Raw genomic sequence first — 56584 nt, 5'->3', positions numbered from 1 at the left:
GTCGCCCCGCGCGATCATGCCCGACAGCGCCGTGCCGTAGACGCCGGGGGCGGAGCCGAAGATGCGGGCGGTGGCCCAGCGGCGGGCGTCCTCGGCATTGGTGCCGGCGGCGGCCAGCCGGTCCGCCTCGGCCCGCGCGGCGGCGGCCAGCGGGTTGACGTCGCCGGGCTCGTCCAGTCCGGCCACCGCGCGCACCGCCTGGTCGAACAGGGCGATCTGCTGGGGGAAGACGTCGCGGAACAGGCCGGAGATGCGCAGCGTCACGTCGACCCGTGGCCGGCCGAGCACGCCGGCCGGCATGATCTCGTAGCCGGTGACCCGGCCGGAGCCGTTCTCCCACAGCGGCCGCACCCCCAGCAGGGCCAGCGCCTGGGCCAGCTCGTCGCCGCCGGTGCGCATGGCCGGGGTGCCCCAGCAATCCACCACCAGCCGCTGCGGCCAGTCGCCATGGTCCTGGAGATAGCGGGTGATCAGCGCGTCCGCCGCCTGCCAGCCGAGCGTCCAGGCGGTCGGCGTCGGCACGCCGCGCGGGTCGAGCGCATAGAGGTTGCGCCCGGTCGGCAGCGTGTCCGCGCGCCCGCGCGCCGGCGAACCGCCGGGGCCTGGGCGGACGAAGCGGCCGTCGAGCCCGTCGAGCAGCGCCCGCATCTCGGCCTCGCCGCAGGCATCGAGCGCGTCCGCTACGGCGGCCGGGTCGGCGGCGCGGGCGACGGCGGCGGCCAGCCGGTCGCGGCGCTCGCCCGCCGGGCTTTGCCCGAAGACGTGGAGCCCGTCGCGGATCTGCAGTTCCTTGACGTCGCAGAGATGGGCGTCGAGCCGCGACAGGATGGCGTCGGGGTCGTCGTCCGGCCGTAGGTTGCAGTCGGCGGCCACCCCGGATTTCCAGGCGAGGTCGAGGATCGTCTCGCGCAGCATCCCCAGCCGCCGCGGGTCGAGCCCGGTCGCCTGCGAATACTCGTCGATGGCGGTTTCCAGCGCCGCCAGATCGCCGTGGAGCCCGGCCTCCACCGGCGGCGGCGTCAGGTGGCCGACCAGCACGGCGCCGATCCGGCGGCGGGCCTGCACCCCCTCGCCGGGGTTGTTGACGATGAAGGGATAGAGCACCGGCAGGGCGCCGCCGACGATCTCCGGCCAGCAGTCGGCCGACAGCGCCACCGCCTTGCCCGGCAGCCATTCCAGCGTGCCGTGGGCGCCGATCTGAACCAGGGCATCGGCGCTGAAGACATGGCGGAGCCACAGGTGGAAGGCGAGATAGCCGTGGCTGGGCGGCGTGTCGGGGTCGTGATGCTGGGCGGTGGTCAGCGCGCCATGGCCGCGGCTGGGCTGCACCGCGACCACGGCGTTGCCGCAGTCCAGCAGGCGGAAGGCGAAGGCGTCGCCGTGCAGCGCCGGGTCGGCGGCCGGTTCGCCCCAGGTCGCGGCAATGCGGGCGCGGACGCCAGCGGGGACCAGACGCTCATAGTCGGCCAGCGTCAGGGCGGGGCGGGGGGCAGCGGTCAGCACCTCCATCAGGGCGGCGCCACCGTCCGGCCCACTGTCCGGAAATCCGGACAGGCCGTAGCCCTCGGCGGACAGCCGCCCGAGCATCGCCACGGCGCTGGCCGGGCTGTCCAGCCCCACCGCATGGCCGATGCCGCCACCGGGGCCGGGATAGTCGGACAGCACCAGCGCCAGCCGGCGCTCCGCCCGCGGGGTGCGGGACAGCCGCACCCAGGCGGCGGCGAGGTCGGCGGTGAAGGCCACCCGGTCGGCGATCGGGCGCAGGGCCGGGGCGGCGAACTGCAGGTCAGGGTCGGGCTCCCCCGCCGCCTTGAAGGCGATGGCGCGGGCGATGATGCGGCCGTCCATCTCCGGCAGCACGACGTTCATGGCGAGGTCGGACGGCGCCAGCCCGCGCGCCGATGCCCGCCAGCCCGGCTCCGGCGTGGTCGACAGGATCGCCTGCAGCACCGGTGTGCCGTTGGCCTCCAGCGGCGAGCCGTCCTCGCGCGCGGCGGAGAAGCCGGTGGTGTTGACCACCACGGCGGCGTCCCGTCCGGTCAGGCTGGCGCGCATCCAGGCGGCACAGTCCGGCTCCTTCAGGCTGGCGACGAACAGCGGTCGGGGGGCGAGGCCGCGTTCGGCCAGCGCGTCGCACAGCGCGTGGACCGGGGCGAGGTCGCCGGCCAGCAGGTGGGAGCGGTAGAACACCACCGCCGCCACCGGCGCACCGGCGGCGACGGCACCCGTCCACCCCTCGTAGGCGCCGAAGCGCGGCACCGGCGCCGGATCCTCGCAGGGCAGCGGCGTGCCGGCGAGCGTGGCGGCGCAGGCCAGCAGGTTGGCCATATTGGCGGGGCCGCCCTCGGTGAAGTAGCGCCACAGCCGGTCGGCGGTTTCGGCCGGAACGGTGCCGAAGGCGGTGAGGCCGGGGTCCGGCTGCGCCTCCCCCGGCAGCACGGCCAGCGGGATGCCCCGCGCGCGGCAGACGGCCGACACGCGGTCGAGGCCGTAGCGCCAGTAGCCGCCGCCGCCCAGCAGGCGCAGCACCACCAGCTTCGCGTGCGCGACGACGCCGTCGGCATGGAGGTCGACCGACAGCGGGTGGCCGAGCCGGTTGAGGTTGGCCAGCCGCAGGCTGGGCAAGCGGTCCCGGCCCGCCCGCCAGGCGGCGGCCAGCGCCGTCAGGTCGCTGTCGGAAAAGGACAGCATGACGAGGTCGCCCGGCGTCTGCCCCAGGTCTTCCGCCTGGGGGGCGGCGTCCAGTTCATCCTGGCGGGCGGCGAGCAGGTGCATGGTCGGTCACATCCAGGGGCGGCGGCCCCCTCCCTCCCGCTCTTGCGAGCGGGTCCCTCCCTCCCCCCTCGGCGGACCGAAGGTCCGTCCGATCGCGGGAGAGGGGGAGTCTGCGATGCTAGGGAGGGGCAGGGGGCAAGCGCCGCAGCGACTATACCTTACCCGGCGATCGCCCTGGTCACCGCCTCGCGGTCCAGGCCGGTCTCGCCGATCACCACCAGCCGGCTGCGGCGCTCCTCGCCGGGCTTCCACAGGCGGTCGAAGTGGGTCTGGACGCGGGTGCCGACGCCCTGGACCAGCAGGCGCATGGGCTTGCCGGACACGTCGATGAAGCCCTTCAGGCGCAGCACGCCGTGCAGGCCCGCGACCTCCTCCAGCGTCTTCACCAGCGCGGCGGGATCGGGCTGCGACGGCAGCTCCACCACGAAGCTGGTGAAGTCGTCGTGGTCGTGGCCCTCTTCGTCGTCATGGTGGCTGGGGCGGTTGGCGAGGTCGTCCTCCACCGCGGCACCGACGCCGAGCAGCACCAGCGGGTCGACGGCGCCCTGGGCGGCACGGACCAGCTTGGCGTCGCGGTTCAGCGCCGCGCGGATCAGAGCCTCGACACGGGCGAGGTCGGCGGCCTCCACCAGGTCGGTCTTGTTGACGACGATCAGGTCGGCGCAGAGGAGCTGGTCCTCGAACACCTCCTCGACCGGCGTCTCGTGGTCGACGGTGCCGGCGGCGTCGCGTTGGGCCGCCAGCGCCGCCGGATCGGGGGCGAAGCGCCCCTCGGCCGCGGCGGCGGCATCGACGACGGCGACCACGCCGTCCACCGTCACCCGCGTCTTGATCGCCGGCCAGTGGAAGGCCTGGACCAGCGGCTTGGGCAGGGCGAGGCCGCTGGTCTCGATGATGATGTGCTCCGGCGGCTGCGGCCGGGACAGCAGCTTCTCGATGGCCGGGACGAAATCGTCGGCGACGGTGCAGCACAGGCAGCCGTTCGCCAGCTCGATGACGTCGTCCTCGGTGCAGGTCGGGTTGCCGCAGGCGCGCAGGATGTCGCCGTCGATCCCGACGTCGCCGAACTCGTTGATGATCAGCGCCAGCCGGCGCCCGTCGGCCTTTTCCAGCAGGCCGCGGATCAGCGTGGTCTTGCCGGCGCCGAGGAAGCCGGTGACGACGGTCGCCGGAACCTTTCCGGCGGCCGTCTTGGCAGTTGCGGTCATGGGTGTCTGCTCCTCAGCGGGCGCCGGCCTGCGGCAGGGCGGCGGCGCGCGGTTCGGCGGCACCGGCCAACCCGCCCATCAGCCAGCCGCAGGACGCTCCCAGGATCGCCCAGAACAGGGCGGCGCAGCCCAGCGACTGGGCGACGAAGTGGGCGGCCAGCGCCGGCGGGACGGCACCCTCGGCGCTCTCGGGATGCGGCGCGCCCAGCACGTGGGGCAGGGCCGCGGCCAGCACGCCGGCGGCAATGACGGCGCGGTTGCGGGCGAAGGCGAGCGCCAGCATCCCGGCCCCGGCCCCGGCCGCGGCGGCCAGCCACCAGAGCTGGCGGAGCTCCAGTTCGGCCCCGGCCATGCCCGGCAGTTCCGGCGGCAGCCCGAAGGAGGGGGCGAGCGACACGGCGACGAAGCCACCCATGCCCCACACCAGCCCGCGACGGGCATCGACGGGCCGTCCGGCCAGCAGGATCGCGGCGCCGAGCAGCAGGGCGTAGGCGACGCCGGTCAGCAGGTTGGCGGCGATGGTCAGGCCGACGCGCTGGATCGCCTCCCCGGCGCTGGTCGGCACGCCCTCGCCGACCTCGCGGACCGGGCCGTGCTGATGGCCGTCGGCCGCGGGCGGCGGGGTCACCACTTCGTACTTCTCGGCTTCCAGGATCAGCGGGACGGTGGTCGCCTGCTGAACGACGGACGCGGCCGTGCCGGAGAGCACGCCCGCGACCAGAGCGGCTGTGAACAGCCGCCGAATCAGATCCATTGCCTGCGCTCAGTGGCAGGGGAAGGCGAAGGAATGGCGGGCGTCGTGCGCCGCGTCGTGGATCTGCTGCGGCTGGGCGAAGCCGACGCCGTACAGCAGGAAGCTGCCGAGCAGGATCGCGGCGAAGGCGGCAACTGCGGTCTGGGCCGTGGTTTGCGCCGTGGTCTGGGCCGTGCTGGGCGCGGCGGAACCGGCGGTCCGGATGGAATTGGTCGACATCGGTCTGTTCCCTCTCCCGCCACACCCGGCGGGGTACAGTCAAGGTTGCGGTGTCCGTCGGCAGGTTTCCTGGCTCGCGGGTCACAGCATCGCCGTCCGCCTTCCCGGCCAGGGGGCCAGTGGCATGATGGACGGGACGCTCGCCGCTCACAGTTGCGGGGGCAGCCGCGGTCTTGGATCCCGGAGGGGTCCGCACCGCATTCCCTATTATCCCCGCCGCCGGTCGAGGCGGACGGGGCACCGTCGGACGGTCACCATTGCAGCGCGCACACCGTTTGGCAAGCCCGCAGTGTTGTGTCGGCCCAACGGACGATCTTGCGTCAAAATCCTTTGGGTGTTGTCATGTTTATCAGACAGAGTGTCCGGAAGTCCGACACTTTCCGGTGCCGCTGGTCGCACGGGCTGCGGACGGCGCGCCGGCGGACCGCTCGGGAAACCGTGGGGCCGGCCGGCCGGCATAACAGAGAGGATGGCTTGGCACGGTTCGTGCGTACAACAATCTGTGGAACGTCCCGCCGCATGACAGCAACGAGCCGGACGGCAACGAAGGACGAAGGGAGGGGAATTCACGACCGATGAACGCTGCACCCAACGACGACATCATCCTGGAAGCGCGCGGCCTGACGAAGGAGTTCAAGGGCTTCGTGGCGGTCAAGGAGGTGAACCTGCAGGTGAGGCGGGGCACCATCCATGCGCTGATCGGCCCGAACGGCGCCGGCAAGAGCACGGTGTTCAACCTGCTGACCAAGTTCCTGACGCCCACGCGCGGCCAGATCCTCTACAAGGGCCGCGACATCACCCGCACCAAGCCGGCGGACATCGCGCTGATGGGGCTGGTGCGCTCCTTCCAGATCTCGGCCGTCTTCCCCCACCTCTCCGTCCTGGAGAACGTCCGCGTCGCGCTGCAGCGGCCGCTCGGCACCAGCTTCCATTTCTGGAAGTCGGAGGCGACGCTCTACGACCTGCACGACCGCGCCCTGGAACTGATCGAGGCGGTCAACCTCAGCCCCTGGGCCAACCATCTCGCCGCCGAACTGCCCTATGGCCGCAAGCGCGCGCTGGAGATCGCCACCACCCTGGCGCTCGACCCGGAGGTCATGCTGCTCGACGAGCCGCTGGCCGGCATGGGCCATGAGGACATCGAGGGCACGGCGGCTCTCATCAAGCGCGTCGCCGCCGACCGCACCGTGCTGATGGTCGAGCACAACCTGTCGGTCGTCGCCCACCTGTCCGACACCATCACCGTGCTGCGCCGTGGCGAGATCCTGGCGGAGGGGCCGTACGAGGTGGTCTCGAAGAACGCCCAGGTGATGGAAGCTTATATGGGGACCGGACATGCCTGACGGCGCGATGACCAAGACGGCCAAAACGGGGACTGCGATGCTGGAGATCGCCGACCTGCACGGCTTCTACGGCGAGAGCCACGTGCTGCACGGGGTCTCGCTGGAGGTGCGCCAGGGCGAGGTGGTGACGCTGCTGGGCCGCAACGGGGCCGGCAAGACCTCGACCATGCGCGCCATCATGGGGATCATGGGCAAGCGCACCGGCTCGATCCGCTTCCAGGGCACCGAGCTGATCGGCATGGCGCAGCACCGGATCCCGCGCCTTGGCATCGGCTATGTGCCGGAGGAGCGCGGCATCTTCTCAAGCCTCAGCGTCGACGAGAACCTGACGCTGCCGCCGGTGGTGAAGGACGGCGGGATGACGGTCCCGCAGATCTACGACCTGTTCCCCAACCTGAAGGGCCGCGGCAGCACTCAGGGCACGCGGCTGTCGGGCGGCGAGCAGCAGATGCTGGCGATCGCCCGCATCCTGCGCACCGGCGCCACCCTGATCCTGCTGGACGAGCCGACCGAGGGGCTGGCCCCGGTGATCATCGAGCAGATCGGCGTCGCGGTGCGCGCGCTCAAGGCCCGCGGCTTCACCATCGTGCTGGTCGAGCAGAACTTCCGCTTCGCCGCCACCATCGCCGACCGCCACTACGTCATGGAGGAGGGACATGTCGTCGACATGATCCCCAACGACCAGCTCGCCGCCAACATGGACAAGCTCCACACCTATCTCGGCGTCTAGGCGCGACGGTCCGGGTGCCTTCGGGCGGCAGGCTTCCGGCCTGCGGCGGAAGCACCCGCCACCGGCGCCGCGCGATAGCAATCCCCCCAATAACAGTCGCCAATAACAGTCCCAAGAGGGAGAAACCGTCTGATGCGCAGCCTTCTACTCGCCGGCACCGCCCTGCTCACGCTCGCCGGGACCGCCGTCCAGGCCAATGCCCAGGTGTCGGACAACGTCGTCCGCATCGGCGTGCTGAACGACCGCTCCGGCATCTATGCCGACCTGGCGGGCGAGGGGTCCGCCATCGCCGCGCGGATGGCGGCGGAGGAGTTCGGCAACAAGGTCGCCGGCGCGCCGATCGAGATCATCGTCGCCGACCACCAGAACAAGGCCGACATCGCCGCCTCGAAGGCCCGCGAGTGGGTCGACACCGGCGGCGTCGACGCCATCGCCGACGTGCCGAACTCGGCCGCCGCCCTTGCGGTGCAGGGCATCACAAAGGACAAGAAGCGCATCTTCCTGATGTCCGGTCCGGGGGCCACCGCGCTCAGCGGCGCGCAGTGCAGCCCCTACGGCTTCCAGTGGACCTACGACAACTACGCCATGGCCGCCGGCACCGGCCGCGCGCTGGTCGAGCAGGGCAAGAAGAAGTGGTTCTTCGTGACCGCCGACTACGCCTTCGGGCAGTCGCTGGAGGAGGAGACCACCAAGATGGTCAAGTCGCTGGGCGGCACGGTCGCCGGGGCCGTGCGCCACCCGCTCGGCACCTCCGACTTCTCGTCCTTCCTGCTGCAGGCCCAGGGCTCCGGCGCCGACGTGATCGGCCTGGCGAACGCCGGCGGCGACACCGTCAACGCGGTCAAGCAGGCCGCCGAGTTCGGCATCACCCAGGCGGGCCAGAGCCTGGCCGGCCTGCTGATGTTCATCTCCGACGTGCATGCGCTGGGACTCCAGGCGGCGCAGGGGCTGATGTTCACCGAAGGCTTCTACTGGGACATGGACGACCAGACCCGCGAATGGTCGAAGAAGTTCGAGGAGAAGTCCGGCAGGAAGCCGACCATGGTGCAGGCGGGCGTCTATTCGGCCGTGAAGCACTACCTGAAGTCGGTCGAGGCCGCCAAGACCGACGACTCCGACAAGGTCGCGGCCAAGATGCGCGAGCTGCCGGTCGAGGACATGTTCGCCAGGAAGGGCAAGGTCGCCGCCAACGGCCGCATGTTCCACGACATGTATCTGGTCCAGGTGAAGACGCCGGCCGAATCGAAGGGGGCGTGGGATTATTACAAGATCGTCAAGACCATTCCGGCGGACACCGCCTTCATGGATCCCAAGCAGAGCGGCTGCACCCTGGTGAAGTGAACGGGGGAGGGGGCGGCTCCCGCCCCCTTCCCATCCCTCCTGCGCCCTTGCGAGAGGGGCGGGGGAGGAGGTCGATGCAACAACCACCAATAACAACAACCGTCCACAACGAACCGGGAGAGACGCGGAGATGTTCAGCCTGCTGGGAGTTCCGTCCCAAGTGCTGTTCGGGCAGCTTCTGCTCGGCCTGATCAACGGTTCCTTCTATGCGCTGCTCAGCCTCGGGCTGGCGGTGATCTTCGGCATGCTCAACGTCGTCAACATGGCGCACGGCGCGCTGTACATGGTCGGCGCCTTCGTGGCGTGGCTGCTGCTGACCTATGCCGGCGTCGGCTATTGGGGAGCGCTGGTGCTGGCGCCCATCGCGGTCGGGCTGGTCGGGCTGGTGCTGGAGCGCACCATGCTGCGCCGGCTCTACAAGGTCGACCATCTCTACGGCCTGCTGCTGACCTTCGGGCTTGCGCTGATCTTCGAGGGCGCCTTCCGCCACCAGTATGGCGTGTCGGGCCAGCCCTATCCCATCCCCGACCTGCTGAAGGGTGGCCAGAACCTCGGCTTCATGTTCCTGCCCAACTACCGTGGCTGGGTGATCGTCGCCTCGCTGGTGGTCTGCTTCGGCACCTGGTTCGCCATCGAGCGGACCAAGCTGGGCGCCTACCTGCGCGCGGCCACCGAGAACCCGACCCTGGTGCAGGCGTTCGGCATCAACGTGCCGGTGATGGTATCGCTGACCTACGGCTTCGGCGTGGCTCTGGCCGGGCTGGCCGGGGTTCTGGCGGCGCCGATCTACCAGGTCAGCCCGCTGATGGGCTCGAACCTGATCATCATCGTCTTCGCGGTGGTGGTGATCGGCGGCATGGGCTCGATCATGGGCGCCATCGTCACCGGGCTCGGCCTGGGGCTGCTGGAGGGGCTGACCAAGGTCTTCTATCCCGAAGCCTCCAACATCGTCGTCTTCGTCATCATGGCGATCGTTCTTCTCATCAAGCCCGCGGGCCTCTTCGGACGGGAGCGCTGATCCCATGACTGCCCACACTTCCGCCAAAACGCCCGCCGGCGGCTCCGGCCGGTCGTCCGCCGCCCTGACGGTGCGCGGCAGCGCGACCGGCACGGCGCTGGCGGCGGCAGGATTCCTGCTGGTCGCCGGCCTGGCGCCCTATGTGCTGTACCCCGTCTTCCTGATGAAGGTGCTGTGCTTCGCGCTGTTCGCCTGCGCCTTCAACCTCTTGATCGGCTATGCCGGCCTGCTCAGCTTCGGCCATGCCGCCTTCTTCGGCGGTGCCGCCTACATCGCCGCCCACACGGTGAAGGAATGGGGCTGGTCGCCGGAACTCGGGCTGCTGGCCGCCACCGTCGTTGCGGCCGGGCTGGGGCTGGTGTTCGGGCTGCTCGCCATCCGCCGCCAGGGCATCTACTTCGCGATGATCACGCTGGCGCTGTCGCAGATGGTGTTCTTCCTGGCGTTGCAGCTCCCCTTCACCCATGGCGAGGACGGCATCCAGGCGGTGCCGCGCGGCCTGCTGTTCGGTCTGTTCGACCTCTCCCAGCCGCTGACCATGTACTACACCGTGCTGGCGATCTTCGTCGGCGGCTTCGCGATCATCTGGCGCACCGTGCACTCGCCCTTCGGGCAGGTGCTGAAGGCCATCCGCGAGAACGAGCCGCGGGCGGTGTCGCTGGGCTACCGGACCGAGCGCTACAAGCTGCTGGCCTTCGTGCTGTCGGCCAGCCTCGCCGGCCTTGCCGGCGGGACCAAGGCGATCGTCTTCCAGCTCGCCAGCCTGACCGACGTGACCTGGCAGATGTCGGGCGAGGTCGTGCTGATGACCCTGCTCGGCGGCATGGGCACGCTGTTCGGCCCGGTGGTCGGCGCCGCCCTGGTGGTGACGCTGGAAAGCTACCTTGCCGCCACCAGCCTGCCGGTCCCCGTCGTCATCGGCTGCATCTTCGTCGTCTGCGTCCTGCTCTTCCGCCGCGGCATCATCGGCGAGTTGCTGGCCCGCATGCCCAAGCGGGGCGGCTGAGTCCGCCGGCGATCCGCCGTCACCTCCCTCGGCACTTCCCCAGGGGGGACCGCAAGGTCCCCCTCTTTTTTCCCGGCACGCGTCCGGGTTGTGGCGGCCAAGGGAATATCGTGTTGCGGCGGAGGTCGCGCAGACGCGGAACGACCAGCCGCGGCGCCACCGAGAAAAGGTCTGGAAATCGGGCGCGGCTTCACCGCCGTGCCCTCGCGAACCTGTGTGCCTTCCTTTTAACCGGACGGATGGGCTACTATGTTGACCTCTGATATTGCTGGCAAATTGCGCTGCACCGCAGCGGGCCTCGATGCCGGGACAACGAGAATAGGTCCTGTTTGGGAGGGAGACGTGGGCGACGCCGTCGATTTCGAGGCGCTGCGCGAACGCGCGGTGCACTCCCTGTTCGAGCATCTGGAGTCGATGTGCGTCGGCGCCGTCGCCGTCGACCGCAATGCCCGCATCGCCTGGATGGACGAGAAGTACAAGGCCCTCCTCGGCGTTCCGGGCGACCCCCGCGGCCGGCCGGTGGAGGACGTGATCCCCAACAGCCAGCTTCGCCGGGTGATCGACAGCGGCCAGCCGCAGCCGCTCGACATCATGGAGTTCGACGACCGCTCCTTCGTGGTGACGCGGATGCCGCTGTTCGGGCCGGACGGCGCCATCATCGGCGCCATCGGCTTCGTGCTGTTCGACCGCGCCGAGTATCTGCGGCCGCTGGTCCGCAAATACGAGAAGATGCAGGAGGAGCTGGCCCGCGCCCAGCAGGAGCTGGCGCACGAGCGGCGCGCCAAATACTCCTTCTCGCAGTTCCTGGGCGCCAGCGAGGCGGTGCGCGAGATCAAGCGGCTGGGCCGCCGCGCCGCACAGATGGACTCGACCGTCCTGCTGCTGGGCGAGACCGGCACCGGAAAGGAACTGCTGGCCCAGGCCATCCACTCCGCCAGCCCGCGCGCCTCCAAGCCCTTCGTCGGCGTCAACGTCGCGGCCATTCCGGAAACCCTGCTGGAGGCGGAGTTCTTCGGCACCGCCCCGGGGGCCTTCACCGGTGCCGACCGTCGCAATCGCGAGGGCAAGTTCCAGCTCGCCAACGGCGGCACCCTGTTCCTGGACGAGATCGGCGACATGCCGCTGCCGGTCCAGGCCAAGCTGCTGCGCGTGCTGCAGGAGCGCGAGATCGAGCCGCTCGGCTCGAACAAGGTGGTCCGGGTCGACGTGCGCATCATCGCCGCCACCAGCCGCGACCTGCACGCCCTGGTGCGCGACAAGCAGTTCCGCGCCGACCTCTACTACCGGCTCAACGTCGTGCCGATCACCCTGCCGCCGCTGCGCGAGCGGCCGGAGGACATCGAGAGCATCGCCGACCGCATCCTGGAGCAGCTCGCCATCCAGCAGGGCACCCCGCCGCGCGAACTGCTGGAGTCCGCCGTGCAGGTCCTGCGCGACTACGACTGGCCCGGCAACGTGCGCGAGCTCTACAACACGCTGGAGCGGGTGGTGGCGCTGACCGACGCGCCGATCCTGACGGCGCCCTACATCCGCAGCGTCCTGCCCAGCGCCCAGCACCCGGCCGGTGCCTCCGCCCTGCCGCTGCCCGGTGGCGCCCGGCCGCTGCATGAGGTGCTGCACGCCGCGGAGCGCCACGCGATCGCCGCCGCGCTGGAGGAGGCGAACGGCGTCAAGGCCCGCGCTGCCAAGCTGCTGGGCATTTCGCGCGCCACGCTGTACGAACGCATGGTATCGCTCGGCCTCGGGGCGACGCAGTAGGAGCCGGGGGAGGAAATCCGCACCGCGCACTCCTGTCGGGCATGGATCCGCCGGGTCGCCCGGCCGACCGCCTTTCGCTATCGCGCCCTGCTGCAAAAACCATTGGACGTTACAGGGGCTTACCCATATCTTTTGAACCGTTATAGACAGTTCTCCCGTTCCGGGAGGGCGCTGTCGCGGTCGGCTGCCTGTCCGGTGCCAAGGACGGCCGGCCGGACCCACCCGGAAGGCGGGAACGCACGGGGATGTCCGGGCACGTTCAATCCAGCGTCCCGGCTTTCCCGCCCTTCCGGGAGCGGGGCACTGACCGGCCGCTCAGTCGGCCTCTGCCGATTGGGGCGGGAACCGCCCGCCACAACCGACCGTTCTCCTGGGACTTGTGGTGGAGTCCGGTGGCGGAGGGTGGTTCGGAATGGATGGCGGCTTGACGGACTGGCTGGTGCAGGTGATGCACCACCTCCATTATGTCGGGATTTTCCTGCTGGTAGCCCTGGCGCGGGTGTTCCCGCCGCTTCCCGCCGAGTCGGTGATCCCGCTGGCCGGCATCGGCGCGGCCACCGGCGAGTTCACGCTGGTCGGCGTCGCGGTGGCCGGGGGGCTCGGCTCGCTCGCCGGGCAACTGGTGTGGTTCCTGCCCAGCCGGCTGATGAGCCGCGACCGGCTGGAAGCCTTCCTGAAGAAATACGGTCCCTGGCTGACCATCAACCCGAAGAAGGTGCGGCAGAGCACCGACTGGTTCGCCAAGCGCGGCGGCATCGCCGTGCTGTTCTCGCAGCCGGTCCCCGGGGTGCGGACGCTGATCTCGATCCCCGCCGGTGCCTGCAAGATGTCGATCCTCAACTACTCGCTGGCGTCGGGCATCGGGTCGATCCTGTGGACGCTGCTGCTGGCCTGGACCGGCTACATGCTGTCGACCTGGCCCTTCGCCCACCGGCTGGTCGGCTATTTCACCGTCGGTCTGCTGGTGGTGCTGGTCGGCCTCTACCTGTGGCGGCTGGCCGGGCACCTGCACCTGCTGCGCAAGGGAACGGCCGCGGAGGAGGCGCCGACGATCACGCCGTCCCCCGGCTGCTGAGGCGACCACTGGGGAGTTCGCGGCGAAGGCGGGGGGCGAAGGCGGGGAGGCTCAGGTCGTCGCCATTCCCGCGATGCCGGTGGCGGCCATGCCCAGCGCCCACAGGCCGAAGGCGCCCAGCGCCACGCCGGTGCAGTGGTTCAGCATCGTCAGCCCGCGGTCCGAGATGCGGTTGCGCACCGCCGCGACGCCCATCGCCAGCGTGATCCACCACAGCGACGAGCCGATGAAGACCCCCAGCACTAGGGTCGACGCCTCCAGGCGGCTCAGCGTGCCGCCCAGCCCGAAGCCGGCGAAGATGGCGATGAAGGCCATGATGGTGGCCGGGTTGGTGAGCGTCAGCGACAGGCCGGTCATGAAGCCGGTGAACCAGGACCGGCTGTCGGGAGCGGCGGCGGCCTCGCGTTCCTGCGCCACCGGATGCTGGCGGAAGGTGCGGACCGCCACCACCAGCAGGAAGATCCCGCCGATCAACTGGAAGGCGATCTCGTGCCCGCGCAGGAAGCTGAGCGCCGCCGACACGCCGAAGGCGGCGATGGCGCCGTAGAAGGTGTCGGCGACCGCGGCGCCGAAGCCGGTGAAGAAACCCATCAGCGGGCCGTAGCGCAGCGTGCGGCGGATGCACAGCAGGCCGATCGGGCCGACCGGGGCGGCGATGGCGAATCCGAGAACGATCCCCTGCAAAAGCACCCAGACTTCGTCCACCGAGCGTCGCCCCCCGAAGCAGTGTGTGGTCGCCGCGACCGGTTGGTCGCGGAAACGATCGGCGCGGGTGATAAACGTCCCCGCCCTTGTCGTCAACCGGGGGCACCGCGATTCGCTGCACCGGCTCCGGCACCGGTGCCGGGCAGGCCGCTTTCCCTGTTGTGTGGAATGATGGCGCGGCTATCCTTCGGGTCAAGTTTCGGCATTCGGGAGTGGGTGGGACATGAAGACGCGTATTCTTGCCCCCATGGCGGCCCTTGGCGTGCTGGCGGTGGCGGCCCTCGGCGTGCAGGCGCGGGCCGAGGACTTCGCGCCGGCCGTGGTGTTCGACCAGGGCGGCAAGTTCGACAAGTCCTTCAACGAGGCGGCCTACAACGGCGCCGAGCGCTTCAAGAAGGAAACCGGCACCGCCTACCGGGAGTTCGAGATCACCAACGAGGGCCAGCGCGAGCAGGCGATGCGCACGCTGGTGCGCCGCGGCGCCTCGGTGATCGTCGCGGTCGGCTTCTCGCAGACCGCCGCGGTGGAGAAGGTGGCGAAGGAGTCGCCCAAGACCAGGTTCTGCCTGATCGACGACAAGCTCGACGCTCCCAACGTCCAGTCCGTCACCTTCAAGGAGGAGGAGGGCTCCTTCCTGGTCGGCATGGCGGCGGCGCTGGCATCGAAGACCGGCAAGGTCGGCTTCGTCGGCGGCATGGACATCCCGCTGATCCGCAACTTCCTGACCGGCTACGAGCAGGGGGTGAAGCATGTCGACGCCAAGGACGAGCTGTTCGTCAACATGACCGGCACCACGCCGGCGGCCTGGAACGATCCCGGTCGCGGGGTGGAGCTGGCCAAGAGCCAGTTCGTCCGCGGCGCCGACGTGGTGTTCGCCGCGGCGGGCGCCACCGGCCTCGGCGTGCTGCAGGCGGCGGCCGACGACGGCAAGCTCGCCATCGGCGTGGACAGCAACCAGAACCACGTCCATCCCGGCCGTATCCTGACCTCGATGGTCAAGCGGGTCGACGTCGTCGTCTACGACTGCATGAAGGCGGCCAAGGACGGAAGCTGGAAGCCCGGCCACCGCGTCGTCGGCCTCAAGGACGACGGCGTCGGCTACGCGCTCGACGACAACAACCGCAAGCTGGTGACCCCGGAGATGGAGGCGAAGCTCGAGGAGGCGAAGAAGCAGATCATCGACGGGACGCTGGCGGTGAAGCCCTACCAGCCCTAGGCGGAGGCCCCGATGACCCAGCAGGCAGCTTCGCCGGCCGCCCTTGAAACGGTGACGATCAACAAGTGGTTCGGCGCCAACCACGCCAACCGCGACGTTTCGCTGTCGGTGCCGGCCGGCACCATCCACGGCGTGATCGGCGAGAACGGCGCCGGCAAGTCGACGATCATGAGCATCGTCTACGGCTATCTGCGCGCCGACAGCGGCGAGATCCGGGTGAACGGCCGGCCGGTCGCCATCCGCAGCCCGCGCGACGCGCTGGCCGCCGGCATCGGCATGGTCCACCAGCACTTCATGCTGGTGGACCCCTTCACCGTGCTGGAGAACGTGCTGCTGGGGGCGGAGGGCGGCCTGACGCTGTCGGCCGGGCTGGCCCGTGCGCGCGCGGAGCTGACCCGCCTCGCCCGCGACTACGGGCTGGAGGTCGACCTCGACCGGCCGGTGGGCGACCTGCCGGTCGGGGCGCAGCAGCGGGTGGAGATCCTGAAGGCGCTCTATCGCGGCGCCGACGTCCTGATCCTCGACGAGCCGACGGGAGTGCTGACCCCGCAGGAGGCCGACCACCTGTTCCGCATCCTGGCGGCGCTGCGCGCCCAGGGAAAGACGGTGGTCATCATCACCCACAAGCTCCGCGAGATCATGGAGCTGACCGACAACGTCACCGTGATGCGGCGCGGGCAGGTGGTGGCCGACGTCGTCACCCGCGACACCAGCCGCGAGCAGTTGGCCGAGCTGATGGTCGGCCGCAAGGTCCTGCTGCGGGTCGACAAGGCGCCGGCCCGGCCGGCGGCGGAGGTGCTGCGGGTCGAGGGGCTGCGCGTCCGCGACCCCTCCGGCGTGGAGCGGGTAAAGGGCGTCGGCTTCTCCCTGCGCTCCGGCGAGATCGTCGGCATCGCCGGCGTCTCCGGCAACGGCCAGTCGGAACTGCTGGAGGCGCTGGCCGGCATGCGGCCCATCGCCGGCGGCTCGGTCCGGCTGCGCGGCGAGGAACTGGCCGGCCGCCCCCACCGCTTCAACGCCCGCGCCTTGCGCCGGCTGGGCGTGGGGCATGTGCCGGAGGACCGCCAGAGGGTGGGGCTGGTCACCAGCTTCTCGGCGGAGGAGTGCTCGATCCTGGGCTTCCAGGATGATCCGGCCTGGAACGGGCGCGTCCTGCTCGACCGTGGCGCCATCGCCGCCGACTGCGCCCGCCGGATGGAGGACTACGACACCCGCCCGCGCGACGGCACGCTGGCGGCGGCCAATTTCTCCGGCGGCAACCAGCAGAAGATCGTGCTGGCCCGCGAGATCGAGCGCAATCCCGACCTGCTGCTGGTCGGCCAGCCCACCCGAGGCGTCGACATCGGCGCCATCGAGTTCATCCACCGCCGGCTGGTGGCGTTGCGCGACCAGGGCAAGGCGATCCTGCTGGTTTCGGTGGAGCTGGACGAGATCCGTGCCCTGTCCGACCGCATCCTGGTGATGTTCGACGGCCACCTGGTGGGCGAGGTCAGGCCGGAAGAGGCGGACGAACAGCGGCTCGGGCTGATGATGGCCGGCGGGTGAGCGGGCGGCCGGACCCTCCGCCCCCGCGGAATGCGCGAAGCCCGGCCCGGCCCGCCAGCCGCTCAGAGCATCCGGCGCGCCAAATCGTCGCCCCGCTGGGACAGGTCGCGCATCAGCGCCCGTGCCTGCGCCTCATCCATCCAATGCGCCACGGAGCGGATGCCGTCGGCCCCCTCGGCCGCCCCGCTGCGTCCGCCGTCGGGGTCGTGCGGCAGGCCGAAGACCTGTCCGGCCCGCGCCTCGACCACGGCGTAGCGGCCCTCGCAGGCAACCAGCCGGAAGCTGCCATTCTCCTCCAGGATCGAAACGGGGTCCATCGGCATTCTCCTTTCTGTCCGTCGCTGTCGTTGCGGATGGTGCTGAGTGCCGGTTCAACCGCCGAAACCGCTGGAAGGTTGCAAAACCACCGGTGGAATTCGTGAACGGGCCATACGAGATTCCCCGCGACACTGCGGGCACCGGATGGTATTGAGACTTAGTCGCGTTTCCCTCCGGAGGCCGAGGGGCACGCGGGCGCCTGCCTGTTCATGGGGCGGATAGTCTGCGATGCGAATTGAATGCCTTGAAAAACCGCGGATTTCCTCGACGGGCCGGTCGATTTTGAGTGCGATTGATACTCATTCGCATTATAACCCCGCTGGGGGCTTTGCTCTGGAGTGTCATCGGGTTTTTTACACCGCCGCGTGGCCTGCCGCGCGATGAGGGGGAGTTCGACCGCCATGCCGATATCGTTTCGCCATCGTCCTGCCATGACCGCTGTCCTGGCCGGCGTGTCCGCCGGCGCCGCGGCGCTGCTGGCCGGTGGCGTCGCCCGGGCGCAGGAGGCCGCTCCCGCGGCTCCGGCCGCCGTGGCTCCGGCGCAGTCGGCTGTCGAGGGGGCTGCTGCCGTCCAGCCGACGGTCCTGCCGGCTGCCGACGCCGCGGCCGCGGCCCTGGCGACCATCCCGCACGACCTGTCGCCCTGGGGCATGTTCGTCACCGCCAGCCCGGTGGTGCAGGCGGTGATGGTGGGGCTGGCGCTGGCCTCGGTGGTCACCTGGACCATCGCCATCGCCAAGGCGGTCGAGGTGAGTTCGGCCAAGCGCAAGGCCCGTGCGGCCCTCGCGATGCTGGAGGAGGCCCGGTCGCTGTCGCAGGCGGCGGAACGCGTCGGCTTCAGCCAGGGCACCGCGGCGACCCTGGTGCGCGCGGTGATCGCCGAAACCCACCTGTCGGCCGACGCGCCGTCGCGCGACGGGCTGATGGACCGCGCCGCCTCGCGGCTCGAACGGATCGAGGCGGCCGCCGGCCGCCGCATGGCCCGCGGCACCGGCATTCTCGCCACCATCGGTTCCACCGGCCCCTTCATCGGGCTGTTCGGCACCGTGTGGGGCATCATGACCAGCTTCATCGGCATCTCCAAGGCGCAGACGACCAACCTCGCCGTGGTGGCGCCCGGCATCGCCGAGGCGCTGCTCGCCACCGCCATCGGCCTGGTCGCGGCCATTCCGGCGGTGGTCGTCTACAACGCGTGCAGCCGCGCCATCGGCGGGCACAAGGCCCAGTTGACCGACGCCTCGGCGGCGGTGCTGCGGCTGCTGAGCCGTGACATCGACCGCCACGTGCTGCCGCACGCGGCCTCCAAGTCCCGCGCGGCGGAGTAAGGCCATGGGTGCGCGTCTCGGTTCCGGCTCCGGCGGCGACGATGATCTGACCGAAACCCACGAGATCAACGTCACGCCCTTCATCGACGTCGTCCTGGTCCTGCTGATCATCTTCATGGTGGCGGCACCGCTGGCGACGGTGGACGTACCGGTGGACCTGCCGGCCTCCACCGCCACGCCGACGCCACGGCCGGACAAGCCGCTGTTCCTCAGCGTCCAGGCCGACCACAGCCTGTCGCTCGGCGAGGCCAAGGTCAGCAAGGACACACTGGGTGCCGCGCTGGATGCCGCCACCCATGGCGACAAGACCCAGCGCGTGTTCCTGCGCGCCGACAAGACGGTCGATTACGGTGCCCTGACCGAGGTGATGAACAGCCTGCGCGCCGCCGGCTACCTGAAGATCGGCCTGGTCGGCCTCGAGTCGGCCCCTGCCCAGGCGGCACCGGCTCCATGAGCGCGGCGTCCAACGGGTTCGACTCCCCGGACTGGGGCTCCCCGGACTGGGGGGAGGAACGGGAACCGGCCGGCGCCGCCCGCTGGGGCGGCAGCCTGCTGGTCGCGCTCGGCGTCCATGCCGCGGCCGGCGTGGCGATGATCGCCTGGCACGTTCCGGTCGAGCCGGTCTCCGCGGAGCCGCCGGCCGTGCTGCTCGAACTGGCGCCGCTTCCTGCCGCGCCGCCGGAGCCCATTCCCCCGTCGATCGACATCCCGCTGCCGGAGCCGATGCCCGAGCCGGTCATCGAGCCGCTGCCCGAACCGCCGCCTCCCGAGCCGGAGCCGGTGATCGAGGAACCGCCGCTGCCGGAGCCGCCGCCCGTCGTCGAGCCCGAGGTGGTCCTGCCCAAGCCGCCGCCCGATCCCCCCAAGCGCAAGCCGGAGGTCAAGAAGGAACCGCCGCCAAAGCTCGAGAAGCCGCCCGAGAAGAGGGTTGAGCCGCCGAAGCCCCAGCCGCCGCGCGCCACCGTGCAGCCGGCCCCGGCCGCCGCTCCCGCCCCGGCTCCGGCCGCGATGCCGGCCGCCCCGGCACCGTCAGCGGCGCCCAGCCGGGCCGTTCCGTCCTGGCAGGGACGGGTGCTGGGCCATCTGGAGCGGCACAAGCGCTACCCGCGCGCGGCCCAGGCACGTCGGCAGGAGGGGGTGGCGCAGGTCCGCTTCACGATCGACCGCGAGGGCAAGGTGCTGTCGGTCCAGCTCGACCGTAGTTCCGGTTCCAGCCTGCTGGACGAGGAAACCGTCGAGATGGTCCGCCGCGCCTCGCCGCTGCCGGCCCCGCCCGAAGAGATGGCGCAGGACCGCATCGAGCTGGTTGTTCCGGTGCAGTTCTTCCTGAAATAGCCGCGGGCGCTCCGCCCGCGGTTTCCCGGGGATGTTGCGGGAGTTGCGCCGGACGGCCGGCGCGAACCCCAAGTGCACAGGAATTCCCCGGGAGGTTCGCGCGGTCCGGAAGCCATTGGAAACACTGGGTGGTGATGGACGGTTGCCTGGAACGGCGGCCTCCGAAACGATGTCGGCTGGCAGGTTCGCGCGGGCACGGTTACACTGCCAATAAAAACGGTCACTTACAGCTTGGCAGTCGCTCCCCATGCGGGGGCGTGGATCGAAACACGCTGTCCTTGATCGACTTCTGAATTTCGCGGCAGGTCGCTCCCCATGCGGGGGCGTGGATCGAAACAGAGCGAAGATCATCGCCGTGACGCGGGGGCCGGGTCGCTCCCCATGCGGGGGCGTGGATCGAAACGGCATCATCGACGCGGATCGGGCGGCCGCGATCCTGTCGCTCCCCATGCGGGGGCGTGGATCGAAACGATGCGGCGGCAGGCGATGTCGAAGTAGCGGCGGTCGCTCCCCATGCGGGGGCGTGGATCGAAACACGCCCGGCGAGGTCATCTCCGCCACGATCACCCAGGGTCGCTCCCCATGCGGGGGCGTGGATCGAAACCACAACCGCTCGCAGCACGCACGAGCGCGGACACCCCGTCGCTCCCCATGCGGGGGCGTGGATCGAAACGCTGGCGGTGGGAGCTGACACCTGTTCAGGACAGGGTCGCTCCCCATGCGGGGGCGTGGATCGAAACATCGAAGTGGACTTGGATGAGCTGAAGCGCGGCGGTCGCTCCCCATGCGGGGGCGTGGATCGAAACCAGGCGCTTGATGATGTCGTTCTCCGCCGCCTCGGGTCGCTCCCCATGCGGGGGCGTGGATCGAAACATGCCACGCTGATGCTCGATGTCTGCGCAGGTGACGCGTCGCTCCCCATGCGGGGGCGTGGATCGAAACCTCCGAGGACCCTTTATCCACTGCGCGGCGTATGGGTCGCTCCCCATGCGGGGGCGTGGATCGAAACATCTGCTCGGTGGTCATCGGCATGTGGGTCTCCAGGTCGCTCCCCATGCGGGGGCGTGGATCGAAACACGTCCGTCATCGGCAGCATCTGGAATGCCGTGAGTCGCTCCCCATGCGGGGGCGTGGATCGAAACGGCACGACACGGTCGACGGCGTTCCGCAGCAAATCGGGTCGCTCCCCATGCGGGGGCGTGGATCGAAACGGTCAGCAGGCCAAGACGGATGACGCGATCCAGGGGGTCGCTCCCCATGCGGGGGCGTGGATCGAAACATCGCTGGCTGGTCGACCGCGCCGTCGCCGATGTGTCGCTCCCCATGCGGGGGCGTGGATCGAAACCGGCGCTTCCGCCTCCGATCAGATGGAATTGTTCGTGTCGCTCCCCATGCGGGGGCGTGGATCGAAACAATGGACCTGATGCGCCTTCCTGCCCATCCAGACCGTCGCTCCCCATGCGGGGGCGTGGATCGAAACCGCTCCCTCCCGGCTTCGCGCTGGACGACGTCGTGTCGCTCCCCATGCGGGGGCGTGGATCGAAACTTGGCCATGGCGCCTATGAGGCCTATCGGCGCGGCGAGCGTCGCTCCCCATGCGGGGGCGTGGATCGAAACTTGGCCTCGCCCTTGGCGGAGCGGTTGCGGAAGCGTCGCTCCCCATGCGGGGGCGTGGATCGAAACTGCAGGTCGGCGTTGGCGAGGGCGAGCGCGCGGACCGTCGCTCCCCATGCGGGGGCGTGGATCGAAACAACCGCCTGCTGGGCGTCAACACCGCGCCCCGCAGGTCGCTCCCCATGCGGGGGCGTGGATCGAAACAGCAGGACTGCCACGTCCACGCTGTCCGTGAACTGTCGCTCCCCATGCGGGGGCGTGGATCGAAACGGACAACCGGTGACCGACTGGGAGGAGCTGCGTGAGGGTCGCTCCCCATGCGGGGGCGTGGATCGAAACGGGAACAGGGTGGCCGCCGCAGCCTTGGCCCCGGGTCGCTCCCCATGCGGGGGCGTGGATCGAAACTCAACGCCTGGCACACGGCCGGCGCGCTCGTTTCGTCGCTCCCCATGCGGGGGCGTGGATCGAAACCGGGCCGAGCTGCGAACGGACCGGGGAGGCCAGCGTCGCTCCCCATGCGGGGGCGTGGATCGAAACTGCCCACGCCTGCAATGGAGGCCCCCAAGCAGGGTCGCTCCCCATGCGGGGGCGTGGATCGAAACGCCTACGTGGCCAGCCTGGACGAAGAGGACGAGAGTCGCTCCCCATGCGGGGGCGTGGATCGAAACAGCAGTCGGGATTGGTGGGGAACTTTGCCTTGATCGTCGCTCCCCATGCGGGGGCGTGGATCGAAACTGCTGCCGGAGGAGCGCAAGAGGTACAAGGCGGAGTGTCGCTCCCCATGCGGGGGCGTGGATCGAAACAACACGAGTGGGAGAACGCTCAGCAGCGCTTCGTGGTCGCTCCCCATGCGGGGGCGTGGATCGAAACGCCATGTCCACCACCGGGCAGTCGCTTGGGCTGGCGTCGCTCCCCATGCGGGGGCGTGGGTCGAAACAGCCCACCGTCCAGCGACCACAGGCGCCGCTCGTGTCGCTCCGCATGCCGGAGACGCCTGGATTGCCACATCGATCCATCACCGTGCAACCCGTCGTTCCCGCTGCCGCCATCGGTGATCGTTGCTGGTGCAGGTCACTTCAGCGCCGGCTTCACCCGTTCGCCGACCCGGCGCTGGCTATCGACCGCGGCACGCAGCCGGTCGCGGGCGGCGCAGCGGCTGGTGGGGGCTGTTTTGCCCGGCCGCAGGCCGTTGAGCGCCGTGAGGAAGCTGGAGCCGGTGCGGTCCTTGGGTTCCGGCTTGCGGTGGACGGCGGGCTCGACGGTGACGGCTTCGGCGACCGGCTTCGCCACGGCCGCCGCCGTCCGTCTGCGCGCCTGATGCGCCTCCAGCCGGGAGCGGGTGACGATGCGATCGCGCAGTTCGGAGTCCAGCGTCCGGAAGATGCGCGACGCCTCGCCGAGGTCGCTTTCTCGTCCGGATTCCAGGGTGCGGTGCAATGCACTCGCCAGCAGCCGGCATTCCAGCACGCCGGGCACCCGCTCGCGTTCCACCGCACGGGCGAGGATGCCCACGGCTTCCAGGGTTTCGCGGTCGAGGGTGCCGTGCGGCATGGAACGTCCTGATCCGAAAGTGGTACACACTCCACTATCGACAGGAACATACGGCGGTTCAACCCGCTTGTGCGGTGCCGCCGTGCCGGCCCGTCACTGGCCGGCTCCGGCCTCCGGCCGGTCCTGCTCCACCGCGCCGCGCCGCTGCAGCCACTCGGCGATCACCCAGCACAAGGCGGCCCAGGCGGCGCCGACGCACCAGCCGGCCAGCACGTCGGTTGGCCAGTGGACCCCCAGATAGACGCGCGTCGATCCCACCAATAGCGTCAGCATCATCGCCCAGATCAGCAGGTACGCCTTGGTCCGCCGGCCCTGGACGAACTGCGTCAGCAGGGCGCCCAGCGTCAGGTAGACGATCGCCGACAACATGGCGTGGCCGCTCGGGAAGCTGGCGGAGATGACTTGGTCGCCATGCGGCACCAGGTCGGGACGGGCGCGGTCGAACAGGGATTTGAGCACCGTGCTCAGCGTTCCGCCGCCGCCCACCGATGCCAGCACCAGCAGCGCCGCCGCCCGCTTGCGCAGAAGCAGCAGGAAGCCCAGCGCCGCGATGGTGACCAGCGTCACGATCGTGGTGCTGCCGAGCGAGGTGATGTCGCGCGCCACCCGCGCCAGCCACCAGGGGCCGCCGGCCTGTTCCGGATTCAGTGGATCGCGCAGCGCCAGCAGGAGCCATCGGTCGAAGGCGGTGGTCTCGCCTTCCATCACCTCGCCGGCCAGCTCGACGAAGGCGAACACCAGTCCGGCCGTTACCGAGAGGCCGATGAGCAGCCCGAGCTGGTGGCGGCCCAGCTTGGCAAGAATCCCGTTCCCGTGCGGGGCGTTGTCGCCGCCCCTGGCCCTCCAGTCCACCACCGGCCCACTCCGCCGCCGTTGAGCCTGTGATTCCCGGCTCGGGCGGAGCCGCTCGAGCCGATCACACGCTAGCCCGGCGAGAGCAACCGCACCGGCGCACCGGCCCTCCAGGCCAGGATATCCGCCAGCGCGTCGCGGTAGAACACCGCGTAATTCTCCCGCGTCACATAGCCGAGATGGGGTGTCAGGACGGTGTTGGGAAGGTCAAGCCAAAGGCTGTCAGCCGGAAGAGGCTCGATGGGAAAGACGTCGATGCCGGCGCCGCCGATCCGGCCCTGCCGCAAGGCATCGGCCAGCGCCGCCTCATCCACCAGGCCGGCGCGCGAGGTGTTGACGAACAATGCCGTCGGCTTCATCGCGCCGATCTCCGCCGCCCCCACGACGCCGCGGGTGCGCTCGCTCAGCACCAGATGGACGCTGACCACGTCGGAGGTCGCGAACAGCTCCCGCTTCTCCACCCGTGCCACCCCTGCCTCGGCGGCACGTTCGGCGGTCAGGTTGGGGCTCCAGGCCACCACGTCCATGCCGAAGGCCTGGCCGACCCTGGCGACCTTCGTGCCGAGCTTGCCCAGCCCGACCAGCCCCAGGCGCTTGCCGCCGAGGTCGCCGGTCAGGCAGGTCTGCCAGCGCCCCTCGCGCAGCGCCCGCTCCTCCGCCGGGATGCGCTTGGCCAGCGCCAGGATCAGCCCCCAGGCCAGCTCCGCCGTCGGCGTGCCGACCATGCCGGTTCCGCAGACGGTGATGCCGCGCGCCGCACAGGCGTGCAGGTCCACCGCGTTGTTGCGGGCGCCGGTGGTGACCAGCAGCTTCAGGTTCGGCAGCCGCTCGATCAGCGCGGCCGGGAAGGGCGTGCGCTCGCGCATGATGACCAGCACGTCGAAGGGCTCCAGCGCCGTCGCCACCGCATCCGGCTCCCCCAAGGGGGCATGGAAGACGGTCAGGTCGCTGCCTTCCGGCAACTGCGACCAGTCGGCGAGGCCGCGGGCGACCTCCTGGTAGTCGTCGAGAACGGCGACGCGCATGGAGCCCTCCCCCCTCACTCGGTGAAGTAGGGGGCCAGGTTGGCGCGGATGCGGTCGAGGACCGGCACCGCGGTCGCCGGCACCTCGAAGGGGCGCCCGGTGATGGTTTCGCCGGCCTCGATGTAGACGCGGGCGGCCTCCAGCACGACGTCCGCGGGGATTTCCGGAACGTCCTGGGTATAGGGGTCGCAGCGGGCGACCACCCAGTTGCGGACGAAATCCTTGTCGAAGCTCTCGGGCTTGCCGCCGGTCTCGAACCGCTCCAGGTAGCTGCCGGCGAACCAGTAGCGCGAGCTGTCGGGGGTGTGGATCTCGTCGGCGAGCAGGATGTTGCCGTCCTCGTCGAAGCCGAACTCGTACTTGGTGTCGACCAGGATCAGGCCGCGCTCGGCCGCCATCGCCTGGCCGCGGGCGAACAGGGCCAGCGCCTTCTCCGACACCTCCTCCCACTGGGCCCGGGTCAGCAGGTTGCGGCCGACGATCTCCGCCGCGGTCAGCTCCTCGTCGTGGCCGGCGTCGAACGCCTTGGTGGTCGGGGTGATGATGGGGGCGTCCAGCTTCTGGTTCTGGCGCAGCCCGTCGGGGAAGACGTGGCCGTACATCTCGCGCCGGCCCTGCTTGTACATCGACCAGATCGAGGTGCCGGTGGTGCCGGCCATGTAGGAGCGGACCACCACCTCGACCGGCATGATGCTCAGCCGCTTGGCCAGCACGACGTTGGGATCCGGGTAGTCCAGCACGTGGTTGGCGCAGATGTCCTTCGTCGCCTCGAACCAGAAGCGGGCGGTCTGCGTCAGCACCTGTCCCTTGAACGGGATTGCGGTCAGGATGCGGTCGAAGGCGGACAGCCGGTCGGTGGTGATCAGAATCCGCCGCGCGCCCTCTCCCCGGTCCGGAAGATCGTAGTTTTCGCGCACCTTGCCGCGGTAATGATTGGGCAGTTCCGGGATGAAGGCGTCGCGAAGAACGTTGGTCAGGTGCGGGGCGAGCAGGGCGGTATCAACCATTGGGCCGGATCCGGATGGGGGCGAATGCAAGAGGCGCGCATGATACCCGAAACCCCTGCCGGAGCCAGGACGCTAATTTCCGAGGTCCCGTATGCCGGGACCCGATATGGGGGAGGAGTGCTGTCCGATGATCGACGACGGCATGACGATGAGGACCGCCGCCGCGGCGGCAGAGGATTTCCGGATGCCGCCCGGCGTCGTCCGGGTCTGGTATGCCGACCTCGCCGGCCTGTCCATGCAATGCGGCGCCCTGCGCGCCCTGCTGTCCGACGATGAGATCGAACGGGCCGACCGCTTCCTGATGAAGCGGCTGACCGAGCGTTTCATCCTGCGCCGCGGGCTGCTGCGCCTTCTGCTCGGGCGGCTGACCGGGCGCGATCCGGGCGGACTGCGCTTCGACTACGGCAGCCACGGCAAGCCGTCGCTGGCCGGAGGCCCGTTCTTCAATCTCGCCGACAGCGAGGAGTCGCTCGCCATCGCAGTGTCGGCCGACGGGCCGGTCGGCGCCGACATCGAGCGGCTGCGCCCGATCGAGAGCGGCGAGGGCATCGCCGAGCGGTTCTTCCACGACATCGAGCGCGCGGCCCTGAAGGCCCTGCCGCCGGACCGGCGCGACGAAGGCTTCCTGCTGGCCTGGACCCGCAAGGAGGCCTTCATCAAGGCGGCCGGCGTCGGCCTGTCGATGCCGCTCGACCAGTTCGCGGTGGAGGTGGCGCCCGGCGCGCCGCCGGCCGTGCTGGCCATCGACGACCGTCTGCGGGCCGATGTCGGAACGCCGGAGGAGTGGAGCCTGTTCGACCGCCGGATCCTGCCCGGCACCATCGCCGCGGTCGCCGTCCGCGCCACCGGCCGGACGGTGGAGACGCGGGTGGTGGGGGAGGGGCTGTTCGGCTGAGGGCCGGGTGCCGCCGCGGATGTCCCCGGAGGCGGGATGTCCTCAGCGGCAATCAGGCCGGCCGGATCCCGCCAAGCCGATGCTCTGGGTCAGGAAATCCATGCATCCCGCAACGCCGACCCCGTCGCCGCGCCAGGCGATATGGCCATCGGGCCGGATCAGCACGGAAGCCTGGCCATCATCCGGCGGGACGCCGTAGCGATCGAAGACGTCGCCGCGCTCGATGATCTCGATGCCGTCCCGCCTGCCGCCGGCCTGGCGGGTCAGCAGATGCGGCTCGACGCCCAGGGCCGAGACGGCGGCAAAGCGACCGAGAATCCCGTCCGCGGCATCGGCCTCGAGTGCGCCGCGCGACAGCACGAGCAGATGGAAGCGGTAGCCGGCGAGCACGTCCAGCAGGTCGCGATGCCGGGAGAGCTGCGCCGCGGGAGCCCGCATGCCCGCTCCCGGCGCGACGGCGCAGCTCGGCGGATACCGGATGTCGATCTGTTCGAGCCTGCGGAAAACCGCAGTCTGGATCGCCCCGACGCCCGACGCCGGCGCCAGCACGGCCGGTGCCACCAGGTCGCGAAGATGCGCGCGCCAGCCACTTTGTCCGGCGGCGACGGTGAACATGCGATCGGTCATGCGCAACACCTGCCGCGCCACCGGCAGCCGCTCCGTCTCGTAGGTGTCGAGCATCGCCTCGCCGGCATCGGCGCGCATTGTCCCGCCCAGTTTCCAGGCAAGCTTCCAGGCGAGGTTCGCGGCGTCCTGGAGCCCGGTGTTCATGCCCTGGCCGCCCGCCGGCGAATGGATATGAGCGGCGTCGCCCGCGACGAACACACGGCCGGCGCGGTACCTGTCGACCACCCGGTGGTGCGTGCGGAAGCGCGTCAGCCATGTTGGGTTGCGCAGGCTGGCGGGCTGGCCCGTTGCCTCGGCGAACGACGCCTGCAACTCCTCCAGCGCAAGCGGCTCCGGGTGTGACGGGTCGTCGCCGGCATGAGGGGCGTCGGCATGCAGGTCGCTAGCATGCAGGTCGGTTGTCATGACACGCGAAAGCCTCGTGCCCTGCAGCGGGAAGAACAGGCCGATCCGTTCGCCCTGCATGAAGAGGCGGAAGCGGCCGTGGCCGAGCGGCCAGTCGACCTCGACGTCGCCCAGCAGGAAACTTTGCGGGTATTTGGCGCCTTCGAAGCTGAGATCGAGCGCGCGGCGGACGATGCTGTGCGCGCCGTCCGCACCGAGCACATAGCGGGCCGAGATCGCCACGGGCGCACCGTCGGCGCGCCTTGCCGTGACGCGAACCTGATCGGATGCCTGGTCGAGACCGGTAACCTCGATCTCGCGCTCGACCTCCAGCCCGGCCTTCCCGAGCGCGTCGATCAGCACCGCCTCGGTTTCCGACTGCGGCACCATCAGGATGAAAGGGAAGGGCGTGTCCGGTGCCTGCACCTTGTCGTAATCGAGCCCGCCGACCCGCCGGCCGGAGACGTGGAAGTCGACCCCGCTTGTGATGGCGCCGCGTTCGATCAGCCGGTCCGCCAGGCCGATGCTTGCAAAGAGTTCAAGCGACCGGGCCGAGACGGCGAACGCCCGGGATTCCCTGGACGGTCCGGACCGCAGGTCGACGATCCGCACGTCGACGCCGGCAAGCTTCAGCAGGTTGGCCGCCATGAGCCCAGTGGGTCCCGCCCCGACGACCAGCACCTCGCAGGTGATGTCAGCCTGATCCATCGCCTCGCTCCTTGCATCCGGATGGTACAGGAAAGAAATGACCCGAAGGTCATTTATGTCAAACAAAAAATGACCAGGCGGTCAGTTTCGCTGTGGCGCGTCCCTGTCGTTCTTGGGCTTTTGCCCGATCCCAGGTTCGGTGCGGCGACGGAGCCGGCCGGTAGGGGCGTTTGGGGCCCGGGCCTTGCGCGGACCTCCGGCATACCGCGCGGATGCGGAGGGGGCGCGTGCGAACGCCCGAGCTTGGTCAAACGGAAACGGCGCGCCTGGAGGCCCAGGTCGCGCCGTTCTGGAGTGCAGGAGGTAAACGATCGAGCACTGCCTTCGGAGGGCAGTGCTCGATCGGCCGGTCCCGGTGCTTACCCGATCGACGACGAGAACAGGAAGTTCGACGCCGTCAGGGTGGAGCGGTCGACACCGATCAGCTTGATGGTGGAGGTGCTGCCCAAGTCGATGGCGGTGTCGGCACCCTCCTGGGCGGAGTGGGCCATCACGTCACCCAGGTTGGCGAAGCTGGCGATCGACCGCAGGTCGATGATGTCGCCGCCGCTGCCGGACTGGAAGTCGGCGACGCAATCCCAACCGTCGTTGGCGTTCTGGACGAAGGTGTCCACGCCGGCGCCCCCGAGCATGTAGTCGTTGCCGCCGTTGCCGGTGATGGTGTCGTTGCCGGTGCCGCCGGCGAGGTATTCGCTGGCCGAGGTGCCGACAATGGTCCTGCCGGTGTTCCCGCCGGTGGAGCCACCCGTCGACCCACCGGTGTTCCCGCCGGTCGAGCCACCCGCCGAACCGCCGGTGAACGAGAAATTGGCGGCGGTCAGCGCGCTGCGATCGACATTGGCGAGCTTCACGCTGTTGGTGTCGTTGAAGCGCACGATGGTGTCGGCGCCCTCCTGCACGGTGACCGCCATCACCGAGTTGAAGTCGGTCAGCCCGCTCCAGCCCGACAGCGCGATGACGTCGCCGCCGCTGCCGGCCTTGAAGTCGCCGATGTAGTCCCAGCCGTCGCCGGGCTTGAAGACGAAGCTGTCGCTGCCGGCGCCACCGGTCATGTAGTCGTTGCCGGCGTTGCCGGTGATGGTGTCGTTGCCTGCCCCGCCGGCCAGGTAATCGCGGTCGCCGGTACCGGTCAGGACCTGGCCGGTGGTGCCGCCCGTCGAACCACCCCCATTGGAGCCGCCGTTGGAGCCCCCATTGGAGCCGCCGTTCGAACCGCCGTCCGAGCCGCCTCCCGTGGAGCCGCCCCCGGCACCCAGGGTGATGGTGTTGCCGGAGAGCTGGAAGCCGGAAGCGGCGAAGGTGCCGGCGATGCGCAGCGTGGCGTCGGCCCCGGCGGTCGAGTCGAGCCCGATGTGCAGCAGCGTGACGCCGTTGACGGTTTCGGCCTGGACCTGGCCGGCCAGAAGCTGGCTGCCGGTGCCGCTGCCGACGGTGCCGGACAGCGTCGCCCCCTTGATGGCGAAGGCGTCGCCGGCGACGGCGCCGGTGACGCTGGTGAAGCCGTCGGCCTGCGCCGCGGTCATCGTCACCGTATGGCGCTGGCTGCCGGTCAGGGCCAGCGTCTCGACGCTGGTCAGCGTCATGCCGCTGATGTCGACCTTCGGCGAGGCGACGTCGGTGTAGTATTCCAGGTCGTAGCCGTTGAGGCTGGTCATGTTGTCCGACCGCAGTTCCAGCGTGTCGGTGCCCTCGCCGCCGTTGAAGGCGACGGTGCCGGCGTCGATCTGGTTGACGACGATGTAGCGGTCGTTGCCGGCATCGCCGTAGACCACGTCGGCCTGGGTCTGCAGGTAGGAGCCGGAGCCGACGATGCCGGCCACGATGGTGTCGTCGCCATTGCCGCCATAGACGGTGTCGTTGCCCCAGTCGCCCTTCAGCAGGTCGTTGCCGTCGTCGCCGTAGACGATGTCGTCGCCGCCGCCGCCGGCCACCGTGTCGTTGCCGAGGCCGCCATGCACCTGGTCGTTGTCGGCACGGCCATAGATCAGGTCGGTGCCGCCGCCGCCGAAGATGGTGTCGTTGCCGTCACCGGCCTCCAGCGTGTCGTTTCCGGCCCCGCCGTTCTCGAGATCGGCGCCGCCGTGGCCCCAGAACCAGACCGGGCTGTCGCCGGCGGTCAGTACGTCGTCGTGCTCCGACCCGATCCAGCGCTGGATGTCGACGAAGCTGTCGCCCGCCGCCTCGCCGGTGCTGTTGGACGGGTTGCGCAGGTCCAATGTCAGGCCGCTGGTCGCGTTCTCGTAGGTGACCATGGTGAAGCCGTTGCCGCCGACATAATGGTCGGCGCCGAGCCCGCCGTTCAGGGTGTCGCCGCCGGACACCCCCGTGTTGCCGCCGCCGACCAGCGTATCGTCGCCGGCCCCGCCGACCAGGCTGTCGTTGCCGGTGCCGCCGGTGATGACGTCGTTGCCGGCCAGCCCGTTGATGGTGTTGCCGGAATTGTCGCCGACCAGCGTATCGTTGCCGCTGGTGGGGGTGCCGCTATAAGCCAGCACGTGGACCCAGGCGTCGGCTCCGGCAAAGCGGCGGGTGGCGGCGATCGGGCCGGTGACCACGTCGAGGTCCCAGGAGCCGCCCTGGTCGGGGTGGCCGACGGGGTGGCTGGCGGCGGCAACGCGGGCGCCGGTCACGGCGGCCAGCCGCTCGACGAACCGCCGGCCGTTGCCGCCGACGCCGACGTCGCAGGCATGGATCAGGATCTCGGTGCCGGTCGCATCGGGCCAGCGGCGATCATAGAGGGCGCTGCCGTCGAGGGGCAGGGCGCCGAGACGCACCACACCCGGCGCGCCATGGGCGATCAGATGGACTGCCGCCGGCCGCTGTTCCAGGGCTTCGGCGAGCAGCGCCAGCGCGTCCTCATCGGCGGCGACCCGGATCACCGTCAGGTCCGACGCGTGCCGGCCGATCAGGGTGTCGATGTCGGCGAGACCGGCGTCGGCAAGAATGATCCCGTGCATGAAAACCCCTTTCTGGGGAGTTGTTGGAAAGCGATTTCGGTTACTTTGATGTACGCAAATACAGCGCGCCAACAATGCCGAATAAGACGATCATTCCTTGGAAAGGTCCTGTCCGGCGGGGGCGACCTGTTTTCTCCCGATGGCCAGAAAGAGGGTTGCGGTTGTCGATGTCGGTGAGGACCGGATACCTCTATTTATTGGCTGGATCTGCGGCTTTCCTGGCCACAAGGGCTAGGGGCTCGTTTTCCTACCTCCAAATCGGGAGAGTTTCCTACGCAGAGGGATAAGTTAATTTGTTTGACCTATAGCGGAATGGAGCGCATCGTTTCCTGCAACCTCAAATACGAAAGGGAGTGCAGCCACCATGCCGATCCCCAACTCCTTCGATGCCTTCGTCATCGCCGAGGACAACGGCAAGCCCAAGGGCTCCTTCAGCAGCCTCACGCCCGCCGATTTGCCTGATCACGAGGTGCTGGTCGAGGTCGCCTATTCGACGGTCAACTACAAGGACGGGCTGGCGGCGTCCGGCAAGGCGAAGATCGCGCGCAAGCTGCCGATGGTGGCCGGCATCGACCTTGCCGGCACGGTCGTGGAGTCGCGCAGTCCGGACTGGAAGCCCGGTGACCGGGTGGTGGTCAACGGCTGGGGGCTGTCGGAAACCCAGTGGGGCGGTTACAGCCGCTACCAACGGGTCAAGCCGGAGTGGCTGATCCGCCTGCCCGACGCCTTCACCCTGGAGCAGGCGATGGGGATCGGCACCGCCGGCTATACCGCCGCGCTCTGCGTCGACGCGCTGGAGCGCTGGGGAGCCGTCCGGCCGGGTGACCGCGAGGTGCTGGTGACCGGGGCAGCCGGCGGCGTCGGGTCGGTGGCGGTGGCGCTGCTGGCCAAGCGCGGCTATGCGGTCACCGCCTCCACCGGCCGGCCGGAGACGCACGACTATCTGCGCTCCCTGGGGGCCGGCGGCTTCATCGATCGTGCCACGCTTCTGGAGAAGGGAGCGCCGCTGCAGAAGGAGCGGTGGGCCGGCGGCGTCGACTCGGTGGGCGGCATGACGCTGGTCAACGCGCTGGCACAGACGGTGTGGGGCGGCGCGGTCGCTGCCTGCGGCCTGGCCGGTTCGGCGGATCTTCCGGGCACCGTTCTGCCGCACATCCTGCGCAGCGTCGCACTGATTGGCATCGACTCGGTGATGGCTCCGGTCGACCGCCGGGCGTCGGCCTGGGCGCGGCTGGCCCGCGACCTCGACCCCGGCCATCTTGCGGTGATGTACGAGGTCCATCCCTTTGCCGATCTTCCGGCACTGGCCGACCGCATTATGGCCGGCAAGATCCGCGGCCGCGTGGTGCTGGATCTCACGGCCTGACCTGACAGCCTGATCTGGTGGGGAAGGGGGCGCCGGCGCGGCAGGGCCCCTTTCCCCTCAGACGATCAGCGTCTTCCCATGCAGACGCTGCTGGACGTAGAGCCGGTCGTCCTCGTGGAAGGACAGCCGCTTGCTCAGCCCGCCGCCGCCATGATGGATGCGGTTGCCCTGCGGGTCGAGCTGCAGGACCCGGACGCCGTTGAAGACGAAGCTGGCGAACAGGTCGGCATAAGCGCCCTGCGCCAGCGAGCCGTCGGACAGGCGGGAGAACAAATGGTCGATGTTGATCCTGAAGATGGGCAGGTCGACGCCAGCGAAGGACGTCAGCAGGCGGTCGAGCAGGGGCGGATCCTTGCGGCACAGGCTGATGCCGAAGGTCCAATGATAGCTGTGGTTCAGCAGATAGTGGACCGAGGCCCAGAGATCGTAGGACATCGCCATGACGCCGCTGCGGCGGGAGAAGACCTCCACCTCTTCGAGCTTGCTGCGGACGAGGTCGGGGCCGGACTGCAGGTCGAGCATCGGGGCGATGTCGTCGGCATCGATGTTCCAGAACCATTCGCTGTCCGACAGCATGAAGGGGGTGAGGTTGGCGATGCTCTCCCACCCCAGCATGTTCAGCGGCCGCCGTGCCTCGCCGATCATCTCCTGCGCCAGGTTGCGGCCGGCGCGCAGGCTCCGGCTGTCATGGATGGCGTGCTGCGGGAACGCCTGCTTCAGGTCGAGGCCGGTATCGTCGAGCAGGCGGATGCGGTAACGGTCCGACCGTCCGAAACACTCCATCCAGAAGGACACGAAAGGCTGGATGTCGAAGGGCCGCTTCACGCATTTCAGGAAGACGTCGATCTTGCCGTCGGCCGATTGCGGCTGAACCGGGCGGGCCTCCGCCAACTGGCGGATCCGGAATGGCGGTGCTCCGGCTCCTGACGCGGTCCGTGACCGGGAGGTGGCCTGGGCAGCGGCCTGGGTTGCGGCGATCCTGTAGAACTCGTCCAGGATCGGCGACCAGCCCGGCGCCTTGCGGCTGTTCACGCCGACATGGGACGCCAGCCGGGTCAGGCCGCCGGTCCGGCATCCGGTCGCCTTGGCGAAGCGCTGCTGGTAGCCGTTGAACGCGGCCGGCTTGCCGCGCAGGATGGCCGAGCCGATGGCGTCGTCCAGCATCTCCACGCGCTTTTGCAGTGACAGCCGCGGCTCCGCCGCGTCGTAGAAACGCAACGCGCAGGCATCGGCGCCATGGCGGAGAAGCTGGTTCAGGCAGTCGTGGGCGGAGGCGTCGGAAAAGATCCCGAAGGCGTCCAACGCCGCCAGCAGCGGCCCGGCGGACGCATCGAGGCCGATGGTCCGGGCGGCCTGGACGATCAGCCCGGGAACCACCAGGCTGTGGTGCAGCGTGCCGGGCTCCAGGCCGGCGGGTAGCGTCACGGCGACGTCGGGGGGGGGCGTGAAGACGGTGGTGACGCCCATCCCGATGGCGATGGCGTCCTCGGCGTCGCGCCACGCCTGTCCGGTAAGCTCCCGCAGCCGGCGGGCAGCCTCATCGGCATCCTGGAAATGCCCGCCGTCGCAGGCGAGTTGCACGAACAGCCTGAGGACCGCGGCATTCTTGGAGACCAGCGCCGCCGGCCTCATCATGACATGGCCGTTCCCGTCCTGCCGCATTGCCTGCAGCAGCGCGTCCAGGCGGTTCGCGGCGGCCGGATCGCCACGCAGGTTGATCAGGCGCTCATAGCCGCGGATCGTCGGTGCGACGGCATCGTGAGGACGGCCAAGCGATCGCAGCAGCAGCCCATGAGCCAGATGCATATGGGGATGGTCGGGATCGAGGCGGCGGACCGCCTCCACCGCCTCGCCGAGTTCGTCCGGCCGGCGTTCCTGTGTCGCCTGCCGCAGCCGGCCGAGCGCCGCGCGCAGCGCCGCGGACGGATCCTCTGCCGGCATCGGGGGGGCGTCGGGATCGAGGGGCATGGCGGGCCTGTTGGTTCTTGTCTGCGGGAAGGAGGGCGCGAGCGGCGTTCAGAGGTGCGGATCGATCACGACGTCGATGCCGCCGAGGCCGGCGTCGCGGTCCAGGTTGACCGCGAGACTGGTGGTCAGCCCGGACGGTTTCCTGTCGTTGATGCAGATGCGCTCGCCGGTCGGAAGCCCGAACAGCGCATGATCCCAGCGCAGGCCGAACCGCTCCAGTGCCGCAAGCGTCGCCTCCCGCTCCGCCTCGCTGCGGGCGCTCAGCAGGACGACCCGGTCATCCGGCTCCAGCCTGGCGAAGAATTCCGTCACGCCCGGCAGGAGCTGGTCCCCGCCCTGCTTGTGGCCGCACTGCTTATGGCCATTATGGCGGACCAGCACGCCGTCGATGTCGATCAGCCAGGTCTTGCCCAGCCGGCTCAGCCGCAGGCCGGTCATGCCGCCGCCTCGTTCAGGACCTGCAATCCCCGGACATAGGCGCCGACGATGGAATCGTAATCGTCCTCGACATAGCCGCTCAGCGACAGCCAGACCAGCGCATGGATCAGCCGGATCGCCGGCAGATCGGCAGCGAGACGTTCCTGGAACAGCCCGCGCAGGTGGCTCCAGCCATTCTCGCGGATCTCGATCTCGGCGCCGTCGCCGGTGATCTGCAGCAGGAACTGCTTTCGGTTGAAGCTGTCATAGTCGCCGACCACGGAGTAGTACAGCTTGGCCCAGTCGTAGCGTGGGTCGCCGAACAGGTCGATGCCGCCGAAGGAGCCACGGGGATCGATGAACCACGGCTTTCCGGTCTTGTCGACGAGGATGTTGGAAAAGGTCGGGTCGCCATGGATCAGGGTGAAGCGGCCATGTGCTCCGCCGCCCCCGGGCAGCGAAGAGCCGAGGGCGGCCAGCCCCCCAACCGGCTCTCCAACCAATCCGTCGACCAGCTTTTCGAACCAGCCGCGATGGCGGTCGTGCAGGATGTTGCGGCAGGGAACGCCGTTCACCCGCAGGGACTCGCGTGCCGTCAGCTCGGGCAGAAGCCGCCGGACGGTCTGCAGCCGCTCCAGCGTCTTTGTCCGATACAGCGCATCGGCGGCCTCGGCATTGGCCGGTCGCCGCTCGCGGCCGTGGAGGTCCTCCAGCGCCAGCATGATGCGCTCCAGGATCCGGCGCTGTTCCGCCGGTTCCGCCGGCAGGTCGCAGGGATGCTCGCCGTGCAGCCTCTCCAGGGTCAGGGGGTGCTCGGCCAACAGGGCGGGAGCGTGACGGAAGCCCACCTGCTCCATCTTTCGGTACCAGGCGGCCTCGCGCTCGATCAGATGCGCGAAACGCGGCGTGCGGGTGCGCTTTTCCACCCTGTCGTCGCGGATGCGGACATCATTGAAGAAGCGGGCGTGCGCGCTGCCGGCCCAATGGGCGTGCAGCGCCGCCAGGGTGCCGTATTCCCGCGCCCCTTCGACGAACGCGACGTCGATGGGGAGCGCCGCTTCCGACAGCCAGCGCACGAACTCGCCGCTGTCGGGCAGGCCGGACAGGACCCGGCGGCCGGGAACGCCGAACATCCCCATGACCCCGGCTTCGCCCGACGGCACGGGGGCCAGCCCGCCGGCGGGGCTCCAGGACCAGCGGCAGGAGAAGCCGTCCGTCAGGCCGACGAGCAGCCTGTCGCCGATGCGCCCGCCGGGAACCCGATCGAACTTCAGGTCGCTCCACACCAGCAGGAAGGGGGTGTCCTCGTCGGGAAGATGCTCCATCGCCAGCCGGATGCCGCTGCATGTGCCGGTGCCCTGCGAACGGACGAAGGTGACGGGAACAGCCGGCTTGAATTCCTGGATGAACCGTTCGAAGACCTCGGCCTTGTGGTCGAGGATCACGGTGAACCGGGCATTCGGAAAGCTGTCGAACAGGTCGTAGATCAGCGGCTTGCCGTCCACCGGCACGAGGCATTTCGGCTTGTTCCACGAATAATGCTCAAGGCGCGACCCGCGCCCGCCCGCCTGCACGATCACATGGCGGATATCGCGGACATCCGTCGGCACGGCGCCGTCGCCCGACACGATCAGCTCCCCGCCGCCCGTCATTTCCGAACCGTCCGCCACCGACGCGATCCCGAGAGTCGTGGTGAAATCCATCCTGGCATCGGGACGGGAGCCGGAAAGCAGATCATGGAATTTCTCCACTTGTCGAACGGCCGGACCGGCATCATCGGGCGGCGGTTCTCAGTCACACGGCCGGCATGACCTTGGACCGTGTTCGGACACTGTGCAGAACGCCTCGATTCTCTGCGCCTATAGCGTATTCCGGGATGGCATTCAATCAGGGATTGCTTTTTCCGGACGCGGCCCGCCGCGGCCGGGGAAAGGCGGTCCAAAAAAATGGGCCATCGGAAGCGTCCGATAGCCCAGTCCAGGAGAGAAGCCGTTCAGGAGAGCCGCCATTCAGGAGCGCCGGGCGTCCTTGCCCGTGCGCCCCGGGACGCCTCAATGCATCAGCAGGCGCGGCAGCCACAGCGAGAAGGCCGGGACATAGGTGACCAGCAGCAAGGCCACGAACAGCGCCCCGTAGAACGGCGTGATGGAGCGCATCACCTCGCCCACCGAGACGCCGCCGATGGCGCAGCCGATGAACTGGGTGGTGCCGACCGGCGGGGTGTTGAGGCCGAGCGCGCAGTTGATCAGCATGACGATGCCGAACTGCACCGGGTCCATGCCGTACTGCATGGCGATCGGCAGGAAGATGGGCGTGCAGATCAGGATCGTGCTGGCCATGTCCATGAAGGTGCCCAGCAGGAACAGGATGATGTTGATCAGCAGGAAGATGACCAGCGGATTGGTCGACACGCCGGCCAGCAGCTCGCCGGTCATGTCCGCCACCTCATAGAGGCCCATGAGGTACTGGAACATCGTCGACACGCCGATCAGCAGCAGCACGACGCCGGTGGTCTTCACCGTCTTGGCGGCGGCGGCCAGGAACTTCTCCCAGCTCAGCGTGCGGTAGACGAAGGTGGTCAGCAGCAGCGCGTAGATCACCGCCACCGATGCCGATTCCGTCGCGGTGAACACGCCGCTGGTGATGCCGGCCAGGATGATGACGACGATCAGCAGGCCGGGTGCGGCGGCGGCGAAGGAATGGATGAGGATGTCCCAGCCGGGGAAGGTGCCCTTGGGATAGCCGCGCTTGACCGCGACGTAATAGGCCGCACCCAGGTTGCAGATCATCAGCAGCGCCGCCGGGGCCAGGCCGGCGGCGATCAGCGCGCCGATCGACGCCTTGCCGCCGGCCGCCAGCGCATAGATGATCATGTTGTGGCTGGTCGGCATCAGCGCGCCGACCAGGGCGGCGTGGGTGGTGACGTTGACCGCGTAGTCGGCGTGGTAGCCTTCCCGCTTCATCATCGGGATCATCACGGCACCCATCGCCGAGACGTCGGCGACCGGGGAGCCGGCGACGCCGCCGAACAGGGTGCAGGCGACCACGTTGGACATGCCGAGGCCGCCGCGGATGTGGCCGACCGTGCTCTTGGCGGCGGCGACGATCTTGTCGGCGACGCCGCCGTGCAGCATCAGCTCGCCGGAGAAGACGAAGAAGGGGATGGCCAGGAACGAGAAGACGTTCATGCCCGACATCATCTGCTGGAAGACCACCGCGACGGGCAGGCCCTCGTACAGGATGGTGCAGAGCGCCGACAGGCCGATGGCGAAGGCGACGGGGATGCCGAGGATCAGGAAGCCGAAGAAGGTGATGGTGAGGATGGTCAGTTCCATGACGGCGCGACCTCCTCGCCGCGGACGATGGCCACGATGTGCTCGATGGAGAAGAGGACGATCAGCACGCCCGAAAGCACCAGCGGCACGTAGCGGAAGGCTTCGGAGATGTGGAGGTTGGGGATCAGGTAGCCCGAGACCGAGTTGCCGAGCACCCAGCCGTTGTAGGCCATGCAGGCGCCGAAGGCGCCGACCAGCGCGTAGATCAGCACGTCCATCTTGCGCCGGGCGCTGTCGGACAGCATCACCAGCAGGGATTCGAGCCCGATGTGGCCGGCGTCGCGGACGCCGACGGCGGCACCGATCAGCGTCACGTACAGCACCAGCAGGATGGCCAGGCTTTCCGCCCAGGTGGGCGAGTTGTTCAGCACGTAGCGGCCGAAGACCTGGAAGAAGACCACCCCGACGATCAACATCAGCCCGGCGATCGCGACATACATGCCGGTCTTCGCCAGTACCGCGTTCATGCGGGTCAGCCAGCCGCCTGCGTGCGGCGGGCTGACGTCCATTGCTTGCAGCTCGATATCCATGCCGCTGCTCTCCTTGCGAGGCGCGGCCCGTCCCGCCCGGGGACGGCGCCGCGCGTCACCCCTTTTGCGTTACTTCGGGTTTATTTGGCTTCCTGGACGCGCTGGACCAGGCTCTGCAGCTTCGGCGTGTTGGCGAACTGGGTGTAGACCGGCTTCATCGCGTCGATGAATTCCTGCTTGTTCGCGACCTCGACGATCTGCGCGCCGGCCTGGGTCACGATCTCGCGCGACTTGGCCTCGCGCTCGTCCCACAGCTTGCGCATGTAGGGCACCGACTCCTTCGCCGCCTGGCGGATCAGAGCCTGGTCGTCCTTCGACAGCCGGTCCCAGGCCACCTTGGAGAACACCAGCACCTCGGGCGCCATCGCGTGCTCGGTCAGGGTGAAGTACTTGGCCGCCTCGAAGTGGCGGGAGGACTCGTAGGACGGGTAGTTGTTCTCGGCCGCGTCGACGATGCCGGTCTTCAGCGCGGTGTAGACCTCGCCGAAGGGCATCGGCGTGGCGTTGGCGCCCAGCGCCTGGATCATGGCGACGAACAGGTCCGACTGCTGGACACGGATCTTGGCGCCCTTCATGTCGGCCAGCGTCTTGTAGGGCTTGGCGGCCGAATACATGCTGCGCGAGCCGCTGTCGTAGAAGGCGAGCCCGATCATGCCCTGGCTTTCCATGGCCGCCAGGATCTCGTCGCCGATCGCGCCGTCCAGCACATGGCGCATGTGTTCGGTGGAGCGGAAGATGAAGGGCAGGGCGGTGACCATCGTCTCGGGCACCACGTTGTTCAGCGGCGCCACGTTGATGCGCATCATCTCCAGCGCGCCGATCTTCAGCTGCTCGATGGTGTCCTTCTCGGTGCCGAGGGCGCCGTTCGGGAACACCTTGACGCCCAGGCGGCCGTTGCTGCGCTCCGCCACCAGCTTGCCGACGTAGCGCACGGCCTCGACGGTCGGGTAGTCGGTCGGGTGGATGTCGGCGGAGCGGAAGTCACGCGCATCGGCCGGCGCCGACAGGATGGGGGCGGTCAGCATGGAACAGACGGCGCAAGCCGCCAGCAGCGCGGTACGGACCGAAGTCAAAGCGATTTTCATGCGTACTCCTCCTGAGTGCTGAACCGGCACCTGTCGGCGGCCGGCTTCTCTTGTTCTGGCAAATCCCGGTCGACCTTTGCGGCCGTACGGTGTCCTGGGGCGACATGGTCCGGGGAACGGCTCAGCAGGCCGGCAGCGGTCGACCGGCACCGGTCCGGCGGACGCCGGGCTGCCGCTCGCGTTCAGTCGTCATGCTTTGTTGGGCCCCCGCCCGTGGGCGGCGTCGTTCCGTCCGTCCCACGCACTTAGGATATTAGTATATCAATTGGCGCGCAACCCTGAAAGTTAGAGCCGGCAACAACGGCCTGCTCGACTGACAGCTTAGCGGATTTTGGCAATGGCAAAGAGCGACAAATCGTACCGCTTCCCCCGGGACAGTCCGGGGCGGCGGCTATCCCGGCCGGCGGAAAGGGCGCGCGCCACGCTCCGCGAAGGGCCTGCCGGAGGGGGCGGAAGGCGCGCGTGGCCGTCCGCGCCGGAGTTCCCGGCCGAACCCGCGCGCCCCGTTCCGGTCCCGGTTCCCGTCCCCTGCGGGTCCGGGTTCAGGCGTGCCCGTTCACCAGCGGCCACACTTCCAGCGCGCCGCGGTAGATCATGTGCAGGGCGACGTAGAGGATGATGAGGAGGCCGACATAGGCCAGCCAGCGGTGCTTCTGCAGGATGCGGGCGATCACGCTGGCCGCCAGGCCCATCAGGGCGATGGACAGGGTCAGGCCGATGACCAGGACGCCCAGATGCTCCCGCGCGGCGCCCGCCACGGCCAGGACGTTGTCGAGCGACATCGACACGTCGGCGACGACAATTTGCCACACCGCCTGGCCCAGCGTCTTGCGCGGGCCGGTTTCGGCGCCGTTGCCGTTCTCCAGCGACTCGACGGCCTTTTCCTCCTCGCCGGACTGGCGCAGCTCGCGCCACATCTTCCAGCAGACCCACAGCAGCAGGACGCCGCCGGCCAGCAGCAGGCCGATGATCTGGAGAAGCTGGGTGGTCACCGCGGCGAAGGCGATGCGCAGGACCGTCGCGGCAAGGATGCCGATCAGGATCGCCTTGCCCCGCTGATCGCGCGGCAGGCCGGCGGCGGCGAGGCCGATGACGATGGCATTGTCGCCGGCAAGCACCAGGTCGATCATGATGACCTGCAGAAGCGCAAGCAGCGCTCCGGTTGAAAAAAGCTCCGTCATTTGAGCGGTTGTCCTCGCATCACCAAGACTGTGGGAGGAGGGGCCGCGCGGGGCTTGGCGAACCGGAGTCGAACAGACCGGGACAGGACGAACCGGGGTCGGTCACGACGGGAGGCGCTAAGGCGGGCCGCTCCTTGTGAATCCAGTCCGACATCGCAACCGGTGACGGTTGCCAGAGGGGCCCGGCCTGGTGTCCGCGCTTTACGCCAAAGCGGTGGAATCTGCAAGTGGGATAACCGGCGGCCGCATCACGGGCCGGCCGCAGGATACGCCACCACTTCCGGCGGCAGGCGTCGCCGCCATGGTCCATGGGCGGTTCCGCCGCGGGCGGGCACCTTGGGCGCCAGCGTGTGGACGTCAGCGTCGGGCGGCGATGACATGCGCCTGGAGCTTGCCGTCGATCGGTCCCGGCCCGAACCGCCGCGCCAGGGCCTGCCGGAGCCTGTCGGTCACCTCGTCGAGGCGCCCCGCGTCCCGCGTCTCGATCTCGTGGCGCAGGGGCGAGCCCTTGCAGAAGCCGACCGCGGGGCCGTCCGCGCCCGGGGCCCGGCCGCGGAGCGTCACCGTCTCGATCTCGACATGGCGGAAGCCGGCGTCGAGAAGCTCGCGGCGGATCCGGTCCGTGTCGTGGTAGCCGTAGGGCGTGCGCCGCATGAAGCCCGGCGGATCATCCGGGAAGCAGGCCAGCATGGTGTCGTGCACGACCGCCGGGATTTCGTTGTCCTCGATGCGGTCCCAAACGCTGAACAGGAATTGCCCGCCCGCCCTCAGGACGCGCCGCGCCTCGGCGAAGCCGGCCGGCTTGTCCGGGAAGAACATCACGCCGAACTGGCACACGACGGCGTCGAAGCTCGACGGTTCGAAGGGGAGGGCGAGCGCGTCGGCCTGCCTCCACGTCACCTGCGGCGCCGCCAGCGCGCTTGCTGCATGGTCGAGCATCGGCTGGTTGAGGTCGGTCGCGGTGATCGCGGTGCCGGCGGGAAGGGCCTCCACCAGCGCGCGCGTCACGATTCCGGTCCCGGCCGCCGTTTCGAGCAGGCTGCCCTCCAGCCCGGCAAGCCGGCCGGCGAGGTCGCGGGCATAGCCGCTGAAAAGCAGCGGCCCGAGGTGGCGGTCGTACAATGCGGGAATGGAGCCCGCGAACAGTTTGTCCGTATCGCTCATGCCGGTCACCGTGGCGGCGCTGCACGCTGGCGCCCCACGCAGTGTACCGAGCGCGCGGCGGAGCCGGCCCCATGGGAATTGGGGCAGCCGCGACACTCATCGGAACCGCGCGTCGATGAACGGGTGGCTGCGGATGCGGGCCGCCGCAGCCGTGCCCACGCCGGGGGTGCCCCGGTCGGGCTGCCTCCCTCAGGTCGCTCCCTCAGTTTGCTCCCTCAGGGCGCCCCGACCGCGACCGTGGCGCCGCCGTCGGAGGCCGCGAGGATCGCCTCGATCAGCCGATGGACCTTCAGGGCCTCCCGGCCGTCGACCCGCGGCCGCCGCCCCTCGTCGAGCGCGTCCAGGAAGTCGGCCAGCACCGCGCGGTGGTGGTGGTGGGAGAAGGCCATCGGGTCCGCTCCGCCGCCCAGCGTGGTGCCGTCCTCGCCGGCGACGATGTGCTCGCCGCTGCACAGCCGCACCTCCAGCCGGTCGCCGGCGAGGACGGCCGAGCCGTTGGTGCCGGCGATCTCGATCCGCTCCGGATATCCGGGATAGGCGGCGGTGGTGGCGTCGATCGTCGCCAGCATCCCGTCGCCGTAGCGCAGGGCGGCGGCGACCACGTCCTCCACGTCGATCCGCCGCAGCGGGCTGGTGGCTGCGAAGGCGGCGACCTGCTCCGGCAGGCCGAGGAGGCCGACGAAGGCGTCCAGCGTGTGGATCGCCTGGGTCAGCAGCACGCCGCCGCCGTCGCGCGCCTTGCTGCCGCGGCCGGGCTGGGCGTAATAGGCGGCATCGCGCCACCAGCGCACCGCCACCGCCGCCGACAGCGGCCGGCCCAGCGTGCCGTCCCGCATCAGGGCGGCCAGACGCTCCACCGAGCTGCGGAAGCGGTGCTGCAGCACGACGCCCAGCGTGAGGCCCGCCTCCTCCATCGCCGAGACCGCCGCCCGCGCCCCGCCGGGGGTGGCGTCCAGCGGTTTCTCCAGCAGCACATGCTTGCCGGCCGCGGCACAGCGCGCCACCAGCTCCGCATGGGTGTCGGGCGGGGTCAGTACAAGCACGGCCGACAGCGTCGGATCGTCCAGCAGCGCCTCGATCCGGTCGACCGTCGGGAGGCCGAAGCGGGAGGAGAAGGCGGCACGCCGCTCGGCCGACGGGCTGAAGCACCCCGCCACCTCGATGCGGCCGGCGAGGTCGGCGAGGCTCCGGGCGTGCGGCGCCGATGCCATGCCGAGGCCGATCACGCCGACCCGGCGGCGATCCGGCAGAGGGGGAATGGAGGCGGCGGTCATGGCGGATCCCCCGGTCCGGCGTCCGTCCCGTCGGTCAGGTTGCCGGAGAAATAGAGCGGAGCGGCGTTGCGGACGTCGTCGACGGTGATCTGCAGGTTGTCGAGATGCCGGATCAGGCACCGCTCGGCCTCGTCGGCGTCGCGGGTGGCGATGCCCTCGACGATGGCCTCATGCTCGGCGATCACGGTGCGCATGCGCCCCGGCACCGGCAGGGTCAGCCGGCGGCAGCGGTCGAGCTGGACCTTGGCCTGCTGGATGATCGTCCAGAAGCCGGGGTAGCCGGCCATCTCGGTGATATGGGCGTGGAACGCCTCGTCCGCCTGATGGAAGCCGTCGGCATCGCCGTCGGCGTCGACCTCGCGCTGGCGCTCCAGGCACGCGTGCAGGGCGGCGACCTGGCTGCGGGTGGCGCGCTCGGCGGCGAAGCGGACGGTGGCCCGCTCCAGCACCTTGCGGATGACGCCGGCCTCGGGCAGGGCACCCAGCGGGATGCGGGCGACGAAGGTGCCGGACTGCGGGAAGATCTCGATCAGCCCCTCGTCGGCGAGCTTCAGCACCGCCTCGCGCACCGGCGTGCGGCTGACGCCGTAGGCCTCGGCGATCTGCTTCTCGACGATCGGCTCGCCCGGCTTTCGCTTCAGCGACACGATCTCCGCCCGCAGGTCGCGGTGGATGGCATCGGCGGCCGTCGGCCCCCGCCGCGAGTCGCGGCGTCCGGGCGATCGTGGGCTGAGTGCGGGTGGGGGAGCCCGCAGCGACAGGGTCGGCGGGGTGTCGGATGGCATGGCGGCCAGCCTCCTGGGGAAGGGATGTTACAAGAATACTAATATATCAGCGGGAGAGGCAAGCAGTTTCGCCATTCACGGTTCGCGGACGCCCCATGCCGGCAACGGGAGATGCCACACCGGCAGCCGCTGCTTCAGGCAGGGGCGGCGCGACCACGGCGGGCAAAGCAATCCGGCATTTTCAAGCCGGATCGCGCTGGATTCGGCAGCAAATGAAAAGCCGACGAGAAACAATGTAATGGTAAATGGATTGTATTACCAAGCGAGAGAATACGGTCTGACCCTAGGTAATAGGGATGACAGAAAAGTCATATCGCCGCCATAGAGCCGCAAATCACCGGATAGATATTAAATTCAAGTGATCCATCGGCCGGGTAAGTCGTAAAAAGCCCGCAAGAACCTCAGCGGGTGCCGGTTGAGGATATTTGGCGTTACGGCAATCCGGCTGTCGAGCGAAAGGAAATTCCGATGTCACGTTGGCTCAGCAACCTGCCTCTTGCCGGGAAGGTCGCGCTGCCGATCGCCATCCTGGCCGCCGTGCTCGCCGCCATTCTGTGGCAGGCGGCGGACGGCCTGGGGCGTCTGTCCGACCGCAGCGAGCTGATCACCGACACCATCGCACGCCGGCTCGAATTCGTGCTGGCGATGCAGGCGGCGGTGAACAACGCGGCGGTCAACGAGAAGAACGCGATCCTGGACAGCGATCCCGAGCGCATCCGGGGCTTCAAGGCCGACTATGACCGGAGCATCGCCGACGCGATCGCCGATGCCGACCGGCTGGTCGCGCTGGCGGACGGCGAGGAGCGCCGCGCCGTCAATCGCCGGATCAAGGAGCTCATCCAGGACTACGACGCGGTCACCGGGACGGTGTGGAAATTCGCCATGGCCAACGACGACGGGCAGGCCTACCGCATCTCCGGCCTGGAGGGCCGCGAGGCGCGCCGCCGGGTGGTCGAGGCCATCGCTCAGCGCGTGACGATCAACGAGCGGCAGATGGAGGAGGCACGGACCGGCGTCGTCGAGCTGGCCGGCCGCGTGCGGATCATCCTGTTCTCCGTCGCGGGGGCGGGCAGCGTCCTGGCTTTCGCCCTCCTGACCTGGCTGGTCGCCGCCTTCATCGTCGGGCCGCTGACCGCCATGGCGCGGGCGATGGAGCGCCTGGCGCGGGGCGACCTCGAAACTGCGGTCCACGGCACCGACCGGCGGGACGAGGTCGGGTCGCTCGCCCGCTCGCTTCAGGTGTTCAAGGACGCCGCCCTGGCCAACCGCCGCATGGAGGCGGAACAGCAGGCGGAAGCGGCGCGCAAGGCCGATCGCCAGCGCCGGATCGAGGAGCTGATCGCCGGGTTCGACCGGGCGATGACCGGCGCGCTCGGCAGCGTGGCCGCGGCCTCGACCGTGCTGGGCCGCACCGCGCAGGGCATGACGGCGCTGGCCGACCAGACCAACCGGCAGGCCGCCGTCTCGGCCGCCGCGGCGGAGCAGACCTCCGCCAACGTCCAGACGGTCGCCGCCGCCACCGAGGAGATGGCGGCCTCCATCCAGGAGATCGGCCGCCAGGCCGCGGACTCCAACGGGATCGCCTCGCGGGCGGCGAGCCAGGCGCAGGCGACCACCGGCTCGGTCCGCGGCCTTGCCGAACAGGTCGGGCGCATCGGCGAGGTGGTCGACCTGATCCGCGGCATCGCGGCTCAGACCAACCTGCTGGCGCTGAACGCCACCATCGAGGCGGCGCGGGCAGGCGAGGCCGGCAAGGGCTTCGCGGTGGTCGCCGGCGAGGTCAAGCAGCTCGCCAGCCAGACCGCCAGGGCGACGGAGGAGGTCGCGACCCACATCGCGGCGGTGCAGCAGGCGACCGGCGGCACGGTCGATGCCATCGCCGCCATCGGCGACACCATCGCCAGCATCAACGAGATCGCGTCCTCGATCGCCGCCGGCGTCGAGGAGCAGAACGCCACCACCGGCGAGATCGCGCGCAACGTCCAGCAGGCCGCCCTGGGGACGCAGGAGGTCAGCGAGGTCGTCGTGCAGGTGCGGCAGGCCGCCGTCGATACCGGTGCCGCCGCCGGACAGGTGCTGGACGCGTCCGCCGAGCTGGGGCGGCAGGCCGAGACCCTGCGCAGCGGGATCGAGACGTTCCTGGCCGACATCCGGGCGGCGTGAGACCCCCTCCTTCTGCGCAGCGCACTTCGGCGCGCCGTTCCGGTTGTCGGAGGGTGGAGCATCGCGGCCGGGCGGCCCCGTCCGGGACAGCCGTTACCGATCGCCGCCGATGCCTTGGATGGAAGGAAAGGAGCGGCGATGACCAGCCAGAACCGGGACAGCGGGCAGGACCGGCCCGCGGGTGACGACGAGCGCATGAAGCATGTGATCGACAAGGCCAAGGACATGTCGGCGGCCGACTTGTCGGGCCATGAGGCCGAGGCACGGGAGGAGGGCGGCCGCATCGAACGCGCGGTGGACGCGATGAGCCTGGGCAACACGCCGCGGTCCGGCGACGACCCGCAGCACCTGACCGGCAACACCGGCCGCACGCCGTTGCCGGACGCGACCGGCGGCGCCGGTGCCAAGCGCGGCAAGGCTTAGAATGCCCATGTGTTTCACGGTTCGAGCGAGTCCGCCCGAACCGTGAAACACACCCTTGTCGGCAAATCGACCGTTTCCAGCCCGGCCGTTTCAGGCTGGCCGGTCCGGGGTCAGGCCGGCATCGCGTCCCGTGGGATGATGGCGCCGCGGTGCTGGATGACGACCGATGCCAGCCGGTGGGCGGCGGTCGCGGCGGCGGCCGGATCCTCGCCGCGCAGGCGCGCGGCGAGGTAGCCGGCGCTGAAGCTGTCGCCGGCCGCGGTGGTGTCGACCACCGTGTCGACCTTGATCGCCGGCACCTCGACGGTCTCGCCGTCGCGGACCACCAGGCAGCCGGGCTGCTCCAGCTTCAGCACGATCTCCTCGGCGCCGGCGGCGCGCACGCGCTCCAGCACCGCGCCGGCATCGGCGTCGCCATAGAGGTCGCGGAGGTCCGTCACGCCGGGCAGGGCGATGTCGGTGTGGCGCAGCATGCGGTCGAAGGCGGCCCTGGCGGTCTCGACGTCCGGCCACAGGCGCGGGCGCCAGTTGGTGTCGAACGCGACCTTGCCGCCCTTGGCCCGCACCCTCTCCAGCAGGGCGAACATCCGCTCGCGGCCCGCCTCGCCCCAGATCGCCAGGCTGATGCCGGACAGGTAGAGCACGCCGTACTCCTCCAGCGCCGCGCACAGGTCCGGCGTCTGCGGCAGGGCGAACAGCTCGCGCGCCGGCGCCTTGTCGCGCCAGTAGAGGAAGCGGCGCTCGCCGCTGGCGTCGGTCTCGATCAGGTAGAGGCCGGGAAGCCGGTTGGGGATGCGCAGGACATGGCCGGTGCCGACCCCTTCCGACGCCCAGGCGGCGACCATGTCCTCGCTGATGGAATCGTCACCCAGGGCGGTGACATAGTCGGCCGGCGTGCCGAGCCGGGCGAGATAGACGGCGGTGTTCAGCGTGTCGCCGCCGAAGCCCATGGTCAGCGAGCCGTCCGGCCGCCGGAACATCTCGATCATGCATTCGCCGAGCGCGGCGATGCGGCCCTTGGACGTGTCGCTCATGTTTCCTCTCCCCGCCGGGTCCGGCCCGGCAATCGAACGCCGGGCGTCAGCCCGGCCGAACCGTGATCGCGGCGCCGTCAGGCGGTGTCCCGGCGGCGCTGCCGCGCCCGCAGCCTTTCGCGGTGCGCGGTGTAGAGACCGCTGGCGATGATCACCCCGGTCCCCAGGAAGGTCCACTGGTCGGGCACCGCGCCGAAGACGAGGAAGCCGAGTGCGGTCGACCAGATCAACTGGACGTAGGTGAAGGGCGCCAGCACCGATGCCTCGCCCTGGCGGTAGGCCAGGATCAGCAGCCATTGCGCCAGGGTATAGACCAGGCCGATGAAGGCGCCGAGCAGCATCTCCCACGGCGTCGGCCAGACGGCGTGCAGGGGCAGCAGCGCGGTCAGCAGGATCAGCCCGGTGAGCGCGCTCCACACCATGGTGGTCAGCGGATTTTCCCGGACCGTCATCTTGCGCGTCGCCACCAGGCCGAGCGCCCAACTGAAGGCCGTCAGCACCGGCAGCAGCGAGGCCGGCTGGAATCCCTCCGCTCCCGGCCGGATGACGATCAGCACGCCGGCCAGCCCGACCAGCAGCGCCACCCAGCGCCGGATGCCGACCGTCTCCTTCAGCAGCAGGATCGACAGCACGGTGACGAAGACGGGCGAGACGAAGCTGATCGCCGCCGCTTCGGCAAGCGGCAGGTGCTGCATCGCCATGATGAAGAACAGCGCCGAGCCCAGCATGCCCAGGCCGCGCAGCACCTGAAGCCCCGGCCGGGCCGTCCTCAGCACCTGCAGCGATCCGCCCCGCAGGGCCAGCGGCATCACCAGCGCGGTGAAGACGACGTAGCGCAGCCAGGCGATCTCGACCGGCGGCAGGGTCCGGGCGAGGTATTTCGCGGTGGCGTCGGAACAGGACAGGAAGGCGACGGCCAGCACCACCAGCAGGATCGCCCGCATCGGTTCCATCCCCGTCCCCCCCCGCCCGCCCGGCGGGGACACCGCCGGCTGGATCGGGGACTGCGGGGCGTTCGCCGGCAGGGGGCCGGCTTCTCTGCCGTCTTGCGGGGTGGAACTGTCTGGCATGGCGCCGGCTCGTCGTCGGTTCCGGAAGGGGGCGATCCCCTTACATAACCGCTCCCATCTGCCAAGGGGCGAATTCGTCTGCGCCGACGCCGAGTTCCTCGCTCTTGGTCTTGCGGCCCGACGCGGTGTCGAGCACGAGCTGGAAGATCGCGCGGCCGACCTCCTCGATCGAGGCGTCGCCGGTGGCGATGGCGCCGCAATCGATGTCCATGTCGTCCGGCATCCGGCGGAACAGCGTGCTGTTGGTCGCCAGCTTCAGGCTGGGCGTCGGCTTGCAGCCGAACACCGAGCCGCGGCCGGTGGTGAAGCACAGCACGTTGGCGCCGCCCGCCACCTGGCCCGTCGCCGACACCGGGTCATAGCCGGGGGTGTCCATGAAGACGAAGCCCTTGTCGGTGATCGGCTCGGCATAGCGGTAGACGGCGGTCATCGGGGTGGTGCCGCCCTTGGCGACCGCGCCCAGCGACTTCTCCAGGATGGTGGTCAGGCCGCCCTTCTTGTTGCCGGGCGACGGGTTGTTGTTCATCTCGCCGCCGGTGCGGCTGGTGTACTCCTCCCACCAGCCGATACGCTCGACCAGCGCCTCGCCGACCTCGCGGCGGACGGCGCGGCGGGTCAGCAGGTGCTCGGCGCCATAGACCTCCGGCGTCTCGCTCAGCACGGCGGTGCCGCCGTTGCGCACCAGCAGGTCGACGGCGTAGCCCAGCGCCGGGTTGGCGGTGATGCCCGAATAGCCGTCGGAGCCGCCGCACTGAAGCGCCAGCGTCAGGTGGCTGGCCGGCAGGGTCTGGCGGGTGACGTCGTTGACCTCCGGCAGCAGCGCCTCGATCCGGCGGATGCCCTCGCGGGCCGCCGCGGCGGTGCCGCCCATGTCCTGGATGCCGATGGGGATGACGCGGGCGCCTTCTTCCAGGCCGGTGGCCTCCATCAGCTTGTCGATCTGGTTCACCTCGCAGCCGAGGCCGAGCAGGATCACCGCGGCGAAGTTCGGGTGGCGGGCGTAGCCGGCGATGGTCCGGCGCAGCGTGTCCATCACCTCGCCGCTGCCGGCCATGCCGCAGCCGTAACCGTGGGTCAGCGCGACGACGCCGTCGATGTTGGGATAGGCGGCGAGTGCGGGCCCTCGGAAATGGTCGGCGATCATCCGCGCGGCGGTCGCCGAGCAGTTCACCGAGGTCAGCACGCCGATGTAGTTGCGGGTGGCGACGCGGCCGTCGGCGCGCAGGATGCCCTGGAAGGTGGCGCGCTCGGCCTCCGGGATCATTTCCACCGGATGGACGTCGGCGCCGAAGGCGTAGTCGCGCTCGAAGTCGCTGCCCATGCCCATGTTGTGGACGTGGACGTGCTCGCCCGGCTGGATCGCCGTGGTGGCGAAGCCGATGACCTGGTTGTACTTGCGCACCGGCTCGCCGGGCGCGATGGCGCGCACCGCGACCTTGTGTCCGGCCGGAACCTCGCCGACGGTCGCGATCTCGGTGCCGGGCAGGGCGGTGCCGGGCGCCAGATCGGCGCCGGCGACGACGACGTTGTCGGCGGGGTGCAGGCGGATGGTCAGCGATGCCATGGAGGATGTCCTTAAGGAGACGTGATGTTCCCTCTCCCGCCCCGGGAGAGGGAGGGGACCCGCCGAAGACGGGGAGGGTGAGGGGGCGGCCGAGAATCCCGAAGCGGATGGCTTCGCGCCTAACCCCTCACCCTTCCCATGCTCCGCATGGGCCCCTTCCCTCTCCCGGGACGGGAGAGGGAAATTAAGCCAATCACAGCTTGGCCGTTACAGCTTGTAGGCGTTCTTGGCGAGGCGGTAGGCGAGGTCGACCGCCAGCTCCGCCGCCTCGTCCTCCTCCATCCGGTGTTCGGCCACCAGGCGGGCGAGGAAGCTGCAGTCGACGCGGCGGGCCACGTCGTGGCGGGCCGGGATCGAGCAGAAGGCGCGGGTGTCGTCGTTGAAGCCGACGGTGTTGTAGAAGCCGGCAGTCTCGGTGATCATCTCGCGGTAGCGGCGCATGCCCTCGGGGCTGTCGTGGAACCACCAGGCCGGGCCGACGCGCAGCGCCGGATAATGGCCGGCCAGCGGCGCCAGTTCGCGGGCGTAGCTGTCCTCGTCGAGCGTGAACAGGATGATGGTCAGGTCGCGCTCGTTGCCGAAGCGGTCGAGCAGCGGCTTCAGCGCCCGCACATACTCGGTGCCGCTCGGGATGTCCGCGCCCTTGTCGCGGCCGAAGCGCTGGAACACCAGTTCGTTGTGGTTGCGGAAGCTGCCGGGGTGGATCTGCATGACCAGCCCGTCCTCCAGGCTCATGCGGGCCATCTCGGTCAGCATCTGGGCGCGGAACAGCTCGGCCTCCTCGGCCGTGGCGCCGCCGCGGCGCACGATGTCGAACAGCTTCGCTGCCTCGGCCGGGGCCAGGTCGGCGGTCGCCGCCGTCGGGTGGCCGTGGTCGGTCGAGGTGGCGCCGAAGCTCTTGAAGTACTGGCGGCGGTCGGCGAGGGCGGCGAGGTAGCCGTCCCAGGTCGCGGTGTCCTTGCCGGTGATGCGCGCCAGCTCGGCCAGGTTCTCGCGGAAGCCCTCGAACTCCGGATCGACGACCGGATCCGGACGGAAGGCGGTGATGACCCGGCCCTTCCAGCCGCTCTCGCGGATCGCCTTGTGGTGCTCAAGCGTGTCGAGCGGCGACTCGGTGGTGGCCAGGACCTCGAGGTTGAAGCGCTCGAACAGCGCGCGCGGGCGGAACTCCGGCTTGCGCAGGCAGTCCTCGATCTGGTCGAAGATGCGGTCGGCGCTGGCGGCGCTCAGGCGCTCGGTGACGCCGAACACCGTCTCGAAGGCGTGGGTCAGCCACATCGAGGTCGGCGTGCCGCGGAACAGGTGCCAGTTGGAGGCCAGCAGGCGCCAGATGGCCCGCGAGTCGGACGAGGTCTCGCCGCCGTCCTTGCGCGGAACGCCAAGCTGCTCCAGCGGAATGCCCTGGCTGTAGAGCATGCGGAATGCATAATGGTCGGGCTTGACGAACAGGCTGGCCGGATCCGGGAAGGCCTCGTTCTTCGCGAACCAGGACGGATCGGTGTGGCCGTGCGGGCTGATGATCGGCAGGGCGCTGACTTCGCCATACAGGCGCCGTGCGATCGCGCGCTGCGTCGGGTCGCTCGGAAACAGACGGTCGGGGTTAAGCATCGGAAGCCTCTACGCTGCGAAGAGGAAGGAAAGCGGGGCGGGGAGAAGGCGGGGTCCGTGCTGGGGGACCGTCTCTACCGGCTGCCGGTATAATATTAATATATTAGATCTGATTGCAAGCCCAATCGTAGCGCTCCGCCCCCTCCGCCGCCCCCTCCGCCCTTCCTGCGCTGGCCGTGCGGCGGGGGCTGCGGCACCAAGGCCGGGTGACGGGTTTGACCTTGGCGGAGCGGCGCGGGTAGATTGCGAACCAGCCCTCTCACTGGGCGGGACGGGGGGCGGACGCCGCTCTCCCGCCTCCATGCCTGCCGGAATGGAGCCTGCGTTGAAAAAGGTCGCGATGACGGAAGCTGAAGCCAGCCTGGCCTCCGCGACGACGCGCCGCACCGCCGCGCCGATGCCGGCGGTCCGTCCGCCACGCCGGGCGACCACGGTCGCCTCCCGCATCTACCGCGACCTGCGGGCGGAGATCGTGTCGCTGAAGCGCAAGCCCGGCGACGCCATCGCCGAGAAGCAGATCGCCGAGGCCTACGGCGTCAGCCGCACGCCAGTGCGCGAGGCGGTGCTGAAGCTCGCCGACGAGGGGCTGATCGAGATCTTCCCGCAGTCCGGCACCTTCGTCGCCCGCATCCCGCTGGATGGCCTGCCGGAAGCCTTCGCCATCCGGAAGGCCCTGGAGGAGGCGACGGTGCGCTATGCCGCGGCGCGGGCCACCCGCAGCCAGATCGCCGCGCTGCGCGCCAACCTGGAACTTCAGCGGGAAATGCAGGAAACCCGCAATTTCGACGGCTTCCACCAAGCCGACGAGGCGTTCCATGCGCTGATCGCCGAGATCGCCGGCTATCCCGGCTTCTGGACGCTGATCCAGCAGACCAAGGTCCAGATCGACCGCTATCGCCTGCTGACCCTGCCGGTCCTCGGCCGCATGGCCGAGGTGATCGCCGAACACAGCGCGATCACCGAAGCGGTGGCGGCCAACGACCCGGCCGCCGCCATCAGGGCGCTGGATGCCCATCTGGACGACCTGCAGATCTCGGTGGCCGACATCCGCAGGGACTATCCGCGCTACTTCACCGCGCCGGGTGAGGCCGGCTGACCTGTGGACGGTTCAGGCGGCCGGTTCAGGCGGCCCTCACCAAGTGACGCCCGGCCGCGTCGACGCCGGTCACGGGGAGGCCGTCTCGGGCGCCGCCGCATAGGCCACCGGTTCGCCGAGGAAGTCCTCGCGGATCGGCGTGAAGATGTCGAGCAGCACGCCCGGCTCCAGCGCCACCACGCCGTGCAGAACGTCGGACGGCACTATGTAGCCGTCGCCGGTGTTCAGCCGCCGGGTGCGCCCGTCGATGGTGACGTCGAAGGAGCCCTTCTCCACCACCGCGCACTGGACGTGCGGATGGCGGTGAGGCGCGCCGACGGCGCCGGCCTCGAACTCCACCCGCACCATCATCATGGCGTCGTTGTAGCCCAGGATCTGGCGCCGCACGCCGGCGCCAAGATCCTGCCACGGCACCTCGGCGGCGGTCAGGAACACGTCTGTCGTCATCTGTGCTTTCCCCCCGGATGGGAGCCCCCTCCCTTGGAAGGGAGGGGGCGTTCGTTCACTCAGCGCGCCAGCCAGCCGCCGTCGACGGGCAGGATGGTGCCATGGACATAGTCGGACGCGTCGGAGGCCAGGAACACCGCCGGGCCGCCCATGTCGGACGGCACGCTCCAGCGGCCGGCCGGGATGCGGGCCAGGATATCGGCGCTGCGCTGGGCATCGGCGCGCAGGGCCGCGGTGTTGTTGGTCTCGACGTAGCCGGGGGCGATGGCGTTGACGTTGATGCCCTTGGCCGCCCATTCGTTGGCCAGCAGCTTGGTGATGCCGGCGACGCCGCCCTTGGACGCGGTGTAGGAGGGCACGCGGATGCCGCCCTGGAAGGACAGCATCGAGGCGATGTTGATGATCTTGCCCTTGCCGCCCCGGCCGATCACATGGCGGGCGAAGGCCTGGCAGAGGAAGAACACCGACTTCAGGTTGACGTCCATCACCGCGTCCCAGTCGGCTTCGGTGAAGTCGACGGAATCGGCGCGCCGGATGGTCCCGGCATTGTTCACCAGGATATCGACCCGGCCCAGCCCGGCGACCGTTTCCTCGATCAGCCGGGGAAGCGGCTCGATGCTGGTGAAGTCGGCGGCGATCGGCAGGAAGCGGCGGCCGAGCGCCTCGACCATCGCCTGCGTCTCGTCGGGCGGCGTGCGGCCGGCGACCGCGACGTCGGCGCCGGCCTCGGCCAGCGCCACCGCGATGCCCTGGCCGATGCCGGTGTTGGCGCCGGTGACCAGAGCCACCTTGCCGGAGAGATCGAACGGGTTCGCCATGGGTCCCGTGGTCCTCAACGCAGGCGGTCCATGGACACGAAGTCCATGTCGGTGAAGTCCTGGTTGTCGCCGCCCATCGCCCAGATGAAGGTGTAGTTGCGGGTGCCGACGCCGGAGTGGATCGACCAGGGCGGGGAGATCACCGCCTGTTCGTTGGCGACCACGATGTGGCGGGTCTGCTCCGGCTCGCCCATCAGGTGGACGACGCGGGCATCCGCCGGCAGGTCGAAGTAGAAGTACACCTCGCAGCGCCGGTCATGGGTGTGGCACGGCATGGTGTTCCACATGTTGTTCGGCTTCAGCACCGTCATGCCCAGCACGAGCTGCGCCGTGCGCACCACGTCGGGGTGGATCATCTGGTAGATGGTGCGCTCGTTCGACTGGGCCGGGTCGCCGAGATGCACGGCCTTGGCTTGGCCGATCGAGATCTTCATCGTCTCGAACCGCGCATGGGCGGGGGTGCTGTTCAGGTAGAACTTGGCCGGCTCGCGGCGGTCCAGGCTCTCGAAGACGATGTCCTTGCTGCCCATCGCGACATAGAGCGCGTCGCGCGGCGCCAACTCGAAAACGGCACCGTCGACGGTGACGCGGCCGGCGCCGCCGACATTGACCACGCCCAGCTCGCGCCGGTCGAGGAAGTTGGGCGAACCGATCTCCTTCGACGACTCCAGCTTGACCGGACCGGCGACCGGCATGGTGCCGCCGACGACGAAACGGTCGATGTGGCTGTAGGTCAGGACGGTCTCGTCCGCCTCGAACAGGGCCGGCACCAGGAAGTGGTCGCGCAGCGTCTCGGAGTCGAAGTTGCGCACCGCGTCGGGGTGGGAAGCGTGGCGGACGGAGATTTTCATGACGGGAATCCTTCGACGTCTGGGTAGCCGGCGCCGAACCCACGGCACGGCTCCTGAGGGGATCATGATACTAATATACTAGTAAGCCCGGCAAGCGGCAATGGTGGGTATCTTGATATTTCAGCGCACGGACGACTGTGGGACGGAGCGACGCTCCCCGGCCGCATTGCTCCGCCCGGCGATCTGATATATTAGTTTTGGGAACCCTTCGAAGGATCGCGTCCATGACCCGCAAGCGCATCGCCCTCGTCGCCCATGATGCCCGCAAGGCCGACCTCATCGCCTGGATCGGCGCCAACATCCGCCTGCTCGACGGGCATCTCTACTGGGCGACCGGAACCACCGGGCAGAAGGTGCGCAGCGCCCATCCCCAACTGGAGGTGACCCCGCTGAAGAGCGGGCCGCTCGGCGGCGATCAGCAGATCGGCGCGATGATCGCCGAGGGCCGGATCGACCTGCTGGTCTTCTTCGTCGACCCGATGACCGCGCAGCCGCACGACGTCGACGTGAAGGCGCTGACGCGGCTGGCGACGCTCTACAACATCCCGATGGCCTGCAACGAGGCGACGGCGGACATGGTGGTGTCGTCGCCGCTGTTCGCCGGCGGCTATACCCCGCGCGCCGCCGACTTCAACGGCTACGAGACGCGGCAGGTGTGAGCCCCGGCGACGGCCGGATGGCCGCGTCCAAATAATGAGGGCCAGCTAACCGGGGCCAAATAACCGGCGTCGCCGCACGGGACCGGCCGGCGCCCCTTGAAAGGCGGAAGGGCCCGCGGCGTGCCGCGGGCCCTTCCGGTTGGCGTCACTCCGCCGCTTCCATCGCCGCCGGGCGCGATTCCTCGACCGGCACGGTGCGGATCAGGTGGTCGAAGGCCGACAGCGCCGCCTTGGCGCCCTCTCCCATGGCGATGACGATCTGCTTGAAAGGCACCGTCGTCGCGTCGCCGGCGGCGAAGACGCCGGGGATGGAGGTCTGGCCGCGGGCGTCGACCTCGATCTCTCCGCGCGGGGTCAGGGCGATGGCGCCCTTCAGCCACTCGGTGTTCGGCACCAGGCCGATCTGCACGAAGATGCCCTCCAGGTCGATCCGCTTCAGCTCGCCGCTGTTGCGG

Annotated in this window: 48 protein-coding genes, 1 CRISPR repeat array and 1 riboswitch (2 of these 50 running past the window's edge); of the genes, 18 read left to right on the top strand and 30 right to left on the bottom strand. The window is 69.6% G+C overall.

Going from position 1 to position 56584, the window contains the following annotated elements:
* The 4 genes from cobN to J2850_RS01500 all read right to left on the bottom strand — a co-directional run.
* Positions 1–2775: the 5' portion of a cobaltochelatase subunit CobN gene (gene cobN, locus J2850_RS01515; protein WP_209978040.1), read on the bottom strand. The gene continues 630 nt to the left of window position 1, outside the view; the window shows 2775 of its 3405 coding nt (coding positions 1–2775); it begins with the start codon at positions 2773–2775; the stop codon falls past the left edge of the window.
* A 158-nt stretch (positions 2776–2933) separates the two neighbouring features.
* Positions 2934–3983 carry a cobalamin biosynthesis protein CobW gene (gene cobW / locus J2850_RS01510; protein WP_209978038.1) on the bottom strand — a complete coding sequence of 350 codons (1050 nt, stop codon included), beginning with the start codon at positions 3981–3983 and terminating at the stop codon, positions 2934–2936.
* Positions 3984–3996: 13 nt separating this feature from the next.
* Positions 3997–4737 (bottom strand): CbtA family protein, encoded by a 741-nt coding sequence (locus J2850_RS01505; RefSeq protein WP_209978036.1) that lies wholly within the window; start codon positions 4735–4737, stop codon positions 3997–3999.
* A gap of 9 nt (positions 4738–4746) precedes the next feature.
* Positions 4747–4956 carry a CbtB domain-containing protein gene (locus J2850_RS01500; protein ID WP_209978034.1) on the bottom strand — a complete coding sequence of 70 codons (210 nt, stop codon included), beginning with the start codon at positions 4954–4956 and terminating at the stop codon, positions 4747–4749.
* A gap of 42 nt (positions 4957–4998) precedes the next feature.
* Positions 4999–5216: riboswitch (cobalamin riboswitch) on the bottom strand.
* A 315-nt stretch (positions 5217–5531) separates the two neighbouring features.
* On the opposite strand from J2850_RS01500, the gene J2850_RS01495 reads away from it, so the two are divergent.
* The 7 genes from J2850_RS01495 (at position 5532) to J2850_RS01465 (ending at position 13227) form a co-directional block, all read left to right on the top strand.
* Positions 5532–6299, top strand: coding sequence for an ABC transporter ATP-binding protein (locus J2850_RS01495; RefSeq protein WP_209978032.1), 768 nt, complete (start codon positions 5532–5534; stop codon positions 6297–6299).
* Positions 6292–7029 (top strand): ABC transporter ATP-binding protein, encoded by a 738-nt coding sequence (locus J2850_RS01490; RefSeq protein ID WP_209978030.1) that lies wholly within the window; start codon positions 6292–6294, stop codon positions 7027–7029. Before J2850_RS01495 ends, J2850_RS01490 begins: the two co-directional genes overlap by 8 nt.
* Before the next feature lie 132 nt (positions 7030–7161).
* Entirely contained in the window at positions 7162–8370 is a 1209-nt protein-coding gene (locus tag J2850_RS01485) for an ABC transporter substrate-binding protein (protein ID WP_209978028.1), read from the top strand.
* 130 nt (positions 8371–8500) lie between these two features.
* A complete protein-coding gene (locus tag J2850_RS01480) occupies positions 8501–9388 on the top strand; it encodes a branched-chain amino acid ABC transporter permease (protein WP_209978026.1) in 888 nt (295 codons plus the stop codon).
* A gap of 4 nt (positions 9389–9392) precedes the next feature.
* Positions 9393–10394 carry a branched-chain amino acid ABC transporter permease gene (locus J2850_RS01475; RefSeq protein ID WP_209978024.1) on the top strand — a complete coding sequence of 334 codons (1002 nt, stop codon included), beginning with the start codon at positions 9393–9395 and terminating at the stop codon, positions 10392–10394.
* A gap of 342 nt (positions 10395–10736) precedes the next feature.
* The gene (locus tag J2850_RS01470; RefSeq protein WP_307353669.1) at positions 10737–12152 is read left to right on the top strand and encodes a sigma-54 interaction domain-containing protein; all 1416 of its coding nucleotides are present in this window, start codon (positions 10737–10739) and stop codon (positions 12150–12152) included.
* A gap of 412 nt (positions 12153–12564) precedes the next feature.
* Positions 12565–13227 carry a DedA family protein gene (locus tag J2850_RS01465; RefSeq protein ID WP_209978011.1) on the top strand — a complete coding sequence of 221 codons (663 nt, stop codon included), beginning with the start codon at positions 12565–12567 and terminating at the stop codon, positions 13225–13227.
* 51 nt (positions 13228–13278) lie between these two features.
* Here the strand turns inward: J2850_RS01465 and J2850_RS01460 are convergent, their stop codons facing one another.
* A complete protein-coding gene (locus tag J2850_RS01460) occupies positions 13279–13932 on the bottom strand; it encodes a LysE family translocator (RefSeq protein WP_209978008.1) in 654 nt (217 codons plus the stop codon).
* Between the two features lie 223 nt (positions 13933–14155).
* Here J2850_RS01460 and J2850_RS01455 point away from each other — a divergent pair, with 223 nt between their 5' ends.
* Complete coding sequence (locus J2850_RS01455; RefSeq protein ID WP_209978006.1) at positions 14156–15148, top strand: BMP family lipoprotein; 993 nt, start codon at positions 14156–14158, stop codon at positions 15146–15148.
* 12 nt (positions 15149–15160) lie between these two features.
* Positions 15161–16693: an ABC transporter ATP-binding protein gene (locus J2850_RS01450; protein WP_209978004.1), complete on the top strand. Its 1533-nt coding sequence runs from the start codon at positions 15161–15163 to the stop codon at positions 16691–16693.
* A gap of 62 nt (positions 16694–16755) precedes the next feature.
* Here J2850_RS01450 and J2850_RS01445 read toward each other — a convergent pair whose 3' ends face one another.
* Complete coding sequence (locus tag J2850_RS01445) at positions 16756–17010, bottom strand: hypothetical protein (protein WP_209978003.1); 255 nt, start codon at positions 17008–17010, stop codon at positions 16756–16758.
* Between the two features lie 432 nt (positions 17011–17442).
* Here J2850_RS01445 and exbB point away from each other — a divergent pair, with 432 nt between their 5' ends.
* From exbB to J2850_RS01430, 3 genes are read left to right on the top strand one after another with little or no spacing between them, the layout of a single operon-like run.
* Positions 17443–18336 carry a tonB-system energizer ExbB gene (exbB, locus tag J2850_RS01440; RefSeq protein WP_246512686.1) on the top strand — a complete coding sequence of 298 codons (894 nt, stop codon included), beginning with the start codon at positions 17443–17445 and terminating at the stop codon, positions 18334–18336.
* A 4-nt stretch (positions 18337–18340) separates the two neighbouring features.
* On the top strand, positions 18341–18790 hold the full coding sequence (exbD, locus tag J2850_RS01435) for a TonB system transport protein ExbD (RefSeq protein WP_209978001.1): 450 nt from the start codon (positions 18341–18343) through the stop codon (positions 18788–18790).
* A complete protein-coding gene (locus J2850_RS01430; RefSeq protein ID WP_209977999.1) occupies positions 18787–19671 on the top strand; it encodes an energy transducer TonB in 885 nt (294 codons plus the stop codon). Before exbD ends, J2850_RS01430 begins: the two co-directional genes overlap by 4 nt.
* A gap of 237 nt (positions 19672–19908) precedes the next feature.
* Positions 19909–22222: a CRISPR direct-repeat array (repeat unit 32 nt; unit sequence GTCGCTCCCCATGCGGGGGCGTGGATCGAAAC).
* 134 nt (positions 22223–22356) lie between these two features.
* Here the strand turns inward: J2850_RS01430 and J2850_RS01425 are convergent.
* The 4 genes from J2850_RS01425 to J2850_RS01410 all read right to left on the bottom strand — a co-directional run bounded on the left by J2850_RS01425 (position 22357) and on the right by J2850_RS01410 (position 25720).
* On the bottom strand, positions 22357–22836 hold the full coding sequence (locus J2850_RS01425; RefSeq protein ID WP_209977997.1) for a hypothetical protein: 480 nt from the start codon (positions 22834–22836) through the stop codon (positions 22357–22359).
* 93 nt (positions 22837–22929) lie between these two features.
* Complete coding sequence (locus J2850_RS01420; protein WP_307353678.1) at positions 22930–23691, bottom strand: phosphatase PAP2 family protein; 762 nt, start codon at positions 23689–23691, stop codon at positions 22930–22932.
* Positions 23692–23759: 68 nt separating this feature from the next.
* On the bottom strand, positions 23760–24713 hold the full coding sequence (locus J2850_RS01415) for a D-2-hydroxyacid dehydrogenase family protein (RefSeq protein WP_209977995.1): 954 nt from the start codon (positions 24711–24713) through the stop codon (positions 23760–23762).
* A gap of 14 nt (positions 24714–24727) precedes the next feature.
* Entirely contained in the window at positions 24728–25720 is a 993-nt protein-coding gene (locus J2850_RS01410; protein ID WP_209977993.1) for a phosphoribosylaminoimidazolesuccinocarboxamide synthase, read from the bottom strand.
* A gap of 127 nt (positions 25721–25847) precedes the next feature.
* On the opposite strand from J2850_RS01410, the gene J2850_RS01405 reads away from it, so the two are divergent.
* The gene (locus J2850_RS01405) at positions 25848–26615 is read left to right on the top strand and encodes a 4'-phosphopantetheinyl transferase family protein (RefSeq protein WP_209977984.1); all 768 of its coding nucleotides are present in this window, start codon (positions 25848–25850) and stop codon (positions 26613–26615) included.
* Between the two features lie 42 nt (positions 26616–26657).
* Here J2850_RS01405 and J2850_RS01400 read toward each other — a convergent pair whose 3' ends face one another.
* Together J2850_RS01400 and J2850_RS01395 are read right to left on the bottom strand one after the other, a co-directional pair.
* Positions 26658–28334: an FAD-dependent monooxygenase gene (locus J2850_RS01400; RefSeq protein ID WP_209977980.1), complete on the bottom strand. Its 1677-nt coding sequence runs from the start codon at positions 28332–28334 to the stop codon at positions 26658–26660.
* Positions 28335–28693: 359 nt separating this feature from the next.
* A complete protein-coding gene (locus J2850_RS01395) occupies positions 28694–31291 on the bottom strand; it encodes a DUF4347 domain-containing protein (protein WP_209977978.1) in 2598 nt (865 codons plus the stop codon).
* Positions 31292–31655: 364 nt separating this feature from the next.
* On the opposite strand from J2850_RS01395, the gene J2850_RS01390 reads away from it, so the two are divergent.
* A complete protein-coding gene (locus J2850_RS01390) occupies positions 31656–32657 on the top strand; it encodes an MDR family oxidoreductase (RefSeq protein WP_211113728.1) in 1002 nt (333 codons plus the stop codon).
* 57 nt (positions 32658–32714) lie between these two features.
* On the opposite strand, the gene J2850_RS01385 is transcribed toward J2850_RS01390, so the two are convergent.
* The 10 genes from J2850_RS01385 to J2850_RS01340 all read right to left on the bottom strand — a co-directional run bounded on the left by J2850_RS01385 (position 32715) and on the right by J2850_RS01340 (position 44396).
* Positions 32715–34625, bottom strand: coding sequence for a SirB1 family protein (locus J2850_RS01385; RefSeq protein WP_209977976.1), 1911 nt, complete (start codon positions 34623–34625; stop codon positions 32715–32717).
* A 48-nt stretch (positions 34626–34673) separates the two neighbouring features.
* Positions 34674–35063, bottom strand: a complete 390-nt coding sequence (locus J2850_RS01380) for an HAD family hydrolase (protein ID WP_209977975.1) — start codon at positions 35061–35063, stop codon at positions 34674–34676.
* Positions 35060–36745 carry an NTP transferase domain-containing protein gene (locus J2850_RS01375; protein ID WP_209977973.1) on the bottom strand — a complete coding sequence of 562 codons (1686 nt, stop codon included), beginning with the start codon at positions 36743–36745 and terminating at the stop codon, positions 35060–35062. The genes J2850_RS01380 and J2850_RS01375 overlap by 4 nt, the downstream gene beginning before the upstream one ends.
* A 348-nt stretch (positions 36746–37093) precedes the next feature.
* Positions 37094–38377, bottom strand: a complete 1284-nt coding sequence (locus J2850_RS01370; protein ID WP_209977971.1) for a TRAP transporter large permease — start codon at positions 38375–38377, stop codon at positions 37094–37096.
* Positions 38368–38907 carry a TRAP transporter small permease gene (locus J2850_RS01365; RefSeq protein WP_209977969.1) on the bottom strand — a complete coding sequence of 180 codons (540 nt, stop codon included), beginning with the start codon at positions 38905–38907 and terminating at the stop codon, positions 38368–38370. The genes J2850_RS01370 and J2850_RS01365 overlap by 10 nt, the downstream gene beginning before the upstream one ends.
* Positions 38908–38987: 80 nt before the next feature.
* Positions 38988–39992, bottom strand: coding sequence for a TRAP transporter substrate-binding protein (locus J2850_RS01360; RefSeq protein ID WP_209977966.1), 1005 nt, complete (start codon positions 39990–39992; stop codon positions 38988–38990).
* Between the two features lie 542 nt (positions 39993–40534).
* Positions 40535–41173, bottom strand: a complete 639-nt coding sequence (locus J2850_RS01355) for a TerC family protein (protein ID WP_209977963.1) — start codon at positions 41171–41173, stop codon at positions 40535–40537.
* A gap of 357 nt (positions 41174–41530) precedes the next feature.
* Positions 41531–42337, bottom strand: a complete 807-nt coding sequence (locus J2850_RS01350) for a class I SAM-dependent methyltransferase (protein WP_209977961.1) — start codon at positions 42335–42337, stop codon at positions 41531–41533.
* Between the two features lie 215 nt (positions 42338–42552).
* Complete coding sequence (locus tag J2850_RS01345) at positions 42553–43611, bottom strand: Gfo/Idh/MocA family protein (protein ID WP_209977959.1); 1059 nt, start codon at positions 43609–43611, stop codon at positions 42553–42555.
* Positions 43608–44396 carry a GntR family transcriptional regulator gene (locus tag J2850_RS01340; protein ID WP_209977957.1) on the bottom strand — a complete coding sequence of 263 codons (789 nt, stop codon included), beginning with the start codon at positions 44394–44396 and terminating at the stop codon, positions 43608–43610. The genes J2850_RS01345 and J2850_RS01340 overlap by 4 nt, the downstream gene beginning before the upstream one ends.
* 468 nt (positions 44397–44864) lie before the next feature.
* Between J2850_RS01340 and J2850_RS01335 the strand changes: the two genes are divergently transcribed.
* Together J2850_RS01335 and J2850_RS01330 are read left to right on the top strand one after the other, a co-directional pair.
* Entirely contained in the window at positions 44865–46559 is a 1695-nt protein-coding gene (locus tag J2850_RS01335) for a methyl-accepting chemotaxis protein (RefSeq protein WP_246512685.1), read from the top strand.
* 138 nt (positions 46560–46697) lie between these two features.
* Positions 46698–46982, top strand: a complete 285-nt coding sequence (locus tag J2850_RS01330; protein WP_209977955.1) for a hypothetical protein — start codon at positions 46698–46700, stop codon at positions 46980–46982.
* A 110-nt stretch (positions 46983–47092) separates the two neighbouring features.
* On the opposite strand, the gene J2850_RS01325 is transcribed toward J2850_RS01330, so the two are convergent.
* The 4 genes from J2850_RS01325 to uxaC all read right to left on the bottom strand — a co-directional run bounded on the left by J2850_RS01325 (position 47093) and on the right by uxaC (position 52258).
* Positions 47093–48016 carry a sugar kinase gene (locus J2850_RS01325; protein WP_209977953.1) on the bottom strand — a complete coding sequence of 308 codons (924 nt, stop codon included), beginning with the start codon at positions 48014–48016 and terminating at the stop codon, positions 47093–47095.
* 77 nt (positions 48017–48093) lie between these two features.
* Positions 48094–48960, bottom strand: a complete 867-nt coding sequence (locus J2850_RS01320) for a DMT family transporter (protein ID WP_246512684.1) — start codon at positions 48958–48960, stop codon at positions 48094–48096.
* A 166-nt stretch (positions 48961–49126) separates the two neighbouring features.
* Positions 49127–50650 (bottom strand): UxaA family hydrolase, encoded by a 1524-nt coding sequence (locus J2850_RS01315; RefSeq protein WP_209977949.1) that lies wholly within the window; start codon positions 50648–50650, stop codon positions 49127–49129.
* Positions 50651–50857: 207 nt separating this feature from the next.
* The gene (uxaC, locus tag J2850_RS01310) at positions 50858–52258 is read right to left on the bottom strand and encodes a glucuronate isomerase (RefSeq protein ID WP_209977947.1); all 1401 of its coding nucleotides are present in this window, start codon (positions 52256–52258) and stop codon (positions 50858–50860) included.
* Positions 52259–52598: 340 nt separating this feature from the next.
* Here uxaC and J2850_RS01305 point away from each other — a divergent pair, with 340 nt between their 5' ends.
* The gene (locus J2850_RS01305; protein WP_246512683.1) at positions 52599–53354 is read left to right on the top strand and encodes a GntR family transcriptional regulator; all 756 of its coding nucleotides are present in this window, start codon (positions 52599–52601) and stop codon (positions 53352–53354) included.
* A gap of 69 nt (positions 53355–53423) precedes the next feature.
* On the opposite strand, the gene J2850_RS01300 is transcribed toward J2850_RS01305, so the two are convergent.
* From J2850_RS01300 to kduI, 3 genes are read right to left on the bottom strand one after another with little or no spacing between them, the layout of a single operon-like run.
* On the bottom strand, positions 53424–53801 hold the full coding sequence (locus tag J2850_RS01300) for a cupin domain-containing protein (RefSeq protein WP_209977943.1): 378 nt from the start codon (positions 53799–53801) through the stop codon (positions 53424–53426).
* Positions 53802–53860: 59 nt separating this feature from the next.
* Complete coding sequence (kduD, locus tag J2850_RS01295; protein WP_209977941.1) at positions 53861–54619, bottom strand: 2-dehydro-3-deoxy-D-gluconate 5-dehydrogenase KduD; 759 nt, start codon at positions 54617–54619, stop codon at positions 53861–53863.
* Positions 54620–54633: 14 nt separating this feature from the next.
* Positions 54634–55470: a 5-dehydro-4-deoxy-D-glucuronate isomerase gene (kduI, locus tag J2850_RS01290; RefSeq protein ID WP_209977940.1), complete on the bottom strand. Its 837-nt coding sequence runs from the start codon at positions 55468–55470 to the stop codon at positions 54634–54636.
* A gap of 224 nt (positions 55471–55694) precedes the next feature.
* On the opposite strand from kduI, the gene J2850_RS01285 reads away from it, so the two are divergent.
* Positions 55695–56129 (top strand): methylglyoxal synthase, encoded by a 435-nt coding sequence (locus J2850_RS01285; protein WP_209977938.1) that lies wholly within the window; start codon positions 55695–55697, stop codon positions 56127–56129.
* A gap of 145 nt (positions 56130–56274) precedes the next feature.
* Here the strand turns inward: J2850_RS01285 and ahpF are convergent, their stop codons facing one another.
* A protein-coding gene (gene ahpF, locus J2850_RS01280; protein ID WP_209977936.1) for an alkyl hydroperoxide reductase subunit F crosses the window boundary here: on the bottom strand, positions 56275–56584 show its 3' end. It continues 1289 nt past the right edge of the window; only the last 310 of its 1599 coding nucleotides appear in the window; its start codon lies off the right edge, out of view — the gene reads right to left on this strand; the stop codon is at positions 56275–56277.

This window comes from Azospirillum picis, assembly GCF_017876115.1.
Lineage (GTDB): Bacteria > Pseudomonadota > Alphaproteobacteria > Azospirillales > Azospirillaceae > Azospirillum > Azospirillum picis.
Note: the sequence above shows the minus strand (reverse complement) of the source record. Positions and strands in the feature narration are given on the sequence as shown.

Excerpts from the sequence above, each read along its gene's own strand:
- cobW (WP_209978038.1), bottom strand. The coding sequence starts at position 3,983 with ATGACCGCAACTGCCAAGACGGCCGCCGGAAAGGTTCCGGCGACCGTC.
- J2850_RS01505 (WP_209978036.1), bottom strand. The coding sequence starts at position 4,737 with ATGGATCTGATTCGGCGGCTGTTCACAGCCGCTCTGGTCGCGGGCGTG.
- J2850_RS01500 (WP_209978034.1), bottom strand. The coding sequence starts at position 4,956 with ATGTCGACCAATTCCATCCGGACCGCCGGTTCCGCCGCGCCCAGCACG.
- J2850_RS01495 (WP_209978032.1), top strand. The coding sequence starts at position 5,532 with ATGAACGCTGCACCCAACGACGACATCATCCTGGAAGCGCGCGGCCTG.
- J2850_RS01490 (WP_209978030.1), top strand. The coding sequence starts at position 6,292 with ATGCCTGACGGCGCGATGACCAAGACGGCCAAAACGGGGACTGCGATG.
- J2850_RS01485 (WP_209978028.1), top strand. The coding sequence starts at position 7,162 with ATGCGCAGCCTTCTACTCGCCGGCACCGCCCTGCTCACGCTCGCCGGG.
- J2850_RS01480 (WP_209978026.1), top strand. The coding sequence starts at position 8,501 with ATGTTCAGCCTGCTGGGAGTTCCGTCCCAAGTGCTGTTCGGGCAGCTT.
- J2850_RS01475 (WP_209978024.1), top strand. The coding sequence starts at position 9,393 with ATGACTGCCCACACTTCCGCCAAAACGCCCGCCGGCGGCTCCGGCCGG.
- J2850_RS01465 (WP_209978011.1), top strand. The coding sequence starts at position 12,565 with ATGGATGGCGGCTTGACGGACTGGCTGGTGCAGGTGATGCACCACCTC.
- J2850_RS01455 (WP_209978006.1), top strand. The coding sequence starts at position 14,156 with ATGAAGACGCGTATTCTTGCCCCCATGGCGGCCCTTGGCGTGCTGGCG.
- J2850_RS01450 (WP_209978004.1), top strand. The coding sequence starts at position 15,161 with ATGACCCAGCAGGCAGCTTCGCCGGCCGCCCTTGAAACGGTGACGATC.
- J2850_RS01445 (WP_209978003.1), bottom strand. The coding sequence starts at position 17,010 with ATGGACCCCGTTTCGATCCTGGAGGAGAATGGCAGCTTCCGGCTGGTT.
- exbB (WP_246512686.1), top strand. The coding sequence starts at position 17,443 with ATGACCGCTGTCCTGGCCGGCGTGTCCGCCGGCGCCGCGGCGCTGCTG.
- exbD (WP_209978001.1), top strand. The coding sequence starts at position 18,341 with ATGGGTGCGCGTCTCGGTTCCGGCTCCGGCGGCGACGATGATCTGACC.
- J2850_RS01430 (WP_209977999.1), top strand. The coding sequence starts at position 18,787 with ATGAGCGCGGCGTCCAACGGGTTCGACTCCCCGGACTGGGGCTCCCCG.
- J2850_RS01425 (WP_209977997.1), bottom strand. The coding sequence starts at position 22,836 with ATGCCGCACGGCACCCTCGACCGCGAAACCCTGGAAGCCGTGGGCATC.
- J2850_RS01415 (WP_209977995.1), bottom strand. The coding sequence starts at position 24,713 with ATGCGCGTCGCCGTTCTCGACGACTACCAGGAGGTCGCCCGCGGCCTC.
- J2850_RS01410 (WP_209977993.1), bottom strand. The coding sequence starts at position 25,720 with ATGGTTGATACCGCCCTGCTCGCCCCGCACCTGACCAACGTTCTTCGC.
- J2850_RS01405 (WP_209977984.1), top strand. The coding sequence starts at position 25,848 with ATGATCGACGACGGCATGACGATGAGGACCGCCGCCGCGGCGGCAGAG.
- J2850_RS01400 (WP_209977980.1), bottom strand. The coding sequence starts at position 28,334 with ATGGATCAGGCTGACATCACCTGCGAGGTGCTGGTCGTCGGGGCGGGA.
- J2850_RS01395 (WP_209977978.1), bottom strand. The coding sequence starts at position 31,291 with ATGCACGGGATCATTCTTGCCGACGCCGGTCTCGCCGACATCGACACC.
- J2850_RS01390 (WP_211113728.1), top strand. The coding sequence starts at position 31,656 with ATGCCGATCCCCAACTCCTTCGATGCCTTCGTCATCGCCGAGGACAAC.
- J2850_RS01385 (WP_209977976.1), bottom strand. The coding sequence starts at position 34,625 with ATGCCCCTCGATCCCGACGCCCCCCCGATGCCGGCAGAGGATCCGTCC.
- J2850_RS01380 (WP_209977975.1), bottom strand. The coding sequence starts at position 35,063 with ATGACCGGCCTGCGGCTGAGCCGGCTGGGCAAGACCTGGCTGATCGAC.
- J2850_RS01375 (WP_209977973.1), bottom strand. The coding sequence starts at position 36,745 with ATGGATTTCACCACGACTCTCGGGATCGCGTCGGTGGCGGACGGTTCG.
- J2850_RS01370 (WP_209977971.1), bottom strand. The coding sequence starts at position 38,377 with ATGGAACTGACCATCCTCACCATCACCTTCTTCGGCTTCCTGATCCTC.
- J2850_RS01365 (WP_209977969.1), bottom strand. The coding sequence starts at position 38,907 with ATGGATATCGAGCTGCAAGCAATGGACGTCAGCCCGCCGCACGCAGGC.
- J2850_RS01360 (WP_209977966.1), bottom strand. The coding sequence starts at position 39,992 with ATGAAAATCGCTTTGACTTCGGTCCGTACCGCGCTGCTGGCGGCTTGC.
- J2850_RS01355 (WP_209977963.1), bottom strand. The coding sequence starts at position 41,173 with ATGACGGAGCTTTTTTCAACCGGAGCGCTGCTTGCGCTTCTGCAGGTC.
- J2850_RS01350 (WP_209977961.1), bottom strand. The coding sequence starts at position 42,337 with ATGAGCGATACGGACAAACTGTTCGCGGGCTCCATTCCCGCATTGTAC.
- J2850_RS01345 (WP_209977959.1), bottom strand. The coding sequence starts at position 43,611 with ATGACCGCCGCCTCCATTCCCCCTCTGCCGGATCGCCGCCGGGTCGGC.
- J2850_RS01340 (WP_209977957.1), bottom strand. The coding sequence starts at position 44,396 with ATGCCATCCGACACCCCGCCGACCCTGTCGCTGCGGGCTCCCCCACCC.
- J2850_RS01335 (WP_246512685.1), top strand. The coding sequence starts at position 44,865 with ATGTCACGTTGGCTCAGCAACCTGCCTCTTGCCGGGAAGGTCGCGCTG.
- J2850_RS01330 (WP_209977955.1), top strand. The coding sequence starts at position 46,698 with ATGACCAGCCAGAACCGGGACAGCGGGCAGGACCGGCCCGCGGGTGAC.
- J2850_RS01325 (WP_209977953.1), bottom strand. The coding sequence starts at position 48,016 with ATGAGCGACACGTCCAAGGGCCGCATCGCCGCGCTCGGCGAATGCATG.
- J2850_RS01320 (WP_246512684.1), bottom strand. The coding sequence starts at position 48,960 with ATGCGGGCGATCCTGCTGGTGGTGCTGGCCGTCGCCTTCCTGTCCTGT.
- J2850_RS01315 (WP_209977949.1), bottom strand. The coding sequence starts at position 50,650 with ATGGCATCGCTGACCATCCGCCTGCACCCCGCCGACAACGTCGTCGTC.
- uxaC (WP_209977947.1), bottom strand. The coding sequence starts at position 52,258 with ATGCTTAACCCCGACCGTCTGTTTCCGAGCGACCCGACGCAGCGCGCG.
- J2850_RS01305 (WP_246512683.1), top strand. The coding sequence starts at position 52,599 with ATGACGGAAGCTGAAGCCAGCCTGGCCTCCGCGACGACGCGCCGCACC.
- J2850_RS01300 (WP_209977943.1), bottom strand. The coding sequence starts at position 53,801 with ATGACGACAGACGTGTTCCTGACCGCCGCCGAGGTGCCGTGGCAGGAT.
- kduD (WP_209977941.1), bottom strand. The coding sequence starts at position 54,619 with ATGGCGAACCCGTTCGATCTCTCCGGCAAGGTGGCTCTGGTCACCGGC.
- kduI (WP_209977940.1), bottom strand. The coding sequence starts at position 55,470 with ATGAAAATCTCCGTCCGCCACGCTTCCCACCCCGACGCGGTGCGCAAC.
- J2850_RS01285 (WP_209977938.1), top strand. The coding sequence starts at position 55,695 with ATGACCCGCAAGCGCATCGCCCTCGTCGCCCATGATGCCCGCAAGGCC.